A 57,134-nucleotide genomic window follows, 5' to 3' on the forward strand; every position below is an offset into this window, starting at 1 on the left:
CAGATCAGCAGCTTTCCCCAGACAGGCAATCCGCACTTCAGGGCTGCTGCCTGCCCAACTGGCAAGCGCATGCTCCGCTGTCTCCAGTGCAGACAGCAGTGTCTTTCCATCAGTCTCGACAACGTCACCAATCGGGTCATGTCGGTCTGCGGGGTTGTAGAGCAGACGGGAGCGGTCGTGCTGACTGGTGACACCCGGCGTCAGAGCGCGGGCGTGGAGGAAAGGCGCATCTCCATCAAGGGTTTCATGGAGGGCCCGAAGTGTCAGCTCGTTGAAAAGATCCAGGCCTGCCGCGTTGCGTCGCCCAGGCTGGAAAATATCTGACGGTGCACGAACCGCACGATTAGGGCGCTCGGTTCTCAGAATGGCGCGTGTTGCCTCGACGGGGTTAGCCGTTAACGCTTCGATCGTAATGGCCGGATCTTCGTCGCGGCTGACAACAAGCGAGGCAGCGCCATTTTCCAGTAGCTGCCTGACGAAACTGGGCATCAGTGCTGCGACTTCCCCGATGGGAGCATGCACCCGGCAGGGCAGGTTCATGCCCTGTTGGTTTCGCAGATGCTGCGCGAGAGCCAGCCCCAGCCCATGCAGGCATGCGAACTCGAAATCTCCCAGCCGAACCTGCCCTGCGAGCGCCAGAATATGACCAATAGTCCGCGGATTATGGGTGGCAAACTGCGGGTAAGTGGCATCCAGCGATTCAAGAAGCTGTCGGGCGCAGGCGAGATAACTGACATCCGTGTGGCAACGGCGCGTGAAAACAGGGAAGTCAGCCAGTCCGGTTTTCTGGGCTTGTCGAATTTCCGAATTCCAGCAGGAGCCTTTGACCAGTCTGACAAGAACGCGACGCCCGGTGCGCCATCCCAGATCAATAAGAAAATCTACGACAGCTGAAGCACGACGATCATAGGTCTGGACGGTCATGCCAAGCCCATTCCAGTTCCCGAGTTCAGGCAGCACACAGAGAGCCTCAAGCAGATCCAGCGTCAGCTCAAGATGCGTACTGTCTTCGCTGGACAGCAGGATGCCGACATCCAGTTGCCGTGCCCGGATGGTAAGTCTTTGCAGGATCGGCAACAGCTCCGTCATGATCCGCTCGCGCCTGAAACGGCTGAATCGCGCGCTCAATGCGGGCAGACGTACATACAGCATCGGGCGGTCATGAAAGTCGCCGGTGATGCCCGCGTGTTGGCTGATATCTTCCAGTGCGTCTTCATAGACGGTAAGGGCATCAAGGGCTTGATGAGCAGTTAGAGCGGTGTTGGCCTGCGGATCATATGCATATGTCAGCCCATATTTTTCTGCAGGAGCGGACAGTCTCAGAGCCTGAGCCAGTGTGGAGCCCAGAATGAATCCGCTTCCTATGGCACGGATAGCTTTTTCCAGACTGCGGCGAACCATGGGAGTAGATGTCTGAAGGGTTAGCCGACGAAGGCTGAACCCCTTGCTCTGGTTGAAACGCCCTGCAAGGGACAGGTTCAACGCAATCGAGTTCACAACCGACGCACGGCGTTTACTGATATGCCGTCCCCAGTCGGTAGCTCCCACGAGAGAACGGATCAGCGCATCTTGAGTCGCAGAATCCGGAATGCGCAGGAGTGCCTCTTCCAGAGCCAGAACAGATTGCCCTTCAGGTGAAGACAGAGGGAATGCCTGCAAAAGGCTCCCCACAATATCGGGCAAGGAGTCTCGTGCGGCCTCAGCAAGGCCATGGGCTACTCTGGTGGCTTGACGATCCTGCTCAGGTGTGAGGTCAGCACGCGGCAGCAGCGCGTCCACACATTCCGCCTCGGGGCGGTAGTGAGCAGCGGAGACAGCGTTACGGAGCGGTGAGCGTGGTGCGCGTGAGAGTAGAAATTCCGCAAATGGCGCGGCGGGGCGTGAAGCCGGGTTCGTCGTCGGATGGGTCATGGAGTCCATTCCAGGCGGGTTAAAGCCCGGGGAGGCCTTTAAAACAGAATAGAAAGCGCTCTTAGCGCAACATCGTAGCCAAGACACCCAATGATTGATCTGAAATCGGATTTATTTCTGATCACAGCCTCTTTTTCAAACGCCCATAAGATGCACTGAGAGGCTCATTTTATAAATATTGGAAATATTTTCGGACTTGTAATGTCCAATTTGAAAAGAGAATTTCTTTTAAATTATTAATTTATTTCAATCGTATCAAAGATATGGTCTCAGAAACGATGTGATGAACGAATGGAGTTTGAGGAATTCTTAAGAATTTCCTCTTACAGACAAAGGACGAGGAGTCGGAATGACCACACTTTCCCCCAGCCCCTGTCTGCTTACACGTCGTACCTTCACAGAATATTTGCGAGTAGCAGTCGGCCTGGAAGAAGTGGGGCAGCGTGAGAGTGCTATTGACGTTCTGCGAGAGGCAGAAACGCTTCTGCCAGAGAGGCCTGAAAGTCTTTTCCTTCTTGGTGGCGTTTATGAGCGTCTTCAGTGCTGGGAAAAGGCATCCCTGTTCTATGGCCAAGCCCTCGAAGCAAGGCCTCATGCGGCAAGGGTCTGGCATCGACTGGGCATTGCCCTGCTGCATCAGGATGATCTGGGAGGGTCTATCAAAGCTCTGGACACTGCCGTGCAGCAGGACCCGTCTATTCCTGAGTACGCTACCGACCTGAGTATGGTTCTCTCGCGCGACGGACAGTTTGAAGCGGCGCTGGGTTTCGCGCAGTCTGCTTTGAAAATGCAGCCTGATGATGCAAATGCTCTCAATAACGCCGGGCATATTCTCCAATGTTTGAACCGGTCTGCAGAAGCCTTACAGTTCTACGATGCTGCGCTTCAACGGTCTCCTGATCATCCCGTTATCCGTTTTGGCCGTGCGACGGCTCTGCTGAAATCGGGTGATTTTCTTTTAGGATGGCAGGAATACGAAAGCCGTTGGCTCTCTTCGAGAACAGTCAGGGCTGATATCGACGCGCCAGTCTGGGAAGGGGAATCCCTGAAGGGGTGCACCATTCTTGTTCATCACGAACAGGGATATGGAGACACTCTGCATTTCATCCGCCTGATGCCGATACTGGCCCAGCGGGGTGCCGAAGTTGTAGTGCAGGTTCCAGTTCCATTGGTACGACTGACGCAGCGTGTAGCGGGCGTATCCCGGGTAGTCTCAGTTCTCGATCCTGCCGACAGCTTCGACTATCATTGCCCGATGATGAGCCTTCCCGTGAGGCTCGGACTGACGGCAGAGTTTGTTGGACAGTTTCCCTACCTGTCTGTGTCAGAAGAAGACATGACAACTCAGGGAGGCAAGCTCAGCACCCAGGTTCAAGGTTCCTGCCAACCTCCGGATTTCATCGTCGGGCTTGTCTGGAGCGGAGATCCCAGACCTCACGATCTGCGTGCGACGCAGACGGATCGCCGCCGCAGCATGTCGTTGGAGACATTGAGGCCTCTGTTTTCAGTAAAAGGTGTGCGTTTCGTAAGTTTCCAAATGGGAGCGGCCCGCCATCAAGTTGCTGAAACCGGACTACCACTGGTTGATGGGACCGAGAATATTCTCGATTTCGCTGATACCGCTGCCAGACTCTCAGGTGTGGATCTTCTGATTACGGTGGATACGTCCATGGCTCATCTGGCGGGTGGACTGTGTAAACCCGTCTGGATGCTGTCACGCTCTGACGCTTGCTGGCGTTGGGGAGATGCAGGAACTCAGACCGCCTGGTATCCGGATATGCGAATTTTCCGTCAGCCTGTGGCAGGAGATTGGGGGAGTGTGGTTGACGATGTCCGGCTCACTCTTGTCCAACTCATGGATTTGTATCGCGGCTATCAGCATGAGTTCGGCGAATAGGCGAACTCCAAGACTAAAGGCATAAAAAAAGCAGCCTTCCGAAGAAGGCTGCTTTTTCTGTGGATCGCGTAAGAACCCGGTTTTAGCGCGGAGCTATAACCATGAGCATCTGACGGTTTTCCATACGGGGCATCTGCTCAACCTTGGCCTTTTCTTCGACCTCGATGCGGATGCGCTCCATCATCTTTGCACCCAGCTCCTGGTGAGCCATTTCACGGCCCTTGAAGCGAAGAGATACCTTTACCTTGTCGCCATCATCCAGGAACGAGTTGATGGCCTTGAGCTTCGTCTGGAAGTCATGCTCGCCCGTGCCGGGACGAACCTTCACTTCCTTGATCTCAACGACCTTCTGCTTCTTGCGGGCTTCGTTCTTCTTCTTCTGCTGCTCGTACTTGAACTTGCCGTAGTCCAAGATCTTCACAACAGGGGGAACAGCGGTCGGGCTGATTTCCAGGAGGTCAAGGCCAACCGAGAAAGCACGCATCAGAGCATCCCGGGTCGTCATGACGCCTTGCATTTCGCCTTCTTCGTCAATCAGACGAACCTGCGGAACACGGATTTCCTCATTGACGCGCGGCCCCTCACGTGTGGGCGCGGCCTGCATCGGCGGTCTAGCTATGGTCAGCTCCTGTCGTAATTTTCATACAAGGACCAGCACTGACCCGAACGCCCGCGCCTCGTCAAAGAGGGGCGGGTTTCGATCTTTGCCGATCCCATTCCTTTTGCACATAGTCCTGCGCCCTTCCGGGCGCAAGGGTATTACGCTCAATCCTTCGAAAACCGGGCAATATCAGGTGGGGTGGCCTCGGCTGTGAGAGTTTTTACAGCCTCTTCGAGTCCCAGGATTTCCTGATTGGCGCCCCCAAGGCGACGCATCGCCACTTTGCGCTCTTCTGCTTCACGGCGTCCAACCACTAGAATAACGGGAACGCGCGCAAGGCTGTGTTCGCGGATCTTGGCGTTGATCTTGTCGTTGCGAACGTCGGTTACAACCTGAAGCCCGGCTGCCTTCAGTTCGGCAGCAACCTCATTGGCGTAATCAGCAGCATCGGAAACGATGGACGCCACTACAACCTGCGTCGGCGCCAGCCAGAGCGGGAACTTGCCAGCATACTGCTCGATCAGGATGCCGATAAAGCGCTCGAAGCTGCCAAGGATGGCGCGGTGCAGCATGACGGGGCGATGACGCTGGCTATCTTCACCAATATAGGACGCATCCAGACGCTCTGGCAGAACGTAGTCCACCTGAAGCGTACCACACTGCCAGTCACGACCGATGGCGTCCGTCAGAACGAACTCCAGCTTCGGGCCGTAAAAGGCGCCTTCGCCAGGGTTATACTCGTATTCAACACCAGCGATTTCACAGGCCGTCTTGAGCGAGCCTTCGGCCCGATCCCAGACTTCGTCAGAGCCGGCACGCGTCTCCGGACGGTCCGAAAACTTCACGCGGAAGCTCTCGAAGCCCAGATCCGTGTAAACTTCCGCCAGCATCTTCACGAACTTTGCGGTTTCATCCGCAATCTGATCGTCCGTGCAGAAGATATGGGCGTCATCCTGCGTGAAGCCCCGAACGCGCATGATGCCATGCAGCGAGCCGGACGGCTCATAACGATGGCACGCTCCGAACTCAGCCATACGCAGCGGCAGTTCACGGTAAGACCGCAGGCCATGGCGGAAGATCTGCACATGGCACGGGCAGTTCATCGGCTTCAGAGCAAGGGTTTTGTCCTCATCCTCAACCTGCGCGATGAACATGTTCTCACGATATTTGTCCCAGTGACCGGAGGCTTCCCAGAGGGCACGGTCCACGAGCTGTGGCGTGCGAACTTCTTCGTAACCATTCCGGGACTGTGCGCGGCGCATATAGTCCTGAAGGACCGTGTACAGACGCCAGCCCTTGTGGTGCCAGAAGATCTGTCCGACGGCTTCTTCCTGAATGTGGAAGAGGTCCATCTCGCGGCCAATCCGGCGATGATCGCGCTTCTCGGCTTCTTCCAGACGCATCAGATGAGCGTCCAGCTCCTTCTTGTCGCGCCATGCTGTGCCGTAAATGCGGGTTAGCATGGGGTTGCGATGGTCACCACGCCAGTAAGCACCAGCCACGCGCATAAGCTTGAAGGCCGTGCCAACGTCTGCTGTGCCGCGCAGATGCGGGCCGCGGCAGAGATCGAGCCATTCGCCCTGACGGTAGATCGAAATCTGCTCGCTTTCCGGCAGATCGCGGATCAGTTCGGCCTTGAAGTCCTCACCCTTCTCTTCAAAGAAGCGGATGGCTTCGTCACGATCCCACACTTCACGGGTGAAAGGGGCGTTGGCAGCGACGATCTCGCGCATCTTGGCTTCGATGGCTTCGAAGTCATCGGGTGTGAACGGCTTCTCACGGGAGAAATCGTAATAGAAGCCATCCTTAATACTCGGACCGATCGTGACCTGCGTTTCCGGCCAGAGCGACTGCACGGCTTCTGCCAGAACATGCGCCGCATCATGGCGGATCATCTCAAGTGAGGCATCGTCTTTTTTCGTGACGAACTTGACGGCCGCATCGTCCGCAATTTCGGTTGAAAGATCGACGAGCTTGCCGTTCACCTCCATGGCCAGAGCGGCTTTTGCCAGCCCCGGACCGATGGAGGCCGCGATAGTCGTGCCCGTCACGGTCCCGTCGAACGTGCGGACGCTTCCGTCGGGGAGTGTGATGGCGGGCATGGGATCGCTCCTCTGCGATTGCTCCCGGCAGCCCTCTGCCGGGAAAAAGACACGCGTAAATGGCCTCAATCGGGGATTGGCCGCAAGCCCTGCACCGGCCTGAAAGCGGATTTATACGGTAGGAACTGCCGCCTGAAGCAGAAATGGCGCCATTCCGTTGGCATTCGGGCGCCGTCCTTCGCGCCATCCGGCGTCCATGTAATGGATCAGCGGCCAGATGCCATAAAAGGCGTCTTTCACCACATCTTCATTCTCGTAAGCGTAGGCGAGGGGATCAAACAGGCCGTATTCGTGCTGTGATCCATCTTCCAGTCGACGATGAGCCAGAAAATTCTGTGGAACATGCACTGGGAACTGCGGCGCGGCCGTATCTCCGAGGATTGGCGCAGGATCTAAACCTAACGCCCGGAAATGGTCTGCGATGACGGGCGCATAAATATCGGGCGTGTGCAGGTAGCTGCGGAGGAAATCTTCCTGACTGGCCTGAAAATAGTATCGAAGATGATATCCCTCTTTGGGGTTCTCGGGTGTGATCTGGCCCGCTCTTGGCTTTTTCCCCGGAATGGCGCCAGCGATATGAGCGAGCTTCTGACGGGCAAAGCGGCGGATGTCTTCGTAGTCAGGTCGATTGTGCAGATGAAGATGCACAAAGGGCGTCCGCACGCAGCGCTCTGGGTAGATGGTCTGCGGGGCATGCAGGCCCCGATCCAGTCCCACAATCGTATGAGCCTTGAACAGTGCTCTCGGAACCGACTGGGGGCGGTAGTAATTGGGAGCATTTGGCACGTTCAGAAGGAGGCGATCGGTAATCAGGGTCGCCTGTTCGTTTTTCAGAAGCTCGAACTGCGCGCGGATTTCCGCCGGATCCACCGACAGGCGGTCGAGGAAGAACGCAAGAAATTCATCGCAATCCATAGGGAGTGCGAAATCACAGGCATTCTCTGCATCCCAGCCCCGGATAATGTCCGTGAAGATTTCACCTTTCCGCAAAAAATCCTTTTGGGACCGATATTTGCGGATGATCTGCACACCCTGCGCTTCATAACGCTTCTGCACATCTTTGACGTGTGGGTCTGTAGAGCCGTTGTCGACAACGGTCAGATTGGAGAGACCGAAAATGGCCCCGTGCCAGAGGATCCACGGCTCAAGAAGCGCGGCCTCGTTTTTCTGCATCGTGACGCAACGTATAACTGTCATCTGGGGAGTAGAGCCTCTATGCGTGATGCAGGTAACAGAGCCAGATCTGGAACATCCAGAATGGTTGTGCATCCCGGTGTGAGCGAAAGTGGAGCCGTCAGGCGCGGATCACTGTCCTGGGAAAACAGGGCGATGATAGGACGATCCATAGCCGCAGCCAGATGGATCGGACCTGTATCGTTGCCAATGACAAGGTCAGCTCTGTGGAGAACGCCCGCCAACTCAACCAGACTGGTCTGTCCTGTGAGGTCCAGGGCGTTCGGGCAGTCCTGCAAAATCTGTTCAGCAAGAGGCTTTTCGGCCGCACAGCCTACAATGACTGGAGTCAGGCCGCGGGCAGCGACAGCTTGAGCGACCTCTGCAAACCGCGTGACCGGCCAGCGTTTCTGTGGCCGATGCGGGGCTGCCCCGGGAATAAGCACGACAGACCGACCGGAAATCTCTGGCCCATGTCCCTTCAGCCATTCCGGAACTTCTCGCGGAATAGGCTGAAGACCGGCGGCACGCAGCTGATCTTCAAGGCGGGTCAGGGTGTGCATTTCATTGCGCGACGGATTGGCATGCGGATGGCAGCAGCCGTCAGAGATGCCGGACCAGTTGCGTGGTCTACCTGCCAGCCGGAAATAGGTGCGAGACCGCCCGGAGGTCTGGAGATCAAAAATGCGATCAAATCCGCGCAGCGCACGCGACAGGCGAAGCAGAGCGACTGGGTGTGCCAGAGACGGGCGACGATCCGTCGTGACGTCATCGAACCAGGGCGCCGCCTGTGCCAGCTCCACGAAGGGAGGGGTCGTCAGCAGGGTGATGCTGTCGTGCGGGAACGCGGCCCGGATCGAAGCGAAGGCCCCAAACGCCTGAACGAAATCGCCCAGAGCACCGAGCTTGATGACAAGAATGCGACTCATGACCCTATTTTCTAACAGGGTCTGACGGAACGCCAACCATTAGAGCTGACGTTCCGCAAAAAGAAATCCTGCGTGAGCGGGATCAGGCGGTCGTGTCGAGACCTGGAGACGCCTTTGCTGCATCAGCTTCCGGCGTTCCCTTGGCGACAACAACCATGGCTGGCTTCAGCAAACGGCCCTTCAGAAGCCATGCTGGCGTCCAGGACTGCATGACGTGGCCGGGCGTATGTTGATCAGAGGGCTGTTCCGCCATGGCCTGATGGAGGTTGGCATCAAACGGCTTGCCGGTCGGGTCTTCACAGGTGATGCCGTGACGTTCCAGAATGTTGATGAAGGACCGTTCCGTGCCTTCAATTCCTTCACGCAGCTTTGTGATGAGGCTGTCTTCGCCTTCGGTCTTCGTCGGAAGAGAGGCAAGGCCGCGCTGAAGATTTTCAGCTGCCTCGACGACGTCACGCGCAAATTTCTGGATGGCGTACTGACGAGCGTCTTCCACATCCCGCTTGGCGCGGGCGCGGATGTTCTGGTTCTCTGCTTCAGAACGGACCCAGCGATCCTTGAGTTCTGCCACTTCGGCTTCAAGAGCCTCAATGCGCGCTTCCGGCGTGGTTTCTTCCAGCGTTTCGCCGCCGGTTTCGTTCATGCCGGGGGTCTCGACGCCCTGCTCAGGCACGTCGTTTACAGTTTCCGGCGTAGTCTTCTGGTCTGTCATGTCACGACCTTATCTTGTGGGACGGGCCAACTCATGGCCCCGTTCTTCTTCAGGAGATAACGCGGATTGTCTCAAAGACAAGGGTTGCAACGTGGTAGGATGTCATTGAAATGCCTATTTCCCGCCACAGTGCGCCATGCGTTATAGATAATCTACGCATCAGATTTTAGCAGACGGACCCCATATGGAGACGCCCCACACTTCCTTTCCGCCTCAATCGGCCAACTGCCAGACGCCTTCTGGCATCGCTGCAGCACCGATTATCGCGCTTGTGGATGACGATCGGAACATTCTTGCTTCCGTCCAGATGACCCTCGAATCCGAAGGGTTCACCGTTCACACCTATACGGATGGTGAAAGTGCGCTTCAGGGAATCACCAGCCGCCCGGTAAGCCTGGCGGTGCTGGACGTCAAGATGCCGCGCATGGACGGTATGGAGCTGCTTCAGCGCCTGCGCGCCCGATCCAACCTTCCTGTCATTTTCCTGACGTCGAAAGACGAGGAGCTGGATCAGCTCATGGGGCTGCGCCTCGGAGCTGACGATTACATCACCAAGCCGTTTTCCCAGCGTCTGCTGATCGAACGCATTCGTGCGTTGCTGCGACGGCAGGATGCCAGCCGCGCCGAAGCGGCAGGAGCCACAACCGTGGGCTCAGCCATCGTTCGTGGCCAGCTTTCTCTGGATGAAACACGACACCAGTGCCTGTGGGGTGGTCAGGATATTGCCCTGACTGTTACGGAGTTTCTTCTGGTAAAGGCGCTGGCCATGCGCCCGGGAATGGTGAAGTCCCGCGATCAGCTGATTGATGCGGCATATGGCGACAACATTTACGTCGATGACCGGACGATCGACAGCCACATCAAGCGCGTTCGCAAGAAATTCCGGCAGGTGGATGACAGCTTCAATCAGATCGAAACGCTGTACGGCATTGGATACCGTTACAAGGATGAGTGAGGCGCTGTGACGGGTTTGCTTGTGAGGCAGAAGGTACGTCATGGGTCGTAGAGAGCCGGCCCATGCACTCCCCTATGATCTGGATTCGGATCGTCTTGAGCAGGGGCGCGACCGTCGTCGTGCAGCGGCCGTTAGGGCTGGTGTCTGGCAGTCTATCCGTCGTGTGCTCAATGCGGGAACAGGGGGAGACGGGGATCGCAGTCAACGGCGCAGGCTCGCCTCACCTCTGCTTGGGCGTATCCTTCTTCTGAACATACTGCCTTTGGCTCTTTTGGCTGTGACATTGCTGTTTCTGGACCAGTTTCAGAACGGCTTGCTCGAAACAGACGTCAATGCCCTACGCGAGCAGGCTCACATTTATGCCGCTGCCATCGGGCAGTCAGCCGTCAGTGCTGCGCCCAAAACAGGCGGGAAGCCTGCGCCAGGCGGTGATTATGTTCTGGATTCCCGCGCAAGGCCGCTCCTTGCGCGCCTGACAGAGCCAAGCCCCAATGCTCATGCCCTGTTGTTTGATCCGGATGGGAAGTTGGTTGCGGACAGCCGGACGGAACCCAAACTGCCGCCTAAAGCCGTAGCGCCCGACGCAGTTCCTGAGGGAGAAACATGGCATCCACCGCGGAACAACGCGCTGGAAACCTTTTATGACTGGCTCCTGTCGCTGCTGCCGCTCACATCCAGTGAAGGCATTGTCACACTCGACACGCCGGATGCCGCAACTGACGGCCCCCATGATGCACAGCCGCTTAGAGCGCAGTCTGAACTGCCGCCCTTCATCCGTCGGACCAAGGATCATCAGCTGGTCGTGACGGTTGTGGAGCCTGTGGTGCATGATGGGCTGACAGTTGGGGAAATCCAGCTGACGCGGCATGCCCCGGAAGTAGATCGATCCTTGTTTGCGGTTCGCTCTTCCATCCTGTCGCTTGTGCTGGCGGCGTTGATCGTGACGGTCCTGCTGTCCTGGTATCTGTCCCTGACAATTGCTCGCCCGCTGCTGACATTGGCGCGTGCCTCACATGAAATGAGGGAATCTGACGGGCGCAAGGACCTCGTCCCGGAGCGCCTCTTGGCCAGACGTGACGAAATCGGTGTTCTGGCGCGGTCCTTGCGTGGAAGTGCTTTGGCTCTGTGGGCGCGTATGGATGACATCGAACGCTTTGCTGCGGACGTCAGTCACGAAATCAAGAACCCGCTTTCATCTATCCGGTCGGCCATTGAAACACTTCCCAGAATTGCGATTCCAGAACGGCGGGATCGTCTGCTGGGGATCATCAATAGTGACGTCAAACGGTTGGATCGTTTGATTACGGATATTTCGGATGCAAGCAGGATCGATGCCGAGCTTTCACGCGTGCGACCCGAACCCGTAACGGTCGTGGCGCTGCTCGCCATTCTGGCCGAAATGCACCAGACCACGCGTAAGGAAGATGCTCCAATTCTGCGTCTGGATGTTCGGGATCAGGAGCCACCGCTTCGGGCGTTTGCTGTCGAAGACCGTCTTGTTCAGGTGCTGCGGAACCTGATTGGCAATGCAGTCTCGTTTTCGCCCCCCAATGGGATTATCGCGCTTCATGCCAGTGCGCGGGAAGTCGCTGGCAACGGACCCGGAACCGGTAGCGTGGTGGAAATTACCATCAGTGATCAAGGGCCCGGAATTCCACCAGGAAAGCTCGAAAGCGTCTTTGACCGCTTTTATTCAGAGCGGCCGCAGACTGAGAATTTCGGGCAGCATTCCGGCCTTGGTCTGGCGATCAGCCGTCAGATTATCCACGCTCTGCGGGGAAGCCTGTTTGCCGAAAACATCGTGGATGCTTCTGGCGCAATCTCCGGCGCATGTTTCGTGGTCAGATTGCCTCGGGCTCCCTGATCTGAGTAGTGAGGCATGCTGATATGCTGCAAGCCCAAACTGATTTCCGGTGACGATAATACTCCTCTGTTGTTCCGTGCCGCCCTCCTGCAACAGGAGTGTCGCGGCGAACGGAATTGCTAGCGTGAGGATGCACAGGGGCGAAATAATATCCTTAGCCATGAGGATATGCGTCAGGCTTGGCAGCAAGCAGAACGTGCCCAACCCGATGGCTGTCTCTCTGTTCTGACCGGATGTCCCGTAGGGTCTGTAAAGCGCCTTCACGGGCTCTTTCGGCGCAGGAAGACACATCGTCCAGCGTCGCCATATCCATCGGGTTCGAGATGCTGCACACCGCCCGCGATGCGTCGTCGATTCGATTTTCAGCAATTTGCCAACCCTGTCTGGACGTCAGGTCCAATCCGGAAACGCTAATTGTCTGGCTGGACGTCGTAGGCACGACAGCTGGGAGAAGGGGGGCGGCTCTGCTGTGTGACACAGGTGCGAGGGAGAGTGCAGCGACAAGAGCGGTGCAGACGGAGATGGAAATACGAGACATGATGAGGGCCTTTCTGCCTGAAAGATTAGGCGATCATGTCGCCTGATTTTCCCTATGCAGAAGGCGTGCCAAATTTGGTTTTCAGCGATAAAAATTATTCAAAAGCTGAAAAATTAGAGGTTGAACTCAGATAATTGGCTCGAAAAGACATTTTGTGGTGGAATTCACCACATTATGGAGAAGGGCTGGCAATCAGGCTGAGAGCGATCCGCTGATTGGTATCGGGAAAGCCCTGAACAATTCGCAGCGTCAGGGCCGGTCTGGCTGAGGCTAGGGCTTCTCCGAGTGCGCTTTGACACTGACTGAAGCCATCTCCTTCACGCAGCATCGCAGCGACGTGGCGCGTCTGGTCAAGGGTCAGTCCATGTTCTGCCAAGGCGCCGGAGATCGCGTTCAGTGCGGCCTGGCATTCTTCGGCAAGGCGCTGCGGGCGTTCTCCCTGCGGTCCAAGGCCGTCAAAGTCCGTGCAGGTCACTTCGTCACCGTGAACGGTAACAATATCATTCCTGGAAAAATCGCCCATAAGATCCGTATTTCCGATTCATCATCGGAGGCTGCGGTTGCCTCCCCAGACTCTTGATGAGCTGATGGCGATACAGCTCGATCTATCGCAAACGCTTCTAGCCCCGTCTTGAAAAGGCCGCAATCAGTGTCATCTCAGAAACGGTTTCCTGAAAGCGAAACATTTTATGCGTCCTGCGTGGCACATGACGGAGATGCGATCCTTCTGTGCGGCCCATCGGGCTCTGGAAAATCGATGCTCGCGCTGCAACTGATGGAACGCGGTTTCTCTCTTGTGTCTGATGATCGTGTTCTGTTGGATGGACCGCTGGTTAGCCCCCCATCTGCGTTGGAAGGACTGCTTGAGGTGCGCGGAGTGGGGATTCTCAGGACACCTTTTGTCACAAATGCGAGAGTGATTCTCAAAGTGCTGCTCGGGATGCAGGGAGACCGCCTGCCGACCCCGGAAAAAGACCCACAAACCGGAGCTGTTGTTCTGCACATAAACGGCTGTCTGCCGGGGGATTCATCCCGTGTGATGGCCGCATTTCAGGCCTGTCGGGGAACGTATGACTGGGTTACGGGGGCAGGGGGCGACACTGCGGGAATCTGAAGCTGCGAAATAGTTCCTTCTCTTTTGAAAAAGGGCTAGAGTAGGGCACATGACACCGGCGAATATTCCCGAGTCCGAACCTTCGGCAGGATATGGTCCTGGTTCCAGACAGATCCTGATTGTCACAGGGCTTTCCGGTGCCGGAAAATCATCCATTTTACGTGTGCTGGAAGATCTGGGCCACGAAGTTGTGGACAATCCGCCATTGCATCTGCTCGAGGCTTTGGCTTCGCGAAGTGGCGAACGTCTGGCCATTGGCATTGACGTTCGAAGCCGCGGTTTTGAAGCCGCTGGTGTTCTGGATGAAATCGACAAGCTGAAAGCCTTGCCGGGAAGTCAGGTCCAGCTCCTTTATGCAACAGCAGAGCCCGAAATCCTGCTGCGTCGTTTTACAGCCACCCGTCGTCGTCATCCGCTGGTCAGTAGCGGAACGGTTCTTCCGGGTATCGAACAGGAAACGCGCCTGCTGGCACCTCTGCGTGCACATGCGGATTTTGTGATCGATACCTCTGATCTGCCCGCTCCGGAATTGCGTCAGCTCATCGAAACACGCTTTGGAAATGACGCAAAAGATGGCCTGACCGTGGCTCTCATGTCTTTTGCATATCCATCCGGTTTGCCGCGCGAAGCCGATATGGTGTTCGACGCCCGCTTTCTACGAAACCCTCATTATGACGCCACGCTTCAGCCCATGACGGGGCTGGATCAGGCTGTCGTGCAGCACGTTAAAGCCGATCCCGCCTACGGTGCTTTCTTCAGTCATGTGCACGGCCTGCTCGATCTGGTGCTCCCGCGCTTTGTTGAGGAGGGCAAGAAATATGCCACTATTGCTGTCGGATGCAGCGGTGGTCGCCATCGTTCAGTAACCATCATTGAAGAGCTGGCCCGTCTTTTGCCCAGAACTGCTCCTGTTGGCCCGATGATGGTCCTGCACAGAGAGCTCGCCCGAAAAGGACTGTCCTCATGGCGCTGGGCTGTTCCCCCTCATGATGCGTCGGTCCAGGACAAGTCTGCATGATTGGTCTGATGCTGGTGACGCACGGCAGGCTGGGTGAGGTTCTGCTTGAAACGATGGTGCACGTGGTCGGGCCTCAGGCTCAGATCGGCATTGTCGGTGTCGGCGATGACGATGATCCGGCACTTCTGCGGCCAGAGGCGGACAAGCTCCTGCATCAGCTTGATACAGGTGAGGGTGTTCTTGTCCTGACGGATATTTTTGGGAGTTCACCGTCCAATCTGGCCCTGTCCCTTCGGGAACCGGGGCATGTTGAAGTTGTGTCTGGTGTGAATGTTCCCATGCTGGTCAAGCTGGCCAAGACCCGTGTTGGGCTGGATCTTGAAGGCTGTATCGAAAAAGCAACCATGGCTGGGCGTAAGTATATCGCGGTGGCTTCCCAGCTCCCTGACCCCTGTCTGCACGGGGGGCCGCGCCCCTGTGTCATGCCGGTCCCGTAAAATGAGCGAAACAACTCTCTCGCCCCGCACTCTGACCATCGTCAATCGGCTGGGGCTTCATGCCCGTGCCGCCGCCAAGCTCGTAACCACGGCCGAGCGATTCGACGCGGAAACCACAGTGGAGCGCGGCGGCAACGTCGTCTCGGCTCTGTCCATCATGGGACTTATGATGCTGGGGGCCGGAGAAGGCGAGACTGTTACTCTCAGGTCACACGGCCGACAGGCTGCTGAAGCACTGGATGCTGTCGAAGCGCTGATTTCTGACGGATTTGGTGAGCGTGACTGAAACGCCACTTCGGGCACCACGTCCAAGAGGAAGCCGTTCCCGCAAGGCGTCCAACACATCCCTGACCCTTCAGGGTAAAGCTATTACCCAGGCGATTGGTCTTGGCCCGGCAGGGCGTGTGGAAGAACTACCCCTTCCGGAAATCGTCGAGCGATACAGCCAGATTGGTTCTGAGGCAGAGCTGGCAAGGCTTCAGAGCGCCATCACCCGCGCCCTGCGCCAGATCGAAAAAATGCGCGACAGGCTTGTCGGGCTTCCTGAAGAAGGGCGCGAAGAGATCGCGACGCTTCTGACGGTTTATGAGCGCATGCTTGGCCCCTCGCGCCTGACGCGGCAAGTCAGGATGCGGATTGAGGAAGAGGGGCTCTGCGCTGAGGCTGCGGTCGCAGATGTGAGTGAAGCGTTGGCGCTTCAGGTTCTGAGAACTGCCGAAGCCATGGCTGGGGAGAATGGCGGGCAGGAGCAGGACGCCAATCTAAGGCTGGCAGGCGAGTTTGAGGAAATTGGGCGCAGGTTGATCCGCAACCTGACGGGCGTCTCTTACCGTGCATTCTCCAGCCTTCCTCCGGGGTCAGTGCTGGTGGCGGAACAGCTTCGTCCGGCGGATGTGGCGATGATTGATCCCGCCCGGATTGCCGCCGTCGTAACAGAAGGCGGTGGTGGCGCTGATCATACGGCCATCTTGCTGCGTGCGCTCGATATTCCAGCCATTCTGGCCGTACCAAACCTTATGGCGCAGGTCACGGAAGGCGATATGCTTGTCGTTGACGGGCATCTTGGCACCATCACTCTGTCTCCCAATGAAACAGAGTTGCGTCTGGCACGGGAAGCTGCCCAGAAAGAGGCCAAGGAAAAGCGCACTTTCGGTCGCCTGAAAAAGCTTCCTGCCCAGCTTCAGGGTGGCGAACCCATCGAGCTTCTGGCCAATCTGGAGCTCCCGGCCGAATTGCCCATGCTGTTGCGCAATGGTGCCAAGGGAATTGGCCTTCTGCGTAGTGAATTCCTGTTCGGCGAGCGGGACGATCTGCCGGATGAAGACGGGCAGACAGCAACGTATCGCTCCATCATTGAAGGCATGGACGGCCGACCGGTCACAATCCGTGTTCTGGACTGGGGCGGTGAAAAAGGGCGGGCCTGTATGCGTCGCCTGGGCCTCGCGGAACAGGTAGCGGATGGAGACAACCCCGCGCTCGGTTTGCGGGGTATCCGCCTTCTTCTGCGCGTTCCGGATGTGTTGGAGACGCAGTTTGCGGCCATTCTCCGGGCGGCTTCGCCTGCTGACGGCAATACGGCCATTGGCCCGGTCCGCATTCTGCTGCCGATGGTAACATCGGCGGATGAGGTGATTGAGGCGCGGGAAATTTATGACAAGGTCACTCGCCGCCTCAAGCGCCGTCAGATCGTTCTGCCGGACCCGCTGCCGCCCTTAGGCATCATGGTTGAAACGCCCGCAGCAGCTCTGACGGCCAATACCATGGCCCAGCATGCGGACTTTATGGCCCTTGGGACCAACGATCTGACGATGTACACGCTGGCTGTGGATCGAGCGGATTCCATGGTGGCAGACCGCTACAGTCCGCTGCACCCAGCAGTACTTCAGCTGATTGCCCTGACAGCAGAGTCCGCTTTGCGAGCTCATCGTCCTATCTCGGTATGTGGAGAAATGGCATCGGACCCGCGAGTGGTCGCATTGCTGATCGGGCTTGGCCTACGGTCGTTTTCCATGAATTCCGCCTCTCTTCCACGCGTGAAGCGCCTGATCAGAACACTGAAGATGGAAGACTGTGATCACCTCAGACGCCATGTGATGATGGAGACAGATCTGGCTTCCATTCAGTCGCTGATCCGTGATTTCGCAATCTGATTCCTGTCCGCTTCAAGGCTCTCTATCGAAAAACAGTCGGCATGATGCCATATAGGAGAGACCATGCCGGATTCGTCTTTTGAGACCTCCTCTGCGGAGGACCTGTCCTTTTCCCCATCCATCACCTCCCGTCTTGAGCGGGCTGGGGACTGGTGCCGTCACCGTGGCCAACGCCTGACGGAGACGCGACGTCAGGTTCTGGGGCTGATCCTGTCTTCCGATAAGCCATCCGGTGCTTATGATTTGCTGGCGCGATTGCGGCCAGCACACCCCAATGCCGCCCCTCCGACCGTCTACCGTGCACTGGATTTCCTTCTGGAACAGGGGCTGATCCATCGGCTTGAAAGGCTGAGTGCTTTCGTCGCCTGCTCCCATGCGACAGACTGCCACCATGGGTGCGATCATGGAGAATGGGGCGTTCATCGTGCTCAGTTCCTGATCTGCAAATCCTGTGGCCGGGCGTGGGAGCTTGAACAGGAAACGATTGTCCCGGCTCTTATGCTGGCGGCCAAGGATGTTGGATTTCGGGCTGAGGCTGCGACTGTAGAAATTGAGGGTGTTTGCGCAGCCTGCCAGAAAACCGGCGCTCGAAGCGGGAACTGACCCATCATGGGCGCGAGACATTCTCCACCGCCCGCCCTGCCGTTTGATACTCTTCCAGCGCGCTCATCACCTTCGCCCCAAGTCCGCCGGGCAAGAAAAACGCCGCATATCTCTCAGCCGGATCTTTTGGACTGGCAGCCTCCAGTGACACATCTGACTGCTGAAGATGTAGGCGCCGTCATGCTTGATGCTGAGACGTTCCGTCCCCCGGCTGGTGAGACCTTTCTGTACGCCCTGATGGGCCGCGCAGAGGGACAAGCTGTTATCGAAGGCGGATTACCCCTCGCAGACCGGTTGATTTTTCTTGAGGGATCTCTGGCCGCATTGGCTCTAGCCGATATCCCGCCCGAGCAGGACATCGGAATTCTGCGTGTGCGACGCCGGTTGATCCAGTCCTGGCTGGAGGTGGCTCACGAGGGTCACGGGCCGTGCTATGTGCTGGTCACAAAAGATCCATCAGGTCGCTGACAACAGAGGTTAAAAGACATGACAGCACACACGGGCTCCGGATTGCTCGCGGAAGTCACGCGCGGAAAACAGGTTGAGTCACGGCATCTGGGTCGGGCTGTGGTTGTGGATGCCGATGGCTCTGTCGTCTGGTCCTGCGGGGATGTGGATGCAGCTGTCTTTCCGCGTTCGACCGTCAAGTCCCTGCTGGCAATTGAACTCGTCGAAAGTGGAGCGGCTGATCGGCTAGGCCTTTCCGACGAAGCTCTTGCGCTCGCCTGTGCCTCTCATAATGGCGAAGAGGCGCACGCCAGTGTTGCTGCCTCCATGCTGGCGGCTGTGGGGCGGGATGTCGCGGCCCTGGAATGTGGAACTCATTGGCCAACGTATGAGCCTGCGGCCCGTGCCCTGGCCGCCGCGCATCAGTCCGCATGCCCGCTTCACAACAACTGTTCCGGCAAGCACGCCGGTCTCATCTGTCTGGCTTGTGACCAGGGGGTTGATCCTGTGGGCTACATTGATCCCGCTCATGAGATCCAGCGCCGTGTGACAGATGTTCTGGCCTTCATCACCCAGACGCCTCATACGGACGCCAACCGCGGAACGGACGGCTGCTCAATGCCAACATATGCGGTGCCTCTGAAGGCTCTTGCCCATGGCTTTGCTCGGTTCGGGAGTGGTGTCGGCCTTTCTTCTGAAAGAGCCAGAGCGACACAGCGGCTTCGGGAAGCTGTGGCAGCTCATCCGTTCATGGTGGCCGGAACCGGACGATATGACACAACGGTCATGAACAATTTCGAAACTCGTGCGTTCATCAAAATGGGCGCTGAAGGTGTCATGATCGCAGCATTGCCGGAACAGGGACTGGGTTTCGCCATCAAGACGGATGACGGTGCCAACAGGGCTGCAGAAGTAGCCATGTCGGCCCTGCTGCATCATTTCGGTGGTGAATCGCTGTGCCGGACGGCAAAAGATCATGCGATTTTCGCTGAGACCAAGACGCAGACACTGCGCAACTGGCAGGGCGTTACGGTCGGTGAAATCAGGGCTGCCCTCACGATCTAAGCGAGATCGTGCTATAAAGATGACAATTCAGGCATCCACCAGAACTGGTGGGTGTCATTTTTTTGCGAAGGATACCCGCCAAGCATGACGGATCAGGTCAGGACCGAAGAGACCATCCAGCCAGATAACAGTGGAACATCTGTTTTTGATCCAACACGGTTCAAGATCATCGCCATTGGAGTGATTGCCGCTCTCGCAGGGCTAATGTCAGGTCTGGATATCGGTGTTGTTGCGGGTGCTCTGGATCTGATCGGTCAGGAATTCCATGCGTCTACGCTGGCGCTGGAATGGGTCGTCAGTTCCATGATGGCAGGTGCCGCTGCTGGTGCTCTTGGTGCAGGCTGGCTCTCCCATCATCTGGGCCGCAAGCGATCCCTTATTCTTGGCGCAGCAGTGTTCGTGGTTGGAACACTGGGCTGTGCGATGGGATGGTCTCTGCCATCCATCATTGTCTTCCGCGTCATCATGGGAATTGCGGTGGGTATTTCAGCCTTTACGGCGCCGTTATACCTGTCGGAAATCGCCAGCGAAGAGTCTCGTGGCGCCATGGTCTCGACCTACCAGCTGATGGTGACGGTCGGTATTTTCGTCGCGTTCCTGTCAGACACCTATTTTTCCTACAGTGAAAACTGGCGCTGGATGTTTGGTGTCGCAGGCATTCCTGCGGTCCTGTTTCTGATTGGCGTTCTGTTTCTGCCATACAGCCCGCGCTGGCTGATTATGCAGGGACGTCACAAGGAAGCCCGTGAAATCCTCGTGGACCTGCGGAATGACCCGCTGGAAGCTGCCAAGGAAATTCGCGCCATTCGTGAGCAGCTTGAAACCAAGCAGGAAGGCTTCAAGCTTTTCCGCACCAACAGCAATTTCCGTCGTTCTGTCGCTCTTGGCATCATGTTGCAGGCGATGCAGCAGCTCGCAGGCATCAATATCGTTATGTATTACGCCCCGAATATCCTGGCGGCGGCTCATTTCGATGCGCATTCCCAGATGTGGTGCACGGCCATTATCGGCCTGGTCAACATGCTGGCAACGTTTGTGGCGGTTGGTCTTGTGGATCGCTGGGGCCGTAAGCCTATCCTGTATGCTGGCTTCACGGTCATGGCGATTGGAATGGGCGTGCTTGCCATGCTGCTTCAGGGCGGCATGACAACGCAGTCTTCCCAGATTGCAGCTGTGTTCCTGCTGATGATCTTCTGTGCTGGATTTGCGATGTCTGCTGGCCCGCTGATGTGGGTTCTCTGTGCCGAAATTCAGCCTCTTGGCGGTCGCGATTTCGGTATTGCGATGTCAACATTCACAAACTGGATGACCAATCTTCTTGTGGGTGTGAGCTTCCTGTCGCTTATGAAAGCCATTGGAACAGGCGGAACATTCTGGCTCTTCGCAGGCCTGAATGCACTGTTTTTGCTGCTGACAATCCTGTTCGTGCCAGAAACAAAGGGCATGTCTCTGGCCGTTATCGAGAAGCGTCTGATGCAGGGCACAAAGCTGCGCAAGCTCGGCCGCTAATCTCCCAAAACATATTCTGCCCGATAGAAACGTTCGGCCTTTGGTCGGACGTTTCTGCTATAAAGGGGGCCAGCTGAAGGAGGCTGTCATGACCAATTTTTCTCTCTCGTCCGAAGGTCCGGGTCGTGGAGGCGTTCTCCTTGTTTATGGGCTCTATATCGCCCGGTTTTTCACGGGCATTTCCCTATTGGCGGGAGTGATCCTCGCTTACGTCCTGAAAGGCTCCAGCCACGGTGTGGTTCGAACGCATCTGAGCTGGCTCATTCGCCTGTTCTGGTATGACGTTGCCTTCATCATCGGGTGTGCTGCTCTTTTCGGCGCCTGTTTCATCACTGAACCTCCTGGAAGTTCCGGGCCAGGACAGCTCCTATTCCTGATTCCGATTGGTATTTTTGCTCTGTGGAACATCGCTCTGCTCGTGTCGCTGTTTTATGGCGTACGGTCCCTGACGCAGAACCAGGGGCCACTGCCTGATCGCTTCCGGGCGCTTGGCGAATAAACTGGCGAATTACGCCATTCTCAGTCTGTCTTGCAGTGAGTGGCAAGGCAGACTGATAGGAAAATCAGGAACTGGCACAGTTTCTGCATGAGCTCTTCTGTTGAGGATCATCCTCCAGAGGAGTTCATTCATGTACACCACGACGATGTCCGGTTATGGAGCCGCCCGACAGGATACGGGCCGTGACTACGTCCTGCTGATTTATGCGCTGTATCTCGCAGGCTTCTTTACAGGAATTACGGCATTCGTGGGCGTAACACTCGCCCATGTAGCGCGCCGCTCTGCAACTGGCCTGAAACGTGCCCAGCTGGACTGGCAGATCAGACTGTTCTGGTACGGTGCATTTGCGCTGACAGTTATTGGCCTGATTCACCTGATGGTCGCAGGGCTTGGCGCCATCACGGGTGGCCTTGGTCTGGTCTTCATGGTCGTGCCGTGGGGGCTCACCCTGACATGGGGTATTCTCACCGCCTGGGCCGTCGTGAGTGGAATGTATGCAGCATTGATGAACCGCCCGGTTGCATCATCCAACTCCTTCTGATGCCAAAGAAAGCGAATACAATGCCTGTTTTCCGTGCCGTTTTCCCTGTGCTGCTTGCTGCAACCTGCCTGACTTCCAGCGCGCTCGCTGCTCCGCTCAGTCAGAGCACATCCAGCGAAGATCTATCCTACGCAACCCTGCCGGAAGGGGGGATCATTTCCACCATCAGTGGGGATGTAGAAGTCAAAACCTCTTCCGGGCCGCTGTCCATCCGGAGTGTCAGTGGCGATACGGACGTTTCATCATCCAATGGGCCTGTATCCGTCTCAACGGTCAGTGGTGATACCCAGATTGGTCAGATTCAGGGTGCGCTTCAGATCAAGTCCGTTAGCGGCGATGTCACTGTTGCCGGGGCAGCCGGGGCAGCAATGCTGATGACCGTGAGTGGTGACGCACATCTTGAGAAAGCAGCCGGGGACGTCACGGCCAAAAGCTCCAGCGGCGATCAGGACATCACCCTGATTTCAGCACCCAATGCGCGCACTGTGCTTTTGGAATCTGCGTCCGGCGATATCACGCTTCACTTGCCGAAGGGTTTTGGTGGCACCTTCGACATCCAGCTCCGTCAGGGACGTTCGCAGAAAGACTTTCCCCTTGAGCAGTCACTGGGTCTGGCTGTGAATGTTGGCCCTTGGGAGAAGCCGAGCCTTGTCTCAAGTGAGTCCCGGAAGATTACAGCAAGTGGAAAGGTCGGTGACGGGAAAGACCATGTCACGCTCCGGGATGTCTCCGGAACCGTCCGTATCGTTCAGGACTGACCGTCCCATCCTAAATGGCGCAGCGCCTCGGCCATGGCTGGGGCGGGCGGCGCAACAGCGTCGAGGGTTTCTTCAGTGAGCGGTACGTGAAGACTGCGGGCCAGAAGATGCAGGCCCCCTGCATTCTCTGAGCCGTAAACCCGGTCACCCACAATCGGTGTCCCGAGATGTGCACAATGGATGCGGGCCTGATGGGTACGTCCTGTCAGAAGTTCCAGCTCCAGCCAGCTCCGGCTGCCTGCCTGGCCCAGAACGCGCCACCGCGTGATGGCAGCATCGCCTTTTGGGTCCACAATCATACGCCAGCCTGAGGGCATCGAATGTCGGAGTAGGGGAGCTGAAATTTCGCCTTCCTGCTGAGCTGGGACGCCTTTAACAACGGTCCAGTACAGTTTGCGGACCTGGCGCGCCTGAAAAGCATTCTGGGCTTCGATCAGAGCCGTCTTGCGGCGTGCAATCAGCAGGCAGCCAGATGTATCCGCATCAAGGCGGTGGGCCAGCCAAGGCCCTCCGCGTGGATGGGTCACAAGGCGCGTCTCTACGGAATCCTGAGTGGATGGACCGGGGTGAACAGCCAGCCCGGCAGGTTTGTTCAGGATCAGGAAGCGCGAGGTTTCCAGCAGAACAGGAAGATCCTGCCCCAGATAGAAAAGACCACGCGGGGTAGGGGAGGGGGGAGTTTCGCCGCGGCTTCTGCGTCTGTCAGTCCTCATGGGATGCCGGACGACGGGCTAGAATTTCACGTTTGCCCACATGGTTGGCTGGCCCGATGATGCCTTCCTTTTCCATCTGGTCAATCAGCTTCGCTGCGCGGTTATACCCGATCGAGAGATGGCGCTGGATAAAGCTGGTCGAGGCGCGACCTTCCGTCATGACAATGTCTACGGCCTGTTCGAACAGGCTGCCTTCACCATCTCCACCGCTTCCGCCGCTGCTCATGCCGCCACCGGAGGAGCCACCTTCTTCATCTTCCCCGGAGACAACGTCATCGTTGTAGATCGGATCGCCCTTGGAGCGCAGATCTGCCACGACTTCTTCAACCTCATCATCCGCCACAAACGGGCCATGGACACGTGTAATGCGGCCACCGCCCTGCATGAACAGCATGTCACCCTGACCAAGAAGCTGCTCGGCACCCTGTTCCTGCAGAATGGTACGACTGTCGAACTTGCTGATGACCTGGAAGGAAATACGGGTTGGGAAGTTGGCCTTGATGGTGCCGGTAATCACGTCAACGGACGGGCGCTGCGTTGCCATGATAACGTGAATACCAGCAGCACGCGCCTTCTGCGCAAGGCGCTGTACTGCCGTCTCGATTTCCTTGCCAGCGACCATCATCAGGTCAGCCATTTCGTCGATCACCACGACGATATACGGCAGGTTTTCCAGCGGAACCTGCTGTTCGTCAAAGACGGGCTTGCCTGTCTCAGGATCAAAGCCGGTCTGAACGCGGCGGGTGACCATCTCCCCGGATGCCCGAAGCTGGCTGACGCGTTCGTTGTAGCCGTTGATATTACGGACCTGAAGCTGCGCCATCAGACGATAGCGACGGTCCATCTCCTGCACGGTCCACTTGAGAGCACTGACAGCCTTTGCCGGTTCCGTCACCACAGGGGTCAGAAGATGCGGAATTCCGTCGTAAATCGACAGTTCCAAGATCTTTGGATCAATCATGATCAGACGGCACTCTTCCGGGCTAAGCCGATAGAGCAGTGACAGGATCATGGAGTTGATACCAACGGACTTACCCGATCCAGTCGTACCAGCGACCAGTAGATGCGGCATTTTTGCCAGATCCGTATAGACCGGAACGCCAGCAATATCCTTGCCCAGCGCAATCTGGAGGCGGCCCACGCCATTGGTCCATTCCGGCGTCATAAGCAGTTCGGAGAAGAACACCATCTCGCGCTTGGCGTTCGGAACCTCGATACCAATGACATTTCGGCCCGGCACCGTCGCGATGCGCACACTGAGAACGGAGAGGGACCGCGCCACGTCATCTGCCAGACCGATCACACGTGAAGATCGGATACCCGGAGCAGGTTCAAGCTCATAAAGCGTGACAACCGGACCTGCGTGAATGTCGCCAATCGTGCCCTGAACGCCGTAATCCGCCAGAACACTTTCCAGCAGTCGTGCATTGGACTGAAGCGTTTCCTGCGAGGGACCTGTGGAGGCGTGTGCAGGCGGTGGGTTCAGCAGAGACAGCGGGGGAAGTTCCCAGCCTGTTGCTGCGGGGGTGCGCGGTGGCATCGGGCGTGCCGCAGGTTGTGGCTGAGCCGGGCGCTCAGGACGACGCATTCCGAAGAGGCTGCGGCGCTGTTCCGGCTCTGGTGCAGGCGGCTCGATGCTGCTCTGCGGCCCATCTTCATCCGCATCGTCTTCAACATGCGAACGCTGGATTGTTTGAACATTCCTCTGGCGGGCAATCTGCGCCAGTCGTTCAGCATAAGGGTTGGACGGCGCTTCTTCCTCTTCCGGCACCTGCGGATCTGGGGCCGCGGCACTGGCAGCTTCTTTCCGCATGACTGCCGGATGCTCGTAAGGATCCTCCGCCGTTTCCATGGGAGGCTGCATCCAGCCCGTGTTCTGCGGCACAAAGGGAGACGGGCGCGTGCTTGGGTCGCTCTTGCCGAAGCTGCGACGCAGAAAAGACAGGGGCGCTGCATCTGGTGCAGGGCTGCTTCCTGTATTGCCGCGCTGGAATTCGTACTGACGCGGGTCCGGAGCAGGGCGATCGGACGTCTGCGGGCCGTTCATGCGTCGGGCAAGGGCCACGGGCTGGCGGGCCAGCAATGCGGCGCCCTGTCCCATGGCGCGCCATTCGCGCCACTGAAGCCCCATGGCAAGTGGCATCAGAATGCCCATCAGGAGCAGAACAAGAAACACTGCCAGTGCACTGCCTGCTGAACCGGCTTCAGCATGTGCGGCGTCAAGCAGACGATGAGCACAGGACACGCCCATTTCGCCGCCCAGACCAGCCGCTGTCGGCCAGGCCACTTCAAGCCCCGGAATAAGCAGTTGGAGAGTGCCAATGAACGTGGCGCCAGCCGGAAGAAGCAGAAGTGCAGCGATAATCCGGACGATGGGTGCGCTCATGCCGTGATGGCGGACCATGCGCCAGGCCCAGGCCAGCAGCACGACAATCGGCAGACCGCTTCCTAGGCCCAGCCACTGCACCAAACCGTCCGAGATAGTGGCGCCGGTCCGGCCCAGAAGGTTCGTCGGCTCTGTTCCCGTGGACGTATTGAACGACGGATCGTGCGGGTTGAAGCTCCACAGCGCGATGCCGATGGCAACAGCCGCAATCAGAAAGCCCAGTCCCAGAAGCTCCATGAGGCGGGCATTCAGCGCACTCCGGAGCTTTGGTGTCATGTGACGGTCGTGTGCTTCACGAACGATGTTGCGCACTGTGCTGGTCGAACGGCTGAACACGGCCAAGTCTCGTCACCCCGTCGGTTTTCTGGATTACGGCTTTCAGATCAAGACTGAATTATACCTGACAGGCCACTGAATACAGTAGGAAAATTAAGGAACAGTGGATGAATGTCGCCAGATGGTCACCTTTGCCGCGCCGAATTTCCGGATCACGAGTGGCTCGGCAGGAAGTGTGGGGGAAAAGTGTTCGGAAGGTGGCACAAACGGGGCAAAATCTTCGGTCGCTCCCGTCTCTGCAACGATCAGTGCACCTTCAGCAATCCAGCCCCCTCGTGCCAGAGCGCGCAGACCCGATTCGACCAGTGTTTTTCCGTAAGGCGGATCCAGGAAAATCAGCGTATGCGGCTCTGTTGCGCGGGGCGGATGCGTCACGCTGCAACTCAGCACGCGGGAGATGTCCCGAGCGCGGCAGATATCGAGATTGGCGCGCAGGGCGTTCAGGGCATTGCGGTCCCGCTCGATGAAAGACGCGCGCTGAGCCCCGCGAGACAGGGCTTCCAGGCCCATCGCCCCTGTCCCGGCATAACCGTCCAGAACAATGGCCTCTTCAAGCTCATCATGCCCGTACCATGGGGCATGAGCCAGCATGTCAAAGATGGCCTGCCGCGTCCGATCCGATGTGGGGCGCGTTCCTTCTCCCCGTGGGGCCATAAGTGCACGGCCCTTGTTCTCTCCGCCAACAATCCGCATGAATCAGCGGGTCCGCTTGCGGGTCGGAGCAGGTAGATCGGGGATCTGCTCACGCAGCGTCTTACCGTTGACTTCCTCAAGCTCACGCGCCTTCAGGGAGCCGAGCTGAAACGGACCATACGACAGACGGATCAGTCGGCTCACATGAAGGTTCAGTCCGCGCATGACCTGACGAATTTCCCGGTTCTTGCCTTCACGCAAAGAGACGGTCAGCCAGGAGTTGTCACCCTTGACGGAATCCAGTTCGGCTTCGATCGAGCCGTAACGGATGCCTTCAAATTCAAAACCATCCACCAGAGAAGCCAGACGGCTCTCGTCTACCATGCCAAAGACGCGCACACGGTAACGGCGGACCCAGGCATTGCCGGGCAGTTCCAGACGACGTGCCAGTTCGCCATCGTTTGTCAGCAGCAGCAGACCTTCGGAATTGATATCCAGCCGGCCGACGCTGATAACACGCGGCATTCCCTCAGGCAGGGAGTCAAAAACTGTCCGGCGTTCCTGCGGGTCACGATGCGTGGTCAGAAGGCCGTCAGGCTTGTGATAACGCCACAGACGGGTACGCTCGGGATTATCCACGGGCTTACCGTCAACCAGCACGATGTCACCCGGCTGAACGAATGTTGCGGGATGCGTGACGGGCTGGCCGTCCATCTTGATCCGGCCGTCTTCGATCATGCGTTCCACGTCACGACGGCTGGCAACGCCAGCGCGCGCAAGGAACTTCGCGATGCGTTCGCCTCTTGGGCCGTCGGATGTTTCAGGGGTCGGGTTGAGTTCTTCGGTCATCGTGCTGCTGCCTCCACCAGCGCCGCATACAGGCGACGGTCGCCGGGGTCGAGGGTGAATTCAGGATGCCACTGTACACCAATGGCGAATTTTGCGTCGTCCAGTTCGATTGCTTCGATCACACCGTCCGCCGCAACAGCCGAGATTTTTGCCTTTCCTGCCGTCCGCACAGCCTGATGGTGGGACGAATTGACGTGCATGATCTCGGTGTCAGCAATGCGGGCCAGGCGGGTGCCAGCTACAACGGAAACCGTATGTCCGGGTTCATGGCGCGGGTTGGGCTGCTCGTGTTCCAGTTCGGGTGGAAGATGCTGGATCAGCGTCCCGCCCGCATTCACGGCGATGAGTTGCATGCCGCCACAGATTCCCAGAACAGGAATGTCCTGCTTGAGTGCAGCACGCAGAAGGGCAAGCTCGGCAGATGTTCTCGCGGGGCGGGGGCTGGTCAGAGGATGGGGCTCTTCCCCATACAGCGCAGGATCAACATCAAACGCGCCGCCAGTGATAACGAGGGCGTCCAGGCGTTCCACTATCGCTTCCGCGTTCCCCACATACCCCAGGCAGACTGGTAAGCCGCCAGCGTCACTGAGGGCTGTGAGATAATTTTCCCGCAAGGCATGATAAGGATAGCGAGAAAATTGCCCCGGACCGCCAGGCTCATGATCGAGTGTAAGACCAATGAGCGGAGCAGTGTTCCGGGAAGGGGATGGACGGGCAGTGGTCATACGCCCCATCATCGCATCATGATTCAGGCCGATACAAGCCGCGCCATGCAGTTGGCTCTTGATGCCGCAGACGAAGCGGCCCGACAGGGTGAAGTTCCCGTGGGGGCAGTGGTGCTGGATGCGGCGGGAGATGTCGTGTCCGTGGCGCGCAACCGCGTAGAGGAACTGTATGACGCTTCGGCCCATGCTGAACTTCTGGCCATGCGTGCGGCGGCGGTGAAGCTGGGTTCTCCGCGACTGACAGGATGTACGCTTGTTGTCACGCTGGAACCCTGCCCGATGTGCGCGGGCGCCATTGTACATTTCAGGTGCGAGCGTGTCGTGTTCGGTGCTTATGATCCCAAAGGTGGCGGGGTCGAACATGGTCCGCGTGTGTTTGAACGGCCGGCCTGCCTGCACAGGCCGGAAGTGATCGGCGGACTACGTGAACGGGAAGCTGCTCTTCAGCTCAGGACATTCTTCCAGCGGCTGCGGAAAGGGTGACAAACAAAGACTTACGGATGTTTCACCTCCCGGTCAGCTTGGTGAATGGGAACGCAGTGCATAGTGCGGACTTATAACGACCGAACCGTTCTTCTGTAACAATCGGGACTGACATGACCACACGCTTCCGCGCTTCCCTTGCTGCCCTCGCTGCCACGACCTTTCTGGTCGCCGCTCCCGCTGCCATGGCGGATAACGGAGCCATCAAGCCGCAGACCAATGTTCAGGCGCTGCCCAACTTCGTCACTCTTGTGAAGCAGGTGAAGCCTGCCGTTGTTTCCATCACGGCACACATCAAGGCCGATGTCGCCGAGCAGGAAGAGAACGGCCCAGGCGGTGATGGCGGCGGCGGAATGCAGGGCTCGCCTTTCCCGTTTCCTTTCCCGTTCCAGATGATGCCGCAGCAACAGCAGCAGAACCGCACGGTGGAAGCTCGCGGATCAGGCTTCATCATCTCGGCTGATGGTTATGTCGTGACCAACAACCACGTTGTGAATGGCGCCACGAAGGTGACGGTCACGCTGGATGACGGGACTACATTGCAGGCCAAGATCATTGGCCGCGATCCGAAGACGGACGTGGCTCTTCTGCGTGTGAAGCCAACAGGCAAACTGCCGTTCATTGACCTCGGTGATTCTGACGATGTCCAGCCGGGCGAATGGGTCGTTGCCGTCGGCAATCCCTACGGTCTTGGCGGAACCGTGACGGCAGGTATCGTCTCGGCTCTGGGCCGTGATCTGCATTCCGGCGCGTATAACGACTTCATCCAGGTTGATGCGCCGATCAACCACGGCAACTCCGGTGGCCCGCTGTTCACGCAGGATGGCAAGGTCGTGGGCATCAACTCCATGATCATTTCGCCGAACGGTGGCGGCTCAATCGGTATCGGCTTTGCCATTCCGTCCAACACGGTGCGATCAGTCGTCGATCAGCTTGAAAAGACGGGTCATGTGACGCGAGGCTATTTCGGCATCGAGGGGCAGGATATTTCTCCGACGATGGCTCAGGCGCTCAACCTGAAGTCCCCGGAGCCCGGTGCTCCGCCGCATGGTACGCTGGTGGCGTCCGTATCCAAGGGGAGCCCGGCTGAAAAGGCTGGTATCAAGAGCGGCGACGTAATCCTGACGCTAAATGGCCATCCGGTGAAGAACGGCCATGATCTGGCTGTGAAGGTTGTCTCCATTGCACCAGGAACAGACGCTACGGTGAACCTGCTGCGTGACGGCAAGCCGATGGATGTGAAGTTCACGGTGGGCAACCTCGCCAATCAGGATCATGGCAGTGGGGGGGCGGATAGCAGCCAGTCCGCCGGTGCTGGCAAGCTTGGTGTGTCTCTGGCATCCCTGACGCCGCGCGCCCGACAGGAACTGGGCCTGGATGACAGCGTGCAGGGTGCCGTCGTTGCTGACGTTGTTCAGGGTTCCCCGGCTGACCAGTCTGGCATTCGTCCGGGCGACATTATTGTGGCCGTGGGAAATCACGTCACGCCGTCTCCGAAGGCTGTGGTGGCACAGGTGCGTGACGCTCTGTCTCGCAAGCAGCCCCCTCTGCTACGCATCCTGCGTGACGGGCAACAGCTCTTTGTCGCTGTCTCGCCTGATGGTTCGGATGATGGCAGCTCCGGCGACGATCTCCAGTAATTCTCGTATCCGGTTTTGCGAAACAAAGCGGGGGGACAGATGTCTCCCCGCTTTTTTTATGGTCGCCACAAGGAAAGGCGTCAGAGTTCTGTAACTGGACAGAAGGCCCGAGATAAGTTTTTCTGAGCCGCAATTGGCGTTCGTGCGTTACGGTCGCTTAAAACGCGGATCTGTTAAGGATTTTGGATTAATGGCCAATATCAGCCCCCTCGCCGGAAAAACGCTCGATCAGTCGCAGTTGACGGATATATCGGCCCTGGTTGCCGCTTATTATGATCGCAAGCCGGACGTCTCCATCCCGACCCAACGTGTTTCGTTCGGGACTTCCGGACACCGTGGTTCGTCTTTCCATACCAGCTTCAACGAAGGCCATATCCTCGCCATCTGTGAAGCAATCTGTCGGTATCGTAAGGCGGAGGGGATTGATGGCCCGCTTTTCATTGGCATTGACTCACATGCCTTGTCCGCGCCGGCACAGCGTTCCGCGATTGAAGTTTTTGCCGCACATGGCATTGACGTCCGCATTGACCAGAACGATGGCTACACGCCGACGCCCGTCATTTCCCACGCCATTCTGACCTATAACAAGGGCCGCACGACGGGTCTGGCCGATGGTGTTGTCGTCACGCCGTCCCATAACCCGCCGACAGACGGCGGCTTCAAATACAATCCGACGAATGGTGGTCCGGCAGATACGGCCGTGACGAAGGCCATTCAGGATATGGCGAATGAGCTCTTGGCGGATGGCCTGAAGGACGTAAAGCGCCTGCCTTACGACGAAGCCAAGAACGCACCGTCCATCAAGCGCTATGATTACGTCACGCCGTATGTGGCTGATCTGGAAAACGTCATCGACATGGCGGCCATCCGTGATGCGGGCGTGAAGATCGGTATTGATCCGCTGGGTGGCGCTGCCGTCGGTTACTGGAAGCCCATCGTCGAGAAGTACGGTCTGAATGCTACGATCGTCAGCGATGTTGTGGACCCGCAGTTTGCGTTTATGACGGCAGACTGGGACGGGCAGATCCGTATGGACTGTTCTTCGCCCTATGCCATGGCGCGTCTCATCAAGATGGGCCAGAATTTTGACGTCGCGTTCGCTAATGACACGGATGCAGACCGTCACGGCATCGTGGCCATGCCGGATGGCTTGATGAACCCGAACCACTATCTGGCTGTGGCGGTTTCGTACCTGTTCCAGAACCGTCCGGACTGGAAGCCTGATCTGGGTGTCGGCAAGACCCTGGTGAGCAGTGGTCTGATTGATCGCGTTGTCGCAGATATGGGCCGCAAGCTGGTTGAAGTGCCGGTTGGCCTGAAATGGTTCGTGCCTGGCCTGATGGATGGCTCGCTGGGCTTTGGCGGCGAGGAGAGTGCAGGCGCAACCTTCCTGCGCCGTGATGGCTCAGTCTGGACGACCGACAAGGATGGCCTCATTCTTGGTCTTCTTGCTGCGGAAATCACAGCCAAGACGGGCAAGAACCCGAGCCAGCATTACCATGAGATCATCGCTCGCCTCGGAACGCCATATTATGCGCGGATCGACGCAGCAGCGAACCCGGAGCAGAAGGCCAAGCTCAGCAAGCTGGCGCCTGAGCAGTTCCCGCTTGAAGAACTGGCTGGTGACAAGATCATTGCCAAGCTGACGAAAGCACCAGGTAATGGCGCGGCGATCGGTGGCCTAAAGGTTGTGACGGAAAACGGTTGGTTCGCAGCCCGTCCGTCCGGCACGGAAGATGTTTACAAAATCTATGCCGAGAGCTTCAAAAGCCCAGAGCACCTGAAGGCCATTCAGGACGAGGCACAGGCTGCAATTTCCAAAGTCTTTGCGTCTTGAAGGTGTTGCCCTCACAAGCGCAGTAACAACATTGGGCCACCATCTTTAACAAGATGGTGGCTTTTTTTGTGGAATGTCTTTCCCGCCCGGTCAGAAAGGCAGCACGGGCCTTTATTTTCCCGAAAGGCTTCGATGCAACCGTGCAATGGCACCCGGCAGGCCGCGGATTTTTAGGATGCGACCTGTCTCGTCATGATCTTCGGACAGGACACGGGCGCTCTCGTAAATCTCGCCGATCAGCCCCTGTTTCGAGTAGGGCAGTACCAGAACATCATCGACCATTTTCGTCTCGAAAAAGGCGATCAGGCTTTCCCGTAAAGCGCTGACATCGTCTGGCCGATGGGCAGACAATGGAATGGCGTCGGGATGTTTTTCCAGCAGTTCAGCGCGCCGGGCGTCATCCACCTTATCCATCTTGTTCAGAACAAGCCGGGACGGCACAACATCCGCCCCGATTTCATGCAGAACGCTGCGGCTAACCTCAAGCTGTGCTTCGTAAGTCGGGTCTGAGGCATCTACGACAAACAGCAGCAGGGACGCTTCCAAGGCTTCAGACAGCGTGGAGCGGAACGAGGCGACCAGATCATGGGGGAGCTGTTTGATGAAGCCCACCGTGTCGGACACAAGAATACGCGGACGTGTCTCGGGCTGAAGCGTCCGGACTGTCGTATCAAGGGTGGCGAAGAGCTTGTCCTGCACCAGAACTTCGCTACCGGTGAGCGCGCGCATCAGGGAGGACTTGCCAGCGTTGGTGTAACCCACCAGCGCGACGCGAAGCTGATCCCGCCGTGCAGAACGCCGGTTATCGCTATCGCGTTGCACGGCTTCCAGCTGGGTTTTCAGCTCGGCAAGGCGGTCCCGGATCTTGCGGCGATCAAGCGACAGATTGGTTTCACCAGCCCCAGGTCCCTGCTGTCTGCCGCCACCATTCGAAGATTCCCGCAGGCGTGGTGCAACGTATTTCAGCCGCGCCATCTCCACCTGAAGCTTTGCTTCGCGGGTATTTGCGTGACGATGAAAAATTTCGACAATGACACCCGTACGATCCAGCACCTGTGCGCCGGTAGCGCGTTCGAGATTGCGGATCTGACTGGGTGTCAGTTCGTGGTCAACAATGACAAATTCTGGCTTGCGGGGGCCATCTGAGTCTTCTTCATCGGGCTCTGATGCTTCAACGGTGCCCTCAAAGCGTTTGCGGGCCTTTGTCATCGGGGTCTTGACCATCGGTGTGATGATCCCGCGACCGCCGGTAATGTCTGCGAGCTCTTCCAGCTTGCCGGCACCAAGGAGCGACGCAGCACCCGTACCTTCGCGCTTTTGCGAGACGGACCCGATGACGTCATAGCCAAGGGTTTTAACCAGTCTCCCCAGTTCTTCCAGGCTGGCTTCGTGTGCGACGTCATCGACGTCAGGGGTCTGGATGCCGACGAGAACGGCGAGCGGAATGGGGAGCTTTGTTTCCATTCGGCCTTACATAGCACGGATTATGACAACGCCATCGAAATGCATGGACGGTGTGATTCACTGTTTCGATGACGCGGAACACGACGCATTTTCTGCACGTTTCTGACGAAGTTTGTTGTCTGGGGCTGGGGGGTGCGGCATGAGAAGGCACAATCAGAAACCCCCCCTTTGCCGTCAGCAGGTCCGTACAGATGTCAGAACACACCCCAATTGGTCTCGGAAAAGAAGCCAGAACCGTCAAGGCATTGACCCACTCGGGCAATTTCCATGCCGACGAGACGCTGGGTTACGCCATTCTTCACTACGCTCTTTCGCCGGAAGGCAGCCTGCGTGGCCGTGTGCTCGGTGAGGACGCAGACGACCGCCTGCAGTTTGTGCGCACCCGGTCACCGGAGCGTATTGCAGAAGCCGATATCGTTTTTGATGTCGGCGGTGTCTTTGATCCGTCCATTGGGCGCTATGACCATCACATGAAGGACAAGCCCCTGCGTGAAGACGGGACGCCGTATAGCGCTGCGGGTCTGTTGTGGAAGGACTACGGTCACGCAGCCATCCGCAATATCGTCACCACACCGGTGACCGAGGACATGGTTGCCGCCATCTGGCAGTCGCTCGACAAGTCCCTGATCATTCCTGTTGATCAGGATGACAATGGTGTAGCCAAGATGGGCAAGCTGTCTCTTGCGGATATTGTTTCTGCGTGCAGCCCGGCCTGGGATACTGCGGAGCTGTACGGAGCGCAGGAAGCCAAAAAGCGTGAAGCTTTAGGGTTTGCGAATGCGGCAACGGCCGTCGCATCCCATCTGGTCAATATGGTTGACCGTGTACGGGCCAGCCTCAAGGCCGCTAACCGCGTTGTGGAAGCTTACGAGGCTGCGGAAGACAAGCGCATCCTTGTCATGGAAACAGGAATGCCCACGGAAAAGGTCATTTTCGAGCGGGATCTTCCGGTTGTGTATGTTGTATCTCCAGCAGGCCCGGAGCAGTGGAACGTGAAGGCCATTCCCCCTGTGCGCGGCGATTTCGGGCAGCGTGTGTCACTGCCGGAAGCCTGGGGTGGGCTGGAAAAAACTGCGCTAGCGGCCATTTCGGGCGTTCCGGATGCAGTTTTTGCTCATCCGGCCCGTTTCATCTGTGGTGCGGGAAGCCGGAATGGGGCCATCACCATGGCGCGCCTGGCATTGGAAATCGATGCGGCCCTGAAATCCAAAGCTGGCTGATCGTCTTCAGTAGAAAACCGTTGATCCGGAAAAGCACCCGGATCAACATCTTGTTTGTAAATGCTGGTTCAGGCTGCAATTTCTGCAAGCAGCGCGTCTACATCTTCTGGCCGGGTGTAGTAACTCGTGACCAGACGGATCAGTGTGCCAGAGACGTCTTCCGGTGTAGGCCAGCGGTAGAATGTGTAGCCCACAGCCTCCAGATCTTTCAGAACCAGATCTGGCAGAATGACGAAAACCTCGTTGCTCTGCCGCTCATAAGGCATCTGGGCCGCCGGATGACGACGAAGCCCATCGACGAGGCGCTGGGCCATCTGGTTCGCATGCGCGGCGTTCTGGAGCCACACATCGTTTTCCAGCAATGCGTGAAGCTGCGCACTCAGGAAACGATGCTTGGACCACAGATTGCCACTGCGTTTGATGCGACGCAGAAACTCTTTAACCAGTGGGCGTGTCCGCTCATTGAGGAAAAAGACCACGGCTTCCGCCGCCATTGCGCCAGCCTTGGTGCCTCCGAAGCTCAGAACATCCACACCTGCTTTCCACGTCACGTCTGCCGGAGAGCAGCCAAGATGGGCCACGGCGTTCCCCAGGCGCGCGCCATCAAGATGCACACTCAGGCCATGGTCGTGTGCGATGCGCGTCAGTGCGGCCAGCTCCTCCAGACTATAGACAAGTCCCCATTCGTTCGCCTGTGTGAGTGACAGGGCCTGAATGACAGGGCTGAGAATGCCGCTTTCCTCATTATTCCTGAGAACGGCAGGCATTGTCGCCGGGTCCAGCTTTCCTTCTGCGGATGGAATGCAGACGAGCTTGGCGCCGTGCATGTAGAATTCCGGAGCGCCACCTTCATCCGTGTTGATATGGGCGCTCTGGTCGCACAGCACGGCTCCGTAAGGTAAGACCAGCGCGGAAAGCGCGATACTGTTGGCGGCAGTTCCAGTCGCGATCGGGAAAACAGCCACTTCCGTCTCGAAGATGTCCCCAAACCGTTTGTTCAGGGATTGGGTAAGATCATCCGCTCCATAAGATCCAACGCTGCCCTCATTGGCGGCCAGCAAGGCTGCCATGACTTCAGGGCAGATGGGGGTAACATTGTCACTGGCGAAGTTCTTGCGTATTTCCTCGGACATAAAACCATCCTTTTCCTGCGCACGACGCGGGCTGTCGCCTGAATCGTAACTGAAACTGCAGCCTGTTGCCATCCGGAGAGCCCATGAGCACGTTTCCCCCTGAACTGGCCGGCAAACTCATAGATGGCAAAGGTATTGCCCGGTCTCTGACAGACCGTATCGGCCGTGAAGTTTCCAGCTTTATCGAGCAGGGCAATGCCGTGCCGGGGCTGGCAGTTGTTCTGGTCGGCAACGATCCTGCATCTGAAGTCTATGTGAAGAACAAAGCTATTCAGACGCACCGTGCTGGCATGCGCTCCTTCATGCACATGCTGCCGCAAAGCACGAAGCAGGAAGAACTGCTGGAGCTCCTCGCGCAGCTGAACGCAAACCCGCAGATTCACGGTATTCTCGTCCAGCTTCCGTTGCCGCCCCAGATTGATCCGGTTGTCGTGACGAATGCGATCGCGCCGCATAAGGATGTCGACGGGTTGGGTGAAGTAAATGCCGGGCGCCTGTCTCTGGGCATTGACGGGCTCGTCCCCTGCACGCCGCTGGGATGTCTTATGCTGCTACAGTCTGTTCATAAGAACATGACGGGCAAGCATGCTGTGGTGATCGGGGCGTCCAGTCTGGTTGGAAAGCCCATGGCGCAGCTTCTGTTGAAGCAGAACTGCACGGTCTCGGTCGCGCATATCCATACGCGGGACACACGAGCACTGGCACGTGAGGCAGACATTCTGGTTGTGGCAACCGGCAAGCACGGCCTTGTTCGTGGAGACTGGATCAAGCCGGGCGCTACCGTCATTGACGTTGGTATTACGCGCGTCCCGACGCCTGAAGGCCGGACACGACTTGTGGGAGATGTTGCTTTTGAGGAAGCGCTCCCCATTGCAGGCCATATTACGCCTGTTCCGGGTGGCGTTGGCCCAATGACCATTGCCTGCCTCCTGCACAATACGCTTCAGGCTGCGCGCGTTACACAGGGGCAAAGCAAGGGTGAAGCCCTCTGATGCGTGTTTCTGTTGAACTGGTTCCCCGCTCGGAAGACGCGCTGTTTGATGATGTGGCGGTGGTACAGAAAGTGCTTCCGCAGGTCGGTCTTTTGAACATTCCGGACCTGATCCGGTTTGATCTGCGCAGTGACGATGCTGCTGCACAGGTTCACCGTCGGTCAGGCATGGATGTGATTCCGCATATTCGGGCAATCGATATCGCTCCGGGAGCACCTCTTCCGGGTGCAGATCGTCCAGAATTGAAATCCGTGCTTGTGGTGGCAGGCGATCCACTGCCTGCGGGTAGTGATAGAGTTTCCTATCCTAATACTTCTGCGGAAATCATTGCGCGGTATCGCAAGGAAGCGCCGCATCTGGACGTTTATGCGGTATTTGACCCTTACCGCCGGGCTCCCTGGCGGGAGCTGGAAGATATCGCCCGGAAGAAAGACGCCGGGGCTTGCGGTTTCTTTACTCAGCCGCTGTTTGATCTGCACATGCTCCAGCTCTCCATGGACTGGTTGCGGGACGATACGGTGTTCTGGGGCGTCTCACCCGTCTTGGGCGAACGGTCCCGGCGATACTGGGAGCGCGTTAACCATGTGGTGTTCCCCAAAGACTATGACGATACCCTTGAAGGGAACGTCCATCTTGCGCGCCAGATGCTGACGCTAGTGCGCGAAAAGAACGACAATGCCTATCTTATGCCTCTGAAAGTTGATCTGGCATCTTATCTGGGCGGCCTAGGTGATATTATAACGGGGTAGGAACTAACGAGCGGAGATCATAGCCCGGATGCGCGTATGCCTTTTTCTCTTACCCCTTCTGGGAGGCGCGCTGGTTCCGGCCGCTCTTTCGGCCAAAACCCTCTCTGACCCGGCTCCGGTTTTTGCTCCGCTGACACTGCCTGATGCCCCGAACGTTTATCGTTCGGGCTCTGGTCTGCCCGGACCACAATACTGGCAGAACCGAACGGATTACGTCATTCGATCCCGCATCGACACGCAGGCGCATGTCCTGCATGGGGCCGAAACCGTCACATACAGCAACAACAGCCCGGAAACGCTGGACGTTCTGTGGGTTCAGCTTGAGCAGAACCTCTATCGCCCAGATTCACGGGCCTCGTTCTGGGGTAAATTCCCATCGGGTGGTCATACCTCAGGCATGGAAATCGAGCGTGTTTCCATTGTGCAGGGCGGCCATGAAGTCGATGTCACACCGTTGATTACCGACACCCGGATGCAGCTTCGACTGCCCCGAGCCCTTGATGCTCATGGCGTCGCAGTCATTAAAATCGAGTGGCACTATACAATCCCCGGAGAGTGGGGAGGTCGTACGGCTGTCACCCCGTCTCGCGAAGGCGAAATTTACGAGATTGCTCAATGGTATCCGCGCCTGAGCGTGTATGATGATCGCGCGGGATGGAACACTCTGCCCTATCTCGGGCAGGAGTTTTATCTGGAATATGGCAATTTCGATTACACCGTCACTGTTCCGTGGAACTTCACGGTCGTCGGGTCCGGGGCACTCCTGAATCCGGAGCAGACCCTGACGACAACCGAGCGTGCGCGACTGGCTCAGGCGGCCCAGAGCGACAATCGCGTCATGATCCGGACCATTGATGACGTGACAGACCCCAAAAGCCATCTCAGGCAGTCTGGGGAAGTGTCCTGGCATTACGTTATGCGCAATAGCCGCGACGTGGCCTTTACGGCATCGCCAGCGTTCCTGTGGGATGCTGCTCGTATCAACCTGCCGCCTGTTGCGCCCTGGGCCAATTATCGTCCGGTTCCGCGGCTGGCGATGTCCGTCTATCCCCGCGAAGGCATTGGCCCGCATGGATGGGACCGCTCAACGGAATACGTCAAACATGCCATCGAGTATTTTTCGTCTCAGTGGTACGAATATCCATGGCCAAACGCCGTCAATCTGGGCGGGCACGGGGCCGGAATGGAATATCCGGGTATCGTGTTTGACGGCATGAGCGACCGGGACCCGGAGCTCTTCTGGATCACGACACATGAGTTGGGTCATGACTGGTTCCCGATGATTGTGGGTTCTGATGAGCGGCGTAATCCGTTCATGGATGAAGGGTTCAATACCTTTATCGATGCGTATGCGTCAGATCATTTCCACAACGGGGAATTCGCGCCAAAGCGGGACCCGGAATTTGCTCCAAAAACTGGTAATCCTGCGCAGGATATTGTTCCTGTCCTGACGGATTCAAAAGCGCCAAACCTGATGGCGGGAGCCGACGAGGTCTCCGAAACTTACCGCCATAGCGTTGTCTATTTCAAAGGAGCTTACGGGCTGAAGCTTCTGCGAGAGCAGATTCTCGGGCCTGTGCGTTTTGACGCTGCCTTCCGTCGCTATATTGCCGTCTGGGCTTTTCATCACCCATCGCCCTCGGATTTTTTCCGCTTGATGAGCAGCGAAGCTGGTGAGGATCTCTCATGGTTCTGGCGCGGATGGTATTTCTCTAACGCCGCGCCTGATTACGCTGTTGGAACTGTGGAGCAGAAAGGAACAGACCCTGTGTCTGTACAGGTTCTGAACTACGGCACCCTGCCTCTTCCTGTTGTTCTGCGCGTCGAATATCAGGACGGAACAACGCTGGACCGCCGTATCCCGACGGAAGCCTGGCGGCAGACCAGCGATTTGAAGGTCACGTTTGAAGCCCATGGCCCGGTGAAGGCCGTAACGCTTGATCCGGACCATGTTATTCCGGACATTGACCGCAGCGATAACCGTAAATGACGCGCCACCATTCCTGACATGCAATGTGTGTCAGGAATGGAAAAACTCCCATGTCCTGCCACAGGCGTGGGAGAAGTAGTTTTTACCCGACCATTTGAATAGCTGCGCGAGTTTCGTTGGATGCCGCAGGCCCCGCATATGGGGAAGGAGCAGCAGAAGCTGACAGACCTTCAATCATGTCCATGTTGATATCAATGAGAGCCTGAAGGGATGTATCCGAGTTCAGCGCAACATTGGCGTAACGCATGGACCAGGTTCCAACGGTCGTCAGGTCTTTGCGCAGAATTGCATCCAAAGGGCAGTCCGTCCGCTGGACCCCCTGCATCAGAATGCCCCAGAGTTTGAGACTGGCAGACAATGCGGTCTGCCGATCTGAGCGTGTTTTTGCTGCCGAAAGCAGCCCATTAACGTGTCTGAACGCCATGGCTTCCACTTCTCGCGGTGGAAGATAGGTGCCGGACTGGTTCTGGTATTGTGACATGCCATAGGTCACGGACATGATGCTCCTTTACAAAAGGACTGTTTCAAAAGGCTCCCGGGAAACGGGAAACTTTTGGAACAGTTCAGGAAGGGGCGCTGGCTTTCACCAGCGCCCCGCCGACATCAACCGCGGAAGAGCGACATGATGTTGGAAGACTGCGAATTCGCAATCGAGAGCGACTGAATGGCCAGCTGCTGCTTCGTTTGCAGGGACGTCAGTTTGGCGCTTTCCGCTGCAAGATCAGCATCCGTCAGAGCGCCGACGCCCGTCGTCAGAGCATCCGATAGCGTGCTGTTGGACGTCTGAAGCTGTGTAACGGTATTGGAAGCCACGCCAATGCTGGAAGAAATACGGCTCATCTTGTTGATGGCGCCCGTGACGGCAAGCTGTACGACATTCGTGCCAGTGGTGGAGGCAATCGAGACAGGTTTCTGAATGCTGGCACCCACAATGCCATCACCTAGTGTCAACGTTGTGCCCTGAGCCACGCCCGTCAGCTTGCCGCTTGAGTTTGTCAGGCCCGTGGCCGTTGCCAGCGAGGTTGTGTAGCTGGCTTCTGTTCCATCTGTTGATGTGACAGCATCGAATTTGGTTGTCTGGTTCGTCGTTGTGTTTGTAACGGTGTAAGAACCAGCAGACCCAGTGACAGTATAACCCGTCGTTGCAGTGGTAGCAGAATTTAGGGTGCCATCGGCGCCGATGCTGATCTTATGATCGCTATCCGTTGCACCAAGAATTGCGTTGATGCTGTCGGTCATTGCTGAAGCTGCATTGCTAGACAGAGGGCTGCCAGCACTTGCTACGTAATTGGTGACGTTTCCGGTGCTGTCGGTAGCGGTGAGCGCTGTATGACCGTCAACATATGCTGCAGAAGACGGAACTGACAGGGTCGTCGTTGCTGCGCTGCCGTTGGAGAGGTTGACGCTGGAAGAATCCAGGTTGCCGCCAGCGACTGTCAGCGTACCATCGTTTTCCAGCTCTGCGCCAAATCCGGCATTTCCAATGGCTGTGACAAGCGTGGAAAGTTGATCGGCCTTCGTGTTCGTCGCGGAATCCGTGCGTGCACCGCTGATATTGACGTCCACGATATTGGTCATGGCTTTTGCATTGCCATTCGCATCAAGGTCCGCAGCCTTTGTGACGCTGTAGGCCATATTGCCACTGGCGTCAGCTTTGGCAGAAATGGAGTCCCCGTTTTTGAGCGTATAGACCGTCGTACCGTCGGACTGACTCTTCGACGTAGCGCCATCAATGCTCAGAGCGCCGTTTGACCCAACAGTTACGGTCGCTGCCGTCGTCAGTGCATTGGAAATCGCCGATCCAACTGCTGAGGATGCCCCCTTTGCTGAGGAACCCGGCTGAGAATCCATTACGAAAGACGTTGTAATGGCCGGGTTGGCAGCAGTTGCACTGGAGGCGCTCGCTGCAGACAGGTTCTTCAGTGTCAGGCTCGTCGCTGTGGTGCTGTCGCCTGTGCCCGTGATGCTCATGGCCGTGGCATCAATGGTTGCGCCCTTCATGTCCGTGCTCAGACCCTGCAAGCCCAGACCTGTCGAGGTGGCATCAGCGCCATTCAGCGTGAAGAGGTTTCCGTTGATGTCCTGAGCAGCAGAAATCTGCGTGTACTTCACGCTGCTGCTGGTTGAGCCGGACAGCAGGTTCACACCCTGGAAGGTCGAGTTCGAAGTTGCCACATCAACCTGGGACAGGTAGCTGCTCAGCTGGGTGTTCAGCGTATCCTGATTTTCCCCGTTATTGGCAGCGTTCGTCACGGTCTCGGAGATATTGCTCAGGACGGTCGAAATAGACCCAGCCTGTGAAGAGGCCGTGCTGAGAACCTGCCCTGCGAACTGAAGACCCGTCGAGACACCGGACAGGGCCGAAATCTGGGAATTCATTGTCTGGGAAATGGCGTAAATGGCCGGGCTGTCAGAGGCTGAGCTGACGCTCTTGCCCGTGGACACGGCGTTCTGCGTCTTGCTCAGCTGGTCCGTCGTCTGGTTCAGGACCTGAAGAGCCGACATAGCGGCTGTATTTGTATTGATTGACATGGACATCGAGACATTCTCCGTCGGTGCAGTTTTGCTCCTTCACGATAGGCCTCGAATGGTTAAGGGAACCTGAATCTTCATCTTTAAAAAACGGTGACAGGGTTTGACAGGAAACAGGCAAACAACCGGTAAATTTTAAGCAGTTCTTGCATTTTATAGACAGGAACGAAATAAGAACAATGCATGAAGAAATCTCTGTCTGAACGTCTTGCGATTCTGTCCGATGCGGCAAAGTATGATGCGTCCTGCGCGTCCAGTGGATCGACGCGCCGGGACTCTGCCAAAACAGGAGGTCTGGGCTCCACGACCGGGAATGGGATCTGTCATGCCTATACGCCGGATGGGCGTTGTATTTCACTGCTCAAGATCCTGCTGACCAATTTCTGCGTTTATGACTGCGCCTATTGCATCAACCGTTCATCCTCGAATGTTGAGCGGGCGAAGTTCACGCCTGATGAAGTGATCTGGCTGACGCTGGAGTTCTACCGTCGGAACTGCATTGAGGGGCTGTTCCTGTCTTCGGGGATTATCCGGTCGTCCGATCATACGATGGAGCAGCTTGTTCAGGTCGCGCGGGACCTGCGGCTCAAGCATGGTTTCCGCGGATATATCCATCTCAAGACGATCCCGGATGCGTCTCCCAAATTGCTGGAAGAAGCTGGGCTTTATGCGGATCGCTTATCGATCAACGTCGAGATGCCGACAGAAACGGGCCTGAAGGATTACGCGCCGGAGAAGGATGCCGGAAATATCCGCCGCGCGATGGGGGATATGCGTCTCAAGATTGATGCAGCCAAAGAGAAGACGCATACAGGCAGGCGTGCAGGGCGCTTTTCGCCGGGCGGCCAAAGCACACAAATGATCATCGGGGCAGATGCTGCAACGGATCAGGATGTTCTGGCCAGTAGCTCAGGCCTTTACGGGTCTTATGGTCTGCGTCGCGTTTACTATTCAGCCTTCAGCCCCATTCCGGATGCTTCAGCGATCCTGCCTGTGCGTAGCCCACCGTTACAGCGAGAGCACCGGCTGTATCAGGCGGACTGGCTGTTCCGGTTCTATGGCTTTGATTTTGGCGAACTGACAGCATCACGGCCCAATGGAATGCTGGATCTGGAGATTGATCCCAAGCTGGCCTGGGCTCTGGATAACCGCGCGCAGTTTCCTGTGGACCTGAACCTTGCCTCCAAAGAAATGCTGCTAAGGGTTCCCGGGCTTGGGGTTCGGACCGTTGCTGCGCTGCTGTCTGCGCGAAAGCACACGACAATCCGTCTGGAGGACCTGGCGCGGCTGAACGTGTCCATCAAAAAGGTGCGGCCGTTCGTCAAAGCATCCGGATGGAGTCCCGCGCGTCTGACGGATCGTCAGGATTTGCGGACTCTTTTCCTGCCGGCTCCACAGCAGATGCGGCTTCTGTAAATGCCGGTTACCGTCAGGCTCGCGAATACCAGCGCGTTTGAAGGCTGGCGCGAAAAGGCCAGAATGGCGCTTCAGCGCGACATTCCTCCAGACCAGATCCTTTGGCGCTATCCTGAGGCCGATCTGGATCTGTTTCACGCCGCTGAAAATCAGACGTTTGAGGGCGAAGTCGTGCGGGATGTTCGCCTCAAAGCGTCGAGCCTGCCCCTTTTGAAAGATGTTCTCTGCCACTCCAGTGCTGATCGGTTCGCATTAGCTTACCGGCTGCTCTGGCGTCTTCAGAGTGATCCGAACCTGTTGTCGGTGGTGACAGATCAGGATGTGGCGCAGGCGCGTCGCATGGTGCATCAGGTTCGCCGGGCGGCCCATAAAATGACGGCTTTTGTGCGCTTCCGGGAGCAGGGAACGTCTGAGACGGGTCGACGGCGTTTTCTTTCCTGGTTTGAGCCGGACCATCATGTGCTGGAAAAAGTCTCTTCTTTTTTCACGGGTCGTTTCGCAGATATGGACTGGATGATCCTGACACCGCGCGGCTCTCTGCGATGGGATGGCAAGACGGTACATTGCTCTTTCGAGCCCTGTGAAAAGCAGGTGCTTGATGATGACGTGGATCAGCTCTGGCAGACCTATTACGCCTCGACTTTCAATCCTGCCCGTGTCCGGACGAAAGCGATGCGCAATGAAATGCCGCGGCGTTACTGGCATAACCTGCCAGAGGCTAACCTGATCCCCCATCTGGTGGCTCAGGCGGAAAAACGCGTGGCTGAAATGGCAGCGCAGGAGGCTCTTCCCGCGCCTAAATTTCATCAGGCTTTGCAGAATCGCCAGAAAGCTGTCCCGGCTGCAGTGCCAACAGCAGGCAGTTGGGCAGATCTGAAGCAGCAAATTCGCACCTGTCAGGCCTGCTCGCTTCACTGTCATGCGACGCAGGCCGTCCTTGGGGAGGGGCCTGAGACGGCAAAAATCATGCTGGTCGGTGAGCAGCCGGGCGATCAGGAAGATCTGGCTGGGCGTCCTTTTGTCGGTCCCGCAGGCTCTCTTTTAAAGGAGTGTATGGCGGAGGCGGGCGTTGAACCCCGGGCCCTCTACATGACGAATGCTGTAAAGCATTTCCGGTTCACCACGCGAGGCAGACGGCGCATTCACCAGACGCCTGGCGCTGAGCATGTTCAGGCGTGTCAGCCCTGGCTGCAGCAGGAAATAGCCTTGGTTCGGCCGCAGCTTGTCGTGACGCTTGGAGCGACATCATTGCGCGCAGTTGCGGGGCCTATGGCTCAACTGAAAGACTTTCGGGGGCTGATGCGTGAGGACGCGCAAGGCGGACACCGTCATCTGAGCCTCGCTCATCCATCATGGATTCTGCGTCTGGGACCAACCGAGCAGGCCGAGCAGGAACGTCAGCGCCTGATTGAAGGTCTGAGAAAGATGCAGACCGCCCTTTAAGGGCAACATTCTGCTCAGGCGTTGCGTGGAGACCCTTTCAGGATAAGAAAATTTCGTCTCACGGATGAGCGCACGCAAGGAAAAATCTTCCCGGCCTGAAAGGAAACGCATCAGTTTTTTCCGGCTTGAAGACGGCCATACAATATGTCATGGATGACCGAACCGATCGGTCAATCGGCCTTTTCACGAGGCCATTTCATTCAGCCGGTCACTTCGGACAGACCCGTTTAAAGCGAGAGAGACGATATGGCGCAGGGCGACCAAGCGCAGGCCGAACAGCAGTCCGGAGCGTCCGGAAAACCGCAGAAAAAGCGCAATCCCCTTGTACGGGTGCTCTTGATCTGTCTGGTTGTTCTGGTGCTGGTAGGGATTGGTTCATACCTCTTCCTGACCCGCAATAACATCGAGACGGACGACGCCTATACGGCCGGTCGCAAGATCGCCATTGCGCCGCACGTGAATGGGTATGTGACGCAGCTGCTGGTGAACGATAACCAGTATGTGCATCGCGGTGATCTTCTGCTGACCATTGATGACCGCGACTACGCGGCATCCCTGCACAAGGCACAGGCGTCAATCCAGCAGGCACAGGCCAACATGCAGGCCTATCAGCTGATGGTTGAAGTGGCGCACAAGAATTTCCCGGGTCAGCTCGTAACGGCTCAGGGCAGTCTTTCTGCCGCTCAGGCCCAGCTGACGAAGGCTGAAGCAGATTACAAGCGCCAGCGCAGTGTTTCACGTGCCGCAACGTCCCAGCAGGACATTGACTACGCTCGTGCAGCTCTTGAAGAAGCCAGAGCCCGTGTCATGCAGGCGCAGGGTCAGTTGACGCAGGCCGAGCCGGTGAAGGCCAATGTCGCGAATGCGGATGCCCGCGTCTCGCAGGAAGAAGCCAATCTGAAGTCTGCCCAGGCATCCCTGGAACAGGCTGAGCTCAACATGGAATGGACGCAGGTTCGCGCCCCTCATGATGGTTGGGTGTCCCAGCGTAGTGTCGAGCGTGGCAACTTCGTCCAGACCGGCCAGCAGATGTTCACGATCGTCCAGCCAGAAGTCTGGGTTGTGGCCAACTACAAGGAAACACAGCTGACCCACATGCGTCCGGGTCAGAAAGTGGACATCGAAGTTGACGCTTACCCACAGCTTAAGCTGCAGGGCCACGTGGATTCCATTCAGCTTGGCTCGGGTGAATCCTTCAGCACCTTCCCGCCAGAAAATGCGACAGGCAACTTCGTGAAAACGGTGCAGCGTATTCCGGTGAAGATCCTGATCGACAGTGGTCTTGATCCGCAGCTGCCGCTCGCTCTTGGTCTTTCCGTCGTTCCTACGGTCTATGTGAAATGAGCGATACTGCCGGGCATCAGGACTGGAAACCCAGTCATAATCCGTGGGTTGTGGCCATTACGGTCACGCTGGCGGCCTTCATGGAGGTGCTGGACACCACCATCGTCAACGTGGCGCTACCGCATATCGCGGGATCGCTCGGCAGTTCCTATGACGATGCCACCTGGGCGCTGACGTCCTATCTGGTGGCAAACGGTATCGTTCTGACGATTTCCGGCTGGCTCTCACGCCTGTTCGGGCGTAAGCGCTACTTCCTCATCTGTATTGCGATGTTCACCGTCTCGTCCTTCCTGTGCGGTCTGGCGACATCTCTGCCCATGCTGGTGGTCTTCCGACTGATGCAGGGCTTCTTCGGTGGTGGCCTGCAACCCAGTCAGCAGTCCATCATCCTTGATACCTTCCCGCCCGAAAAACGTGGTGCAGCCTTTGGAATGACCGCGATTGCAACCATCGTTGGCCCGGTTCTCGGTCCGATGCTGGGTGGCTATCTGACGGACAACTTCTCCTGGCGCTGGATTTTCTTCGTCAACGTTCCCTTCGGTATCCTGACGGTCATGGCCGTAACGGCTTTCGTTGAGGATCCGCCATGGGAGCGGAAGAAGCGTGAGAAGGTGGATGTGATCGGCATCAGTCTCATTACGCTGGGGCTGGGCTGTCTTGAGGTCATGGTCGACCGTGGCGAAGATGATGACTGGTTCGGCTCGAACTTCATCATCACCATGGCTGTTCTGGGCGTGATCGGTGTGCTCGGTGCGATCGTCTGGCTCTGCTATGCCAAGGACCCGCTGGTGAAGCTGACGGTTCTGAAGGATCGTAACTTCGCAACAGGCATGTTCCTGATCTCCATGGTTGGGGCGACCCTCTACGCGTCTGCCATTATCGTTCCGCAATTTGCGCAGCAGGTGCTTGGTTATACGGCAACCACGTCTGGTCTGCTGCTTGCACCAGGTGGGGTCGCGGTAATTTGCCTGATACCGATTGTTGGCCGCCTCATGAAGGTCATTCAACTGAGGTATCTGATTGCTTTCGGGTTTTTCTGTATGGGCATGGCGATGTTCCAGGCTGCCCATCTGTACGCGGCAATCGATTTCAAACACCTGATGTTTTATCGAATCAGTCAGACCGCGTCTCTGGCTTTCCTCTTTGTGCCGATTTCAACGATCGCGTATTCGACGCTGCCACGTGAGCTGAACTCGGACGCATCAGCCCTGTTCAGTATGGCGCGAAACTATGTGGGGTCGATGGCCATCTCGCTGGCAACTGCGGCAATTATTGAGACCCGTCAGCGGCACCAGGGTTATGTGGCCGATAATATGACGCCGGGGCGGCAGGAGTTCACGAACTATATCAACCATGCGCAGACCGTTGGGGAAGCGCATGGTCTGACCCCCGCAGCTGCGCATACTTTCGCAATCCATCGTCTGTTCATGGACTTCACGTCCCAGATCTCGATGCTGGCCTACAACGAAGTGTTCCGCTGGATTGGCATCATCGCGATGTTCGTTGTTCCGCTCTGCTTTCTTCTGTCACCGAACAACACGAAGAAAGCGAAGCCGGCGGGGGGTCACTGATGATGCGGGCCGTAGATCTTCATGAAGGAATCTGCCGTAATGTTGGCCAGTCGGCTGATGGCTTCCGGGCTGTCATCGACGGGCAGCATGAGCCGGCGGCGATGCACGATGCGGGCCTGACACAGGATCATCAACTGCTCGGCAGCGAAATCCGGGTCGTCGATCTGGAGTTCCCCCGCATCGCTGCGGCGGCGGAGCCAGTCGGAAAGGTTGTACAGGGTTCGTCCAAAGCCATAGCGCCAGAAGGCGTCGGCAAGGTTCGGGAATTTTCCGGCTTCGCCGACGATGATGCGATACAGGTCCATGGACGTCGAGTGGAGCATCATTTTGATGGCAGTTTCCGTCAGGCGGCGCAGACTCGTATGAATGTCCTGACCGTCTTCCCGGGAAATAGCTTCAATGGCCGCCAGCTTGGTTTTGCTGCGTTCTTCGAAAAATGCGGAGAAGAGCGACGCCTTACCATCGAAGTGATTGTAGAGCGTGCCCTTCGAAACACCGGCCTCCCGCGCAATCTGCGACATGGACGCGCCTTCATAACCGCTTGCGAGAAAGACCTTTTCCGCTCCCTGCAGAATCTGCTCGCGCTTGGCGCGCATCTGGCACAGAGATGCGCTGGCCTCGTCAGGCATACTCTCGGGGCGGTCAGTCGGCGTGCTGGTCATGAGTGGGCAAGGTCCTTTTTCGGAAAAAATACCATCTCCAACATGCTGACCGAACTGGTCGGTCACCGCAAGATCATTTCCGTTTCAGGAGTTTCTTTGTGAGCGCAGCCTTTCTATCCCGCGCGCTGCTGTCTGGCTGCGCCCTTGTTGCTCTTTCCGGCTGCCTGCGGGTCGGACCGGAATATCATGAGCCTCATCCTTGGTCTCCGGCACACTATGCCGATCACATGGCAGGTGCCCCTGATAGTGTGACGAGCGAAGCTGAAGCTGCCAGCAAATGGTGGACGGTCTTCAATGATCCGGAACTGGTCTCACTGGAAGACCGTCTGGTTCAGCAGAACCTGTCGTTCCGCCTCGCGACGGCTAATCTGGCGCAGAGCCGTGCGCAGCTTATGATGGCTGGAGCCGAGCGTTTCCCAGGCTTGAGTGCATCCGGCTCCTATACACGCAGTCAGTTCAGCACGAAGCAGATGCAGGAAATCATCCAGCGTGTGGGCGGCAATATTGCCAAGTCCGACAACGGGCTTTTGGGAGATCAGGGCAGTAGCATTCTCAGTGGTGCAGCTAGTGGGGCCACGATCCCTCTGCTGAACCAGTGGAAGACATCGATTGATGCCAGCTACGAAATCGATCTCTGGGGCCGCGTGGCCCACCAGTACGATGCTGCCAAAGCAGACCTTCAGGCAACGGACGAAGAGCGCCGCTCGGTCCTGATTGCCCAGCAGGCCGATATGGCGCGTGGATACATGACGCTCCGCGGGGACCAGAAGCGCCTGAAGGTTCTTCAGGACAATCTCGGAACGCTGAAGCAGATCGTGGATATTTCCCAGAGCCGCTATCGCAGCGGTCTGGTCACGGAAGTGGATGTCGATTCCGCGCAGGCCCGCCAACATGACACCGAAGCGCAGGCTGCTCAGCTTCAGCAGGGTGTGGCGCAGGAAGAAAATGCACTCGCGCTGTTGCTGGGTGCGCCTCCTGGTAGCCTGAATGCCGAACTGAACAAAGATGCAGGTATCCCTGTGGTGCCGCCTGTCGTTCCTGTCGGGTTGCCATCTGAACTGGCGCATCGCCGTCCGGATATCCGGGAAGCTGAAGCCAAGCTGCGTGCCTCTGTGGCAGAAGTGGGTGAAGCCACGGCCGATTTCTATCCGAAGATTACCATCAATGCAGACTTCGGATTCCAGACCCTGTCATTCCGTGATCTCGGATTCTGGAATGCGCGGGCATGGAACGTTGGTCCGTCTATTTCCTTGCCGATTTTTCAGGGGGGGCGTCTGCGCGGCCAGCTTGAGCTGAAGAAATATGCCCAGAAAGCTGCAGCAATTTCCTATCAGCAGACGGTCATTCAGGCGTGGCATGATGTTGATAACGCGCTGATCGCTTACCGTGATGAGCAGCTCCGTCATCAGGGGCTTGAGCGGGCTGTAAACGACAACCGCAAAGCGCTCCAGTTGGCCCAGAGCCAGTATCGCAGTGGCCTGACGAACTATCTGAACGTGCTGAACGCGCAGGGTCAGCTGCAATCCGCTGAAATGAGTCTTGCTGACAGTGATGCGACTGTCGCGACCAATCTGGCGCGTCTCTACAATGCGCTTGGCGGAGGCTGGGAAGAGGTTGTCCCCGCAGCGCAGGACGTGACCAAGACGAAGCTTGCCTCGGCAACGCCGGGTCCCTGAGACCCGGCGCTATCGCTGGGAGCTGTTTCAGCTCCGAGCGATGGACTGACCTTTGGAGCCGAGGATTTCAAAGGCCTCGCTCATCCGCTCCGCGATAGACTTCTCACCCGCACGCAGCCATTTGCGGGGGTCGTAGAAGGACTTCATGGGTTTGTCCGTGGCGGGATCAATCTGGTGCTGGAAAGCGACCGGGTGCGTGCTCACATAGGAGCCGACGCCATGAGCAAATGCGAACTGGATGTCCGTATCCAGGTTCATCTTGAAGGTCCCGTAGGACACGGCATCCCGGATTTCTTCCAGGCTTGACCCTGATCCACCGTGGAAGACCAGCGGGAGGGGCTTCGGCCCGCTTCCTGTAGCTTTCTGTACGGCATCCTGAGAATTTTTCAGGATTTCTGGTCGAAGTTTGACGTTACCTGGCTTGTAGACGCCATGAACGTTGCCGAAAGACGCGGCGATGGAGACCATGCCAATAGGCGAGAGCAGTTCCCAGGCTCTCAGCACGTCTTCCGGCTGGGTATAGAGATGCGCATTGTCCGCACCTTCTTCCAGATCATGGCCGACGCCATCTTCTTCACCGCCCGTAACGCCAAGCTCGATTTCCAGACCCATGCCCAGCGGGGCGAGGCGCGTCAGAAGTTTCTCGGAAAGAGCCAGGTTGTCATCCAGTGTTTCGGCCGAAAGGTCGAGCATGTGGGATGAAAAAAGCGGGCGGCCTGTATTTTTGAACTCTGCTTCACTTAGGGAAATCAGGTCTTCCAGCCAGGGAATCAGCTTTCGATCAGCATGATCCGTGTGAAGGATGACGGCGATTCCATACTCTTTGGCCAGCAGATGGACATGATGAGCCATCGATGCTGCGCCAAGAACGCGGGCGCGATGGGCATCCGGAAGACCCTCGCCTGCGAAGAAGCGTGCGCCACCGTTTGAAACCTGGATGATCACGTCCGAGCCGTTGGCTGCGGCCGCTTCCAGAACGGCGTTGACGCTGTTGGTGCCAACGACATTGATGGCTGGAAGGGCGTATCCGCCGTCCCTGCACGCCTGAAGAAGAGTTTGGTAGTCGGCGCCCGTTACGACGCCGGGAGAAACGCTTGTCATGGGAGACTCCGGTCGAGTGCAGGAACCGAGATAGGCTGTTCCTGCGTTTCGTGTATTGTAAGCCAGAAAATGTTTTCCGTCATGAGCGCTAAAGATAAGGGAACAGTTTCAGCCCAGATTTGTTGCTTGTGGTATCTGCCCTGCTGCGATTATGGAAAAGTATGGTGCCAAATCTTTCCGATCCCGATCTTCCCGCCCGTATCCTTGTTGTCGAAGATGACGCAGGAATGCGGACCCTCATTCTGCGCGCATTACAGGGCGGCGGTTTCCGCGCCCGTGGTGTGGCAAGTGGAGATGAGATGTGGGCCGCTCTTGAAGTGGCTCCGGTTGATCTCATCATCCTTGACATCATGTTGCCAGGCACGAATGGCATTGAGCTGTGCCGTGCCCTGCGCAATGGCCAGGGGGCCAGTCATGTTGACGAAACGCCCCCCTCGCAGGTTCCCATCATCATGGTGTCTGCCCGTGGTGAAGAACGCGACCGTGTGACCGGCCTCGAATCCGGTGCGGACGACTATGTGCCGAAGCCTTTCGGGCAGCGCGAGCTTCTGGCCCGCGTTCGGGCAGTGCTCCGTCGTGGCAGCCCAAGTGCGGCACCAGAGAAGGTGCGGCGTGAAAGACTGCAATTCGCAGGCTGGATGCTGGACCTGCGCCGTCGTGAACTGACAGACCCGAGTGGGGCGACTGTCGATATTTCAGGCGCAGAACACGACCTTCTGACCAGCTTCCTCGACAATCCGCAGCGCGTTATTGCACGTGATCGTCTGCTGGAACTGTCACGGACCCGTCTGGGCGATGTGTCTGACCGCAGCATCGATGTTCTGGTCAGCCGCCTGCGTCGCAAGCTTGGTTCCGATGCGGACCAGCTGATTCGTACAGTCCGTGGGCTGGGATATATTTTCGTGGCCGAGGTTGAACGGGTCTGAATATTCAGAATCGGATCCTGCTGTGGCCGCTGGGGCTGGTCGGTCGCGTTTGCGTCGTCCTGACCGTAGCGGTCACGCTGGTCTTTCTGGCCAACGCCGTTTTTTACGGTGAGGCTGAAACCTACATTGTGGATGATGTGCGCATTGCGCAGCTCGGAGAGGCCCTCAGTACAGATCTGAGGGTTCTCGCTGCTGCGCCTGTGACGCAGCGCTCCTTCCTGGCAGTCATGCTGTCAGGAAGTGAACTGAGTGTTGCCTGGCAGCCCTCAACGGCTCTGCCGCACCTACCGGGATATCGCCCCACTGTTCTGAGGGATCTCACGGCACGCTTGATCAAGGATGATCCCATCCTCGCGCAGGCCCAACTCGATCTTTACACACTGGGAACAGGCACACCGGATGTGCTCGGGTCCGAGCGCCTTCCTGATGGCACATACATTCATTTCCGTGTTCCCGGTCTTCTGGGGCACCACCATTTTACGCGGGGACTAGCTTCCGCAGCGATTGCGGCAGGTGCTGTTGCGATCGCTGCAACCATGCTGATTCGCGGGCTGAGCATGCCCCTGCGGGCTCTTGCTTCTGTGGCGGACAAGATCGGCTCGAACGAAACCTGGGTTCCGCTTGCAGAGCGTGGCCCGCGTGAGGTTCGCGGGGTTGCACGGGCCATCAATGCCATGCAGCGCCGTATCCAGAGCCTGATCAACGACCGAACGCAGGCTCTGGCTGCTGTTTCACACGATCTCCGCACGCCTCTGACGCGTTTGAGGCTCCGGTGCGGATTTCTCAATGATGGAGAAGCGCAGGCCGCCATCGAGTCGGACCTCGATGAGATGGAGGGGATGGTCAACGGTATTCTTGCCTACCTCGCAGGCGCAGATGATCCGGAAAAACCTCGCACCATCAATATTGTCGCCACCCTTGCGACTCTGGTTGATGACCATGCGGATCACGGCAAGGACGCTCGTTATGAGGGACCGGACCGTGCTCTGGTTCATGTCCGCCCTTTGGCTATCAAACGCGTTCTGTCCAACCTGATTGAAAACGCCCTGAACTACGGGGGAAATGCCCTCGCAACGCTGAGGGTTCAGGAAGACGGCGCCATAGAAATTTCCATTCAGGACAACGGCCCTGGCATTCCTGAGAGCGAATACGAGCGGGTTCTGGCGCCTTTCTATCGGCTCGAAGGATCGCGCTCTCGCCAGACGGGTGGGATTGGGCTCGGCCTGGCCATCGTAACCCGCGAGATTGCCCGAGAAGGGGGGTATCTCAAGCTTGGGCGGGGAGACGCTGAAAAGGGCTATGGAGGTCTGTGTGCGACGATTGTGTTGCCGCCAGCGCGCAAGCCTTCGATTGGTGCCCGTCCTCAGAGCTGACGGGCAAGAAGTGGGACTACGTTGGTCCAGACCCTTGCGCCAGCGGCTGAAGTGGCACATGTCAGGTGCGGACTGGCCATTGAGGACATGATGACGATGTTCATTGAAACCGAAGATACTCCGAATCCCGCCACGCTGAAGTTCCTTCCGGGTCGACCGGTCACGAATGACACGCGCACGGTTGATTTTGGCGAAGCTTCTGCTGCCGAAGGCCGCTCCGAGCTTGCTGAAGCCCTCTTTGCCCTGCCGGACGTCAAGCGCGTCTTTCTGGGAAGTGACTTCGTGTCCATAACCAAAGCGCAGGACGTCAGCTGGGGCGATCTCAAGCCTGTTGTCCTCAGCGCTCTGACGACGTTTTTCGAGAGCGGAAAGCCTGTTCTGGCCGGTGATGACGAAGCGCTGAAATATGATATTGCGCCGGAAGATGCAGATGTCGTGACGCGTATCCGCGATCTGCTGGACACACGTGTTCGTCCCGCTGTTGCTGGAGACGGTGGTGACATCGCGTTCCGTGGTTATCGGGACGGGATTGTGTACCTCACAATGCAGGGCGCCTGTTCCGGTTGCCCGTCTTCCCGCGCGACGCTTAAGCATGGTGTTGAAAACATGCTCCGTCATTACGTGCCGGAAGTGCAGTCCGTCGAGCAGGTCGAGGACTGATCCATGGATGGCCAGACGTCTCTTCCCGTGACTGACGATCTGGCTTCCGGTCCCGTGCCGGGAGCCGAAGTGCTTTTCACGCAGGCCCGAACACCGCGTGCGTTTTCACCGCGTCCGGTCGGGGAAGATGTTTTGCGTCACCTTTACGATCTGGTGAAGCTTGGCCCCACGTCGGGCAACTGCTCTCCGGGACGCTTTGTGTTTCTGACAACGCAGGACGCTAAAGAACGCCTGCGGCCGGCCCTTTCACCGGGAAATGTCGCTCGGGCCATGGCGGCACCAGTTCTGGCCGTTGTCTGCCATGATCCTCTGTTCTTCGAGGCTTTGCCGCGTCTTGGCGCAGATGAAGGCCTGCGGGACTGGTTTGCGGCGGATGTCGGGCTTTCGGAAGAGACGGCTTTCCGGAACGGTACGCTGGAAGGCGGTTATCTTATTCTGGCGGCACGGATGCTCGGACTGGCCGCCATGCCGATGTCCGGGTTCGATGCGTTCATGGTGGAAGACGCGCTGCTGACAGCCTCGGGCTGGCGGGCGAATTTTCTGGTGGGACTTGGTTACCCTGCTGAAAATGAGTCTCATCCGGACCATGCAGAACCCCGTGCGCCACGTCTCGACTTTGGCGAGGCGTGTCTGTGCCTGTGAAGACCGTTGTTTTTAACGGCGCAGGTGCCGGAACGGGATCGACCAATCTTGTAGCGCTCGTCGAAGACGGTCGTATCGTTGCTGAACAGCATTTGGCGGGGAGGGGTGCTTCCGAGCACTTTGCTCCTGCGCTACGGACTGTTCTCGAAGCTGGTGGTCGGTCTGGTACGCCTGACAGGGTTGTCGCTGTAATCGGTCCAGGGTCTTTCACCGGCTTAAGAGCATCACTCTCTCTTGCCGCAGGTCTGGCCGCAGGATGGGGGTGCCCGACGATTGGTGTCACTCTGGGTGCTGCCATTCGGGCTACGCTCGGTCAGCCTGATGTAACCTGCATCAGTGTTGCCAGACGCGGTCGGTATTTTGTGGACCCACCGGCGGGCGAGGTTTTCGCAGTTTCTGCTGACGATCTCGACGCGTCTACATTTGAGGTTATTGCCGGCGACGCAGTGTCTGAGCGTGAGACGTGGCCTTGTCGTGTTGTGGCCTGTGTCGCTCCGGATGCTCTCGGTATTGTCCGGGCCGCCGAGACGCAGGCTTCGGGGCCACTGATGCCTCTGTATGTTGACCCGCCCGAAGCCAAACCGCCCGCTGCCGGACTTCGCCCTCTCCCTCAATGACACCGTCTTTTCCGGATTTAATATTTCAAGTCACGGGCGTGGAAAGCGCTCCGTTACTGGCGGCGCTTCATGAAGAAGCGTTTGCAGGAGGAGAAGTGTGGGACGCGGACTCCTTTACATCCCTTCTTGGTCTTCCCGGCACAGAAGCTCTGGTTGTTCTTAAAGGAAATGAGCCTGCGGGCTTTATCCTGACCAGAACCGTCATGGATGAAACAGAGGTCCTGACATTGGCTGTTCGACCGTCATTCCGGCGTCTTGGTCTGGGAAAATCTCTGGTTGAGCAAATACTTCCAAAAGGAAAAATATTTCTGGAAGTATCAATAAGTAACAATGCAGCAAAAAAACTTTATGATCGGTGCGGTTTCATAAAGGCCGGCCATCGCCGCCGCTATTATCGTGATGGAAGCGATGCTCTGGTTCTGGTCTCTACGCCTTCAGAATGAGTAGGCAGTAAAGATCAGTGTCTTCCTGATGTGGTAAATTTTCTATTATTTTATGCCCAAGTGCTAGTACCGATGCGGTTACATTTTTTCTGGGTTCATCGCCTTTAACGATCACTTTTATTTTTTGACCAGAAGTCATGATGTCGAGGCGCGCGCGGACATATACAGTCGTCATCGGACAAATCTTGCTGCTTACATCAAGAAGAAATGTTTCATATTTTGTCATATTCTGGTTTTTCCTTGTTTTTGCTTGATGGTAATGAGCTTCTACTGATAGAGAATTCGTCGTTTCCGGATGAAGGACTATTACACTATGCCGCATGAGACTGCAGACCTCGATCTGCGCCATCTGACCGCCCAGATCGTTACCGCCTACGTATCCAGCCATGACATCGGAGCCGACGCGCTGCCGGGTCTTATTCGTGCGGTACATGATTCGCTTGCAACGGTTGATGTGCAGGAAGAGGTTCCCGCTGAGAAGCCGGTGCCAGCAGTTCCGCCCCGCAAATCAGTATTCCCTGACTACATCATCTGTCTCGAAGACGGGAAGAAGCTGAAGCTGCTTCGTCGTCACCTCAAGACAGCCTACAACATGACGCCGCAGGAATACCGTGAGCGTTGGGGTCTGCCGCCGGAATACCCGATGGTTGCTCCGAACTACGCAAGCCATCGTTCCTCCCTGGCACGCAAGATCGGCCTCGGCCGTCGTCGCGAAGACTGAGGATGTTTCCCGGCTTCCTGATCTTCATCCGCAG

Annotated in this window: 54 protein-coding genes (1 of these 54 running past the window's edge); 34 read left to right on the forward strand and 20 right to left on the reverse strand. The window is 57.4% G+C overall.

What is annotated here, in order from left to right:
• Window positions 1-1,911, reverse strand: partial view of a bifunctional proline dehydrogenase/L-glutamate gamma-semialdehyde dehydrogenase PutA gene (putA, locus tag M2305_RS07665; RefSeq protein ID WP_264649029.1) — the 5' portion only. It extends 1,746 nt beyond the left edge of the window; 1,911 of the gene's 3,657 nt are visible here — the first part of the coding sequence; its start codon is at window positions 1,909-1,911; its stop codon lies off the left edge, out of view.
• Between the two features lie 349 nt (window positions 1,912-2,260).
• Between putA and M2305_RS07670 the strand changes: the two genes are divergently transcribed.
• Complete coding sequence (locus tag M2305_RS07670) at window positions 2,261-3,808, forward strand: tetratricopeptide repeat protein (RefSeq protein WP_264649030.1); 1,548 nt, start codon at window positions 2,261-2,263, stop codon at window positions 3,806-3,808.
• A gap of 82 nt (window positions 3,809-3,890) precedes the next feature.
• Here the strand turns inward: M2305_RS07670 and infC are convergent, their stop codons facing one another.
• The 5 genes from infC to M2305_RS07695 all read right to left on the reverse strand — a co-directional run bounded on the left by infC (window position 3,891) and on the right by M2305_RS07695 (window position 9,325).
• Window positions 3,891-4,412: a translation initiation factor IF-3 gene (gene infC / locus M2305_RS07675; protein WP_046900620.1), complete on the reverse strand. Its 522-nt coding sequence runs from the start codon at window positions 4,410-4,412 to the stop codon at window positions 3,891-3,893.
• Between the two features lie 161 nt (window positions 4,413-4,573).
• The gene (thrS, locus tag M2305_RS07680; RefSeq protein WP_211502358.1) at window positions 4,574-6,511 is read right to left on the reverse strand and encodes a threonine--tRNA ligase; all 1,938 of its coding nucleotides are present in this window, start codon (window positions 6,509-6,511) and stop codon (window positions 4,574-4,576) included.
• A 111-nt stretch (window positions 6,512-6,622) separates the two neighbouring features.
• Window positions 6,623-7,708 (reverse strand): glycosyltransferase family 2 protein, encoded by a 1,086-nt coding sequence (locus tag M2305_RS07685; RefSeq protein WP_264649031.1) that lies wholly within the window; start codon window positions 7,706-7,708, stop codon window positions 6,623-6,625.
• The gene (locus tag M2305_RS07690) at window positions 7,705-8,613 is read right to left on the reverse strand and encodes a glycosyltransferase family 9 protein (RefSeq protein ID WP_264649032.1); all 909 of its coding nucleotides are present in this window, start codon (window positions 8,611-8,613) and stop codon (window positions 7,705-7,707) included. The genes M2305_RS07685 and M2305_RS07690 overlap by 4 nt, the downstream gene beginning before the upstream one ends.
• A gap of 82 nt (window positions 8,614-8,695) precedes the next feature.
• On the reverse strand, window positions 8,696-9,325 hold the full coding sequence (locus M2305_RS07695; RefSeq protein WP_064274586.1) for a nucleotide exchange factor GrpE: 630 nt from the start codon (window positions 9,323-9,325) through the stop codon (window positions 8,696-8,698).
• 184 nt (window positions 9,326-9,509) lie between these two features.
• Between M2305_RS07695 and M2305_RS07700 the strand changes: the two genes are divergently transcribed.
• Both M2305_RS07700 and M2305_RS07705 read left to right on the forward strand, forming a co-directional pair.
• A complete protein-coding gene (locus M2305_RS07700; RefSeq protein WP_086633513.1) occupies window positions 9,510-10,280 on the forward strand; it encodes a response regulator transcription factor in 771 nt (256 codons plus the stop codon).
• Between the two features lie 40 nt (window positions 10,281-10,320).
• A complete protein-coding gene (locus tag M2305_RS07705) occupies window positions 10,321-12,144 on the forward strand; it encodes a stimulus-sensing domain-containing protein (RefSeq protein WP_064274588.1) in 1,824 nt (607 codons plus the stop codon).
• A 154-nt stretch (window positions 12,145-12,298) separates the two neighbouring features.
• On the opposite strand, the gene M2305_RS07710 is transcribed toward M2305_RS07705, so the two are convergent.
• Both M2305_RS07710 and M2305_RS07715 read right to left on the reverse strand, forming a co-directional pair.
• Window positions 12,299-12,682, reverse strand: a complete 384-nt coding sequence (locus tag M2305_RS07710) for a UrcA family protein (protein ID WP_264649033.1) — start codon at window positions 12,680-12,682, stop codon at window positions 12,299-12,301.
• A gap of 172 nt (window positions 12,683-12,854) precedes the next feature.
• Window positions 12,855-13,205 carry a class I SAM-dependent methyltransferase gene (locus tag M2305_RS07715; RefSeq protein WP_046900628.1) on the reverse strand — a complete coding sequence of 117 codons (351 nt, stop codon included), beginning with the start codon at window positions 13,203-13,205 and terminating at the stop codon, window positions 12,855-12,857.
• A 126-nt stretch (window positions 13,206-13,331) separates the two neighbouring features.
• Here M2305_RS07715 and M2305_RS07720 point away from each other — a divergent pair, with 126 nt between their 5' ends.
• From M2305_RS07720 to M2305_RS07775, 12 genes are all read left to right on the forward strand, one after another.
• The gene (locus M2305_RS07720; RefSeq protein ID WP_255376433.1) at window positions 13,332-13,796 is read left to right on the forward strand and encodes an HPr kinase/phosphorylase; all 465 of its coding nucleotides are present in this window, start codon (window positions 13,332-13,334) and stop codon (window positions 13,794-13,796) included.
• Between the two features lie 49 nt (window positions 13,797-13,845).
• Window positions 13,846-14,814 carry an RNase adapter RapZ gene (gene rapZ, locus M2305_RS07725; protein ID WP_211495539.1) on the forward strand — a complete coding sequence of 323 codons (969 nt, stop codon included), beginning with the start codon at window positions 13,846-13,848 and terminating at the stop codon, window positions 14,812-14,814.
• Window positions 14,811-15,251: a PTS sugar transporter subunit IIA gene (locus M2305_RS07730; protein WP_086633509.1), complete on the forward strand. Its 441-nt coding sequence runs from the start codon at window positions 14,811-14,813 to the stop codon at window positions 15,249-15,251. The genes rapZ and M2305_RS07730 overlap by 4 nt, the downstream gene beginning before the upstream one ends.
• Before the next feature lies 1 nt (window position 15,252).
• Complete coding sequence (locus M2305_RS07735; RefSeq protein ID WP_086633508.1) at window positions 15,253-15,537, forward strand: HPr family phosphocarrier protein; 285 nt, start codon at window positions 15,253-15,255, stop codon at window positions 15,535-15,537.
• Entirely contained in the window at window positions 15,524-17,401 is a 1,878-nt protein-coding gene (ptsP, locus tag M2305_RS07740) for a phosphoenolpyruvate--protein phosphotransferase (protein ID WP_408871464.1), read from the forward strand. Before M2305_RS07735 ends, ptsP begins: the two co-directional genes overlap by 14 nt.
• Before the next feature lie 63 nt (window positions 17,402-17,464).
• On the forward strand, window positions 17,465-18,004 hold the full coding sequence (locus M2305_RS07745; protein ID WP_046900634.1) for a Fur family transcriptional regulator: 540 nt from the start codon (window positions 17,465-17,467) through the stop codon (window positions 18,002-18,004).
• Window positions 18,005-18,148: 144 nt separating this feature from the next.
• Window positions 18,149-18,472, forward strand: coding sequence for a hypothetical protein (locus M2305_RS07750; protein WP_264649035.1), 324 nt, complete (start codon window positions 18,149-18,151; stop codon window positions 18,470-18,472).
• 18 nt (window positions 18,473-18,490) lie between these two features.
• Window positions 18,491-19,516: an asparaginase gene (locus tag M2305_RS07755; protein WP_264649036.1), complete on the forward strand. Its 1,026-nt coding sequence runs from the start codon at window positions 18,491-18,493 to the stop codon at window positions 19,514-19,516.
• An 84-nt stretch (window positions 19,517-19,600) separates the two neighbouring features.
• Window positions 19,601-21,025: a sugar porter family MFS transporter gene (locus M2305_RS07760; protein WP_244974348.1), complete on the forward strand. Its 1,425-nt coding sequence runs from the start codon at window positions 19,601-19,603 to the stop codon at window positions 21,023-21,025.
• An 88-nt stretch (window positions 21,026-21,113) separates the two neighbouring features.
• Complete coding sequence (locus M2305_RS07765) at window positions 21,114-21,524, forward strand: hypothetical protein (protein WP_064274596.1); 411 nt, start codon at window positions 21,114-21,116, stop codon at window positions 21,522-21,524.
• 130 nt (window positions 21,525-21,654) lie between these two features.
• Window positions 21,655-22,065 carry a hypothetical protein gene (locus M2305_RS07770; protein WP_264649037.1) on the forward strand — a complete coding sequence of 137 codons (411 nt, stop codon included), beginning with the start codon at window positions 21,655-21,657 and terminating at the stop codon, window positions 22,063-22,065.
• A gap of 20 nt (window positions 22,066-22,085) precedes the next feature.
• Window positions 22,086-22,823: a DUF4097 family beta strand repeat-containing protein gene (locus M2305_RS07775; protein WP_264649038.1), complete on the forward strand. Its 738-nt coding sequence runs from the start codon at window positions 22,086-22,088 to the stop codon at window positions 22,821-22,823.
• On the opposite strand, the gene M2305_RS07780 is transcribed toward M2305_RS07775, so the two are convergent.
• The 5 genes from M2305_RS07780 to M2305_RS07800 all read right to left on the reverse strand — a co-directional run bounded on the left by M2305_RS07780 (window position 22,814) and on the right by M2305_RS07800 (window position 28,477).
• The gene (locus tag M2305_RS07780; protein WP_264649039.1) at window positions 22,814-23,536 is read right to left on the reverse strand and encodes an RluA family pseudouridine synthase; all 723 of its coding nucleotides are present in this window, start codon (window positions 23,534-23,536) and stop codon (window positions 22,814-22,816) included. The two genes, M2305_RS07775 and M2305_RS07780, sit on opposite strands and share 10 nt — an antisense overlap.
• A complete protein-coding gene (locus M2305_RS07785) occupies window positions 23,526-26,234 on the reverse strand; it encodes a DNA translocase FtsK 4TM domain-containing protein (RefSeq protein ID WP_203549172.1) in 2,709 nt (902 codons plus the stop codon). Before M2305_RS07785 ends, M2305_RS07780 begins: the two co-directional genes overlap by 11 nt.
• 117 nt (window positions 26,235-26,351) lie before the next feature.
• A complete protein-coding gene (rsmD, locus tag M2305_RS07790) occupies window positions 26,352-26,951 on the reverse strand; it encodes a 16S rRNA (guanine(966)-N(2))-methyltransferase RsmD (protein ID WP_064274599.1) in 600 nt (199 codons plus the stop codon).
• A 3-nt stretch (window positions 26,952-26,954) separates the two neighbouring features.
• Window positions 26,955-27,740, reverse strand: a complete 786-nt coding sequence (locus tag M2305_RS07795; RefSeq protein ID WP_264649040.1) for a pseudouridine synthase — start codon at window positions 27,738-27,740, stop codon at window positions 26,955-26,957.
• The gene (locus M2305_RS07800; protein ID WP_264649041.1) at window positions 27,737-28,477 is read right to left on the reverse strand and encodes a gamma-glutamyl-gamma-aminobutyrate hydrolase family protein; all 741 of its coding nucleotides are present in this window, start codon (window positions 28,475-28,477) and stop codon (window positions 27,737-27,739) included. Before M2305_RS07800 ends, M2305_RS07795 begins: the two co-directional genes overlap by 4 nt.
• A gap of 6 nt (window positions 28,478-28,483) precedes the next feature.
• On the opposite strand from M2305_RS07800, the gene M2305_RS07805 reads away from it, so the two are divergent.
• The 3 genes from M2305_RS07805 (at window position 28,484) to pgm (ending at window position 32,425) form a co-directional block, all read left to right on the forward strand.
• Window positions 28,484-28,948, forward strand: coding sequence for a nucleoside deaminase (locus M2305_RS07805; protein WP_264649042.1), 465 nt, complete (start codon window positions 28,484-28,486; stop codon window positions 28,946-28,948).
• Between the two features lie 113 nt (window positions 28,949-29,061).
• Entirely contained in the window at window positions 29,062-30,588 is a 1,527-nt protein-coding gene (locus M2305_RS07810; protein ID WP_046900645.1) for a Do family serine endopeptidase, read from the forward strand.
• A 190-nt stretch (window positions 30,589-30,778) separates the two neighbouring features.
• Window positions 30,779-32,425 (forward strand): phosphoglucomutase (alpha-D-glucose-1,6-bisphosphate-dependent), encoded by a 1,647-nt coding sequence (gene pgm / locus M2305_RS07815; RefSeq protein ID WP_264649043.1) that lies wholly within the window; start codon window positions 30,779-30,781, stop codon window positions 32,423-32,425.
• A gap of 111 nt (window positions 32,426-32,536) precedes the next feature.
• On the opposite strand, the gene hflX is transcribed toward pgm, so the two are convergent.
• Window positions 32,537-33,889: a GTPase HflX gene (hflX, locus tag M2305_RS07820; RefSeq protein ID WP_211502345.1), complete on the reverse strand. Its 1,353-nt coding sequence runs from the start codon at window positions 33,887-33,889 to the stop codon at window positions 32,537-32,539.
• 191 nt (window positions 33,890-34,080) lie between these two features.
• Here hflX and M2305_RS07825 point away from each other — a divergent pair, with 191 nt between their 5' ends.
• Window positions 34,081-35,109, forward strand: a complete 1,029-nt coding sequence (locus tag M2305_RS07825; protein WP_264649044.1) for an MYG1 family protein — start codon at window positions 34,081-34,083, stop codon at window positions 35,107-35,109.
• Between the two features lie 68 nt (window positions 35,110-35,177).
• On the opposite strand, the gene M2305_RS07830 is transcribed toward M2305_RS07825, so the two are convergent.
• Window positions 35,178-36,242, reverse strand: a complete 1,065-nt coding sequence (locus M2305_RS07830; RefSeq protein ID WP_264649045.1) for a threonine aldolase family protein — start codon at window positions 36,240-36,242, stop codon at window positions 35,178-35,180.
• An 83-nt stretch (window positions 36,243-36,325) separates the two neighbouring features.
• Here M2305_RS07830 and folD point away from each other — a divergent pair, with 83 nt between their 5' ends.
• Genes folD through M2305_RS07845 form a run of 3 tightly spaced genes read left to right on the forward strand, consistent with a single transcriptional unit; the run spans window position 36,326 to window position 39,973 of the window.
• Window positions 36,326-37,234 (forward strand): bifunctional methylenetetrahydrofolate dehydrogenase/methenyltetrahydrofolate cyclohydrolase FolD, encoded by a 909-nt coding sequence (gene folD / locus M2305_RS07835; protein WP_264649046.1) that lies wholly within the window; start codon window positions 36,326-36,328, stop codon window positions 37,232-37,234.
• Window positions 37,234-37,983: a methylenetetrahydrofolate reductase gene (locus M2305_RS07840; RefSeq protein ID WP_264649047.1), complete on the forward strand. Its 750-nt coding sequence runs from the start codon at window positions 37,234-37,236 to the stop codon at window positions 37,981-37,983. Before folD ends, M2305_RS07840 begins: the two co-directional genes overlap by 1 nt.
• A 28-nt stretch (window positions 37,984-38,011) precedes the next feature.
• A complete protein-coding gene (locus M2305_RS07845; RefSeq protein WP_264649048.1) occupies window positions 38,012-39,973 on the forward strand; it encodes a M1 family metallopeptidase in 1,962 nt (653 codons plus the stop codon).
• 82 nt (window positions 39,974-40,055) lie between these two features.
• On the opposite strand, the gene M2305_RS07850 is transcribed toward M2305_RS07845, so the two are convergent.
• Window positions 40,056-40,472 (reverse strand): flagellar biosynthesis regulator FlaF, encoded by a 417-nt coding sequence (locus M2305_RS07850; protein ID WP_264649049.1) that lies wholly within the window; start codon window positions 40,470-40,472, stop codon window positions 40,056-40,058.
• A gap of 104 nt (window positions 40,473-40,576) precedes the next feature.
• Window positions 40,577-42,505: a flagellin N-terminal helical domain-containing protein gene (locus M2305_RS07855; RefSeq protein WP_264649050.1), complete on the reverse strand. Its 1,929-nt coding sequence runs from the start codon at window positions 42,503-42,505 to the stop codon at window positions 40,577-40,579.
• 183 nt (window positions 42,506-42,688) lie between these two features.
• Here M2305_RS07855 and M2305_RS07860 point away from each other — a divergent pair, with 183 nt between their 5' ends.
• The 4 genes from M2305_RS07860 (at window position 42,689) to M2305_RS07875 (ending at window position 48,279) form a co-directional block, all read left to right on the forward strand.
• Complete coding sequence (locus M2305_RS07860; protein WP_099211636.1) at window positions 42,689-43,921, forward strand: putative DNA modification/repair radical SAM protein; 1,233 nt, start codon at window positions 42,689-42,691, stop codon at window positions 43,919-43,921.
• Window positions 43,922-45,364: a UdgX family uracil-DNA binding protein gene (locus M2305_RS07865; protein WP_264649051.1), complete on the forward strand. Its 1,443-nt coding sequence runs from the start codon at window positions 43,922-43,924 to the stop codon at window positions 45,362-45,364.
• A gap of 246 nt (window positions 45,365-45,610) precedes the next feature.
• The gene (locus M2305_RS07870) at window positions 45,611-46,708 is read left to right on the forward strand and encodes an HlyD family secretion protein (protein WP_046900655.1); all 1,098 of its coding nucleotides are present in this window, start codon (window positions 45,611-45,613) and stop codon (window positions 46,706-46,708) included.
• Window positions 46,705-48,279, forward strand: coding sequence for a DHA2 family efflux MFS transporter permease subunit (locus M2305_RS07875; protein ID WP_264649052.1), 1,575 nt, complete (start codon window positions 46,705-46,707; stop codon window positions 48,277-48,279). The genes M2305_RS07870 and M2305_RS07875 overlap by 4 nt, the downstream gene beginning before the upstream one ends.
• On the opposite strand, the gene M2305_RS07880 is transcribed toward M2305_RS07875, so the two are convergent.
• Window positions 48,273-48,941 (reverse strand): TetR/AcrR family transcriptional regulator, encoded by a 669-nt coding sequence (locus M2305_RS07880; RefSeq protein ID WP_264649053.1) that lies wholly within the window; start codon window positions 48,939-48,941, stop codon window positions 48,273-48,275. The genes M2305_RS07875 and M2305_RS07880 overlap by 7 nt on opposite strands.
• Before the next feature lie 98 nt (window positions 48,942-49,039).
• Between M2305_RS07880 and M2305_RS07885 the strand changes: the two genes are divergently transcribed.
• Entirely contained in the window at window positions 49,040-50,617 is a 1,578-nt protein-coding gene (locus M2305_RS07885; protein WP_264649054.1) for an efflux transporter outer membrane subunit, read from the forward strand.
• Between the two features lie 27 nt (window positions 50,618-50,644).
• Here M2305_RS07885 and fbaA read toward each other — a convergent pair whose 3' ends face one another.
• Window positions 50,645-51,718, reverse strand: coding sequence for a class II fructose-bisphosphate aldolase (fbaA, locus tag M2305_RS07890; RefSeq protein ID WP_211500482.1), 1,074 nt, complete (start codon window positions 51,716-51,718; stop codon window positions 50,645-50,647).
• A 161-nt stretch (window positions 51,719-51,879) separates the two neighbouring features.
• Here fbaA and M2305_RS07895 point away from each other — a divergent pair, with 161 nt between their 5' ends.
• The 6 genes from M2305_RS07895 to M2305_RS07920 all read left to right on the forward strand — a co-directional run bounded on the left by M2305_RS07895 (window position 51,880) and on the right by M2305_RS07920 (window position 56,379).
• Window positions 51,880-52,644, forward strand: coding sequence for a response regulator (locus M2305_RS07895; protein WP_064274614.1), 765 nt, complete (start codon window positions 51,880-51,882; stop codon window positions 52,642-52,644).
• 20 nt (window positions 52,645-52,664) lie between these two features.
• Window positions 52,665-54,017, forward strand: coding sequence for an ATP-binding protein (locus M2305_RS07900; protein WP_046900660.1), 1,353 nt, complete (start codon window positions 52,665-52,667; stop codon window positions 54,015-54,017).
• A gap of 96 nt (window positions 54,018-54,113) precedes the next feature.
• Window positions 54,114-54,677: a NifU family protein gene (locus M2305_RS07905; RefSeq protein WP_264649951.1), complete on the forward strand. Its 564-nt coding sequence runs from the start codon at window positions 54,114-54,116 to the stop codon at window positions 54,675-54,677.
• A gap of 3 nt (window positions 54,678-54,680) precedes the next feature.
• Entirely contained in the window at window positions 54,681-55,319 is a 639-nt protein-coding gene (locus tag M2305_RS07910; RefSeq protein ID WP_264649055.1) for a malonic semialdehyde reductase, read from the forward strand.
• A complete protein-coding gene (gene tsaB / locus M2305_RS07915; protein WP_264649952.1) occupies window positions 55,310-55,936 on the forward strand; it encodes a tRNA (adenosine(37)-N6)-threonylcarbamoyltransferase complex dimerization subunit type 1 TsaB in 627 nt (208 codons plus the stop codon). The genes M2305_RS07910 and tsaB overlap by 10 nt, the downstream gene beginning before the upstream one ends.
• 38 nt (window positions 55,937-55,974) lie before the next feature.
• Window positions 55,975-56,379: a GNAT family N-acetyltransferase gene (locus M2305_RS07920; RefSeq protein WP_264649056.1), complete on the forward strand. Its 405-nt coding sequence runs from the start codon at window positions 55,975-55,977 to the stop codon at window positions 56,377-56,379.
• Here the strand turns inward: M2305_RS07920 and M2305_RS07925 are convergent.
• Complete coding sequence (locus tag M2305_RS07925; protein WP_099211653.1) at window positions 56,363-56,605, reverse strand: sulfurtransferase TusA family protein; 243 nt, start codon at window positions 56,603-56,605, stop codon at window positions 56,363-56,365. The two genes, M2305_RS07920 and M2305_RS07925, sit on opposite strands and share 17 nt — an antisense overlap.
• An 87-nt stretch (window positions 56,606-56,692) precedes the next feature.
• Here M2305_RS07925 and M2305_RS07930 point away from each other — a divergent pair, with 87 nt between their 5' ends.
• Window positions 56,693-57,100: a MucR family transcriptional regulator gene (locus tag M2305_RS07930; RefSeq protein ID WP_046900664.1), complete on the forward strand. Its 408-nt coding sequence runs from the start codon at window positions 56,693-56,695 to the stop codon at window positions 57,098-57,100.
• Window positions 57,101-57,134: the final 34 nt, after the last annotated feature.

Source organism: Gluconobacter cerinus (assembly GCF_025961355.1).
Classification (GTDB): Bacteria; Pseudomonadota; Alphaproteobacteria; order Acetobacterales; family Acetobacteraceae; genus Gluconobacter; species Gluconobacter cerinus.

Coding starts and splice junctions, on each gene's coding strand:
- M2305_RS07670 (WP_264649030.1), top strand. CDS start 2,261: ATGACCACACTTTCCCCCAGCCCCTGTCTGCTTACACGTCGTACCTTC.
- infC (WP_046900620.1), bottom strand. CDS start 4,412: ATGCAGGCCGCGCCCACACGTGAGGGGCCGCGCGTCAATGAGGAAATC.
- thrS (WP_211502358.1), bottom strand. CDS start 6,511: ATGCCCGCCATCACACTCCCCGACGGAAGCGTCCGCACGTTCGACGGG.
- M2305_RS07685 (WP_264649031.1), bottom strand. CDS start 7,708: ATGACAGTTATACGTTGCGTCACGATGCAGAAAAACGAGGCCGCGCTT.
- M2305_RS07690 (WP_264649032.1), bottom strand. CDS start 8,613: ATGAGTCGCATTCTTGTCATCAAGCTCGGTGCTCTGGGCGATTTCGTT.
- M2305_RS07695 (WP_064274586.1), bottom strand. CDS start 9,325: ATGACAGACCAGAAGACTACGCCGGAAACTGTAAACGACGTGCCTGAG.
- M2305_RS07700 (WP_086633513.1), top strand. CDS start 9,510: ATGGAGACGCCCCACACTTCCTTTCCGCCTCAATCGGCCAACTGCCAG.
- M2305_RS07705 (WP_064274588.1), top strand. CDS start 10,321: ATGGGTCGTAGAGAGCCGGCCCATGCACTCCCCTATGATCTGGATTCG.
- M2305_RS07710 (WP_264649033.1), bottom strand. CDS start 12,682: ATGTCTCGTATTTCCATCTCCGTCTGCACCGCTCTTGTCGCTGCACTC.
- M2305_RS07715 (WP_046900628.1), bottom strand. CDS start 13,205: ATGGGCGATTTTTCCAGGAATGATATTGTTACCGTTCACGGTGACGAA.
- rapZ (WP_211495539.1), top strand. CDS start 13,846: ATGACACCGGCGAATATTCCCGAGTCCGAACCTTCGGCAGGATATGGT.
- M2305_RS07730 (WP_086633509.1), top strand. CDS start 14,811: ATGATTGGTCTGATGCTGGTGACGCACGGCAGGCTGGGTGAGGTTCTG.
- M2305_RS07735 (WP_086633508.1), top strand. CDS start 15,253: ATGAGCGAAACAACTCTCTCGCCCCGCACTCTGACCATCGTCAATCGG.
- M2305_RS07745 (WP_046900634.1), top strand. CDS start 17,465: ATGCCGGATTCGTCTTTTGAGACCTCCTCTGCGGAGGACCTGTCCTTT.
- M2305_RS07755 (WP_264649036.1), top strand. CDS start 18,491: ATGACAGCACACACGGGCTCCGGATTGCTCGCGGAAGTCACGCGCGGA.
- M2305_RS07760 (WP_244974348.1), top strand. CDS start 19,601: ATGACGGATCAGGTCAGGACCGAAGAGACCATCCAGCCAGATAACAGT.
- M2305_RS07765 (WP_064274596.1), top strand. CDS start 21,114: ATGACCAATTTTTCTCTCTCGTCCGAAGGTCCGGGTCGTGGAGGCGTT.
- M2305_RS07770 (WP_264649037.1), top strand. CDS start 21,655: ATGTACACCACGACGATGTCCGGTTATGGAGCCGCCCGACAGGATACG.
- M2305_RS07775 (WP_264649038.1), top strand. CDS start 22,086: ATGCCTGTTTTCCGTGCCGTTTTCCCTGTGCTGCTTGCTGCAACCTGC.
- M2305_RS07780 (WP_264649039.1), bottom strand. CDS start 23,536: ATGAGGACTGACAGACGCAGAAGCCGCGGCGAAACTCCCCCCTCCCCT.
- rsmD (WP_064274599.1), bottom strand. CDS start 26,951: ATGCGGATTGTTGGCGGAGAGAACAAGGGCCGTGCACTTATGGCCCCA.
- M2305_RS07795 (WP_264649040.1), bottom strand. CDS start 27,740: ATGACCGAAGAACTCAACCCGACCCCTGAAACATCCGACGGCCCAAGA.
- M2305_RS07800 (WP_264649041.1), bottom strand. CDS start 28,477: ATGATGGGGCGTATGACCACTGCCCGTCCATCCCCTTCCCGGAACACT.
- M2305_RS07805 (WP_264649042.1), top strand. CDS start 28,484: ATGATTCAGGCCGATACAAGCCGCGCCATGCAGTTGGCTCTTGATGCC.
- M2305_RS07810 (WP_046900645.1), top strand. CDS start 29,062: ATGACCACACGCTTCCGCGCTTCCCTTGCTGCCCTCGCTGCCACGACC.
- pgm (WP_264649043.1), top strand. CDS start 30,779: ATGGCCAATATCAGCCCCCTCGCCGGAAAAACGCTCGATCAGTCGCAG.
- hflX (WP_211502345.1), bottom strand. CDS start 33,889: ATGGAAACAAAGCTCCCCATTCCGCTCGCCGTTCTCGTCGGCATCCAG.
- M2305_RS07825 (WP_264649044.1), top strand. CDS start 34,081: ATGTCAGAACACACCCCAATTGGTCTCGGAAAAGAAGCCAGAACCGTC.
- M2305_RS07830 (WP_264649045.1), bottom strand. CDS start 36,242: ATGTCCGAGGAAATACGCAAGAACTTCGCCAGTGACAATGTTACCCCC.
- folD (WP_264649046.1), top strand. CDS start 36,326: ATGAGCACGTTTCCCCCTGAACTGGCCGGCAAACTCATAGATGGCAAA.
- M2305_RS07840 (WP_264649047.1), top strand. CDS start 37,234: ATGCGTGTTTCTGTTGAACTGGTTCCCCGCTCGGAAGACGCGCTGTTT.
- M2305_RS07845 (WP_264649048.1), top strand. CDS start 38,012: ATGCGCGTATGCCTTTTTCTCTTACCCCTTCTGGGAGGCGCGCTGGTT.
- M2305_RS07850 (WP_264649049.1), bottom strand. CDS start 40,472: ATGTCCGTGACCTATGGCATGTCACAATACCAGAACCAGTCCGGCACC.
- M2305_RS07855 (WP_264649050.1), bottom strand. CDS start 42,505: ATGTCAATCAATACAAATACAGCCGCTATGTCGGCTCTTCAGGTCCTG.
- M2305_RS07860 (WP_099211636.1), top strand. CDS start 42,689: ATGAAGAAATCTCTGTCTGAACGTCTTGCGATTCTGTCCGATGCGGCA.
- M2305_RS07865 (WP_264649051.1), top strand. CDS start 43,922: ATGCCGGTTACCGTCAGGCTCGCGAATACCAGCGCGTTTGAAGGCTGG.
- M2305_RS07870 (WP_046900655.1), top strand. CDS start 45,611: ATGGCGCAGGGCGACCAAGCGCAGGCCGAACAGCAGTCCGGAGCGTCC.
- M2305_RS07875 (WP_264649052.1), top strand. CDS start 46,705: ATGAGCGATACTGCCGGGCATCAGGACTGGAAACCCAGTCATAATCCG.
- M2305_RS07880 (WP_264649053.1), bottom strand. CDS start 48,941: ATGACCAGCACGCCGACTGACCGCCCCGAGAGTATGCCTGACGAGGCC.
- fbaA (WP_211500482.1), bottom strand. CDS start 51,718: ATGACAAGCGTTTCTCCCGGCGTCGTAACGGGCGCCGACTACCAAACT.
- M2305_RS07895 (WP_064274614.1), top strand. CDS start 51,880: ATGGTGCCAAATCTTTCCGATCCCGATCTTCCCGCCCGTATCCTTGTT.
- M2305_RS07905 (WP_264649951.1), top strand. CDS start 54,114: ATGTTCATTGAAACCGAAGATACTCCGAATCCCGCCACGCTGAAGTTC.
- M2305_RS07910 (WP_264649055.1), top strand. CDS start 54,681: ATGGATGGCCAGACGTCTCTTCCCGTGACTGACGATCTGGCTTCCGGT.
- M2305_RS07925 (WP_099211653.1), bottom strand. CDS start 56,605: ATGACAAAATATGAAACATTTCTTCTTGATGTAAGCAGCAAGATTTGT.
- M2305_RS07930 (WP_046900664.1), top strand. CDS start 56,693: ATGCCGCATGAGACTGCAGACCTCGATCTGCGCCATCTGACCGCCCAG.